This is a genomic window from Bradyrhizobium sp. MI1.7, assembly GCF_055811795.1.
This window is the reverse complement of the sequence record NZ_JBVVPO010000004.1, coordinates 227881-284545: the sequence shown is the minus strand read 5'-3', so window position 1 is coordinate 284545 and position 56665 is coordinate 227881. Positions and strand designations below refer to the sequence as shown.

Annotated in this window: 50 protein-coding genes and 1 pseudogene; 14 read left to right on the top strand and 37 right to left on the bottom strand. The window is 64.7% G+C overall.

Features of this window, described 5'->3' with window-relative positions; translation table 11 throughout:
* Nucleotides 1-442: 442 nt before the first annotated feature.
* Nucleotides 443-1792 carry a L,D-transpeptidase family protein gene (locus AC0L3X_RS07245; protein WP_063984808.1) on the top strand — a complete coding sequence of 450 codons (1350 nt, stop codon included), beginning with the start codon at nt 443-445 and terminating at the stop codon, nt 1790-1792.
* A 176-nt stretch (nt 1793-1968) separates the two neighbouring features.
* Nucleotides 1969-2790 carry an enoyl-CoA hydratase gene (locus AC0L3X_RS07240; RefSeq protein ID WP_063984809.1) on the top strand — a complete coding sequence of 274 codons (822 nt, stop codon included), beginning with the start codon at nt 1969-1971 and terminating at the stop codon, nt 2788-2790.
* A 15-nt stretch (nt 2791-2805) separates the two neighbouring features.
* Here AC0L3X_RS07240 and AC0L3X_RS07235 read toward each other — a convergent pair whose 3' ends face one another.
* The 9 genes from AC0L3X_RS07235 to AC0L3X_RS07195 all read right to left on the bottom strand — a co-directional run bounded on the left by AC0L3X_RS07235 (nt 2806) and on the right by AC0L3X_RS07195 (nt 12269).
* The gene (locus AC0L3X_RS07235) at nt 2806-3222 is read right to left on the bottom strand and encodes an ASCH domain-containing protein (protein ID WP_063984810.1); all 417 of its coding nucleotides are present in this window, start codon (nt 3220-3222) and stop codon (nt 2806-2808) included.
* Between the two features lie 38 nt (nt 3223-3260).
* Nucleotides 3261-4340: an isocitrate/isopropylmalate dehydrogenase family protein gene (locus AC0L3X_RS07230; protein WP_063986573.1), complete on the bottom strand. Its 1080-nt coding sequence runs from the start codon at nt 4338-4340 to the stop codon at nt 3261-3263.
* 132 nt (nt 4341-4472) lie between these two features.
* Nucleotides 4473-5540 (bottom strand): alcohol dehydrogenase, encoded by a 1068-nt coding sequence (locus tag AC0L3X_RS07225; RefSeq protein WP_473316333.1) that lies wholly within the window; start codon nt 5538-5540, stop codon nt 4473-4475.
* 82 nt (nt 5541-5622) lie between these two features.
* On the bottom strand, nt 5623-6594 hold the full coding sequence (locus AC0L3X_RS07220; RefSeq protein ID WP_063984811.1) for an ABC transporter ATP-binding protein: 972 nt from the start codon (nt 6592-6594) through the stop codon (nt 5623-5625).
* A complete protein-coding gene (locus AC0L3X_RS07215) occupies nt 6591-7583 on the bottom strand; it encodes an ABC transporter ATP-binding protein (RefSeq protein ID WP_063984812.1) in 993 nt (330 codons plus the stop codon). Before AC0L3X_RS07215 ends, AC0L3X_RS07220 begins: the two co-directional genes overlap by 4 nt.
* Complete coding sequence (locus tag AC0L3X_RS07210; RefSeq protein ID WP_063984813.1) at nt 7580-8452, bottom strand: ABC transporter permease; 873 nt, start codon at nt 8450-8452, stop codon at nt 7580-7582. Before AC0L3X_RS07210 ends, AC0L3X_RS07215 begins: the two co-directional genes overlap by 4 nt.
* Nucleotides 8439-9389: an ABC transporter permease gene (locus AC0L3X_RS07205; protein ID WP_028152064.1), complete on the bottom strand. Its 951-nt coding sequence runs from the start codon at nt 9387-9389 to the stop codon at nt 8439-8441. The genes AC0L3X_RS07210 and AC0L3X_RS07205 overlap by 14 nt, the downstream gene beginning before the upstream one ends.
* A gap of 7 nt (nt 9390-9396) precedes the next feature.
* Nucleotides 9397-10941, bottom strand: coding sequence for an ABC transporter substrate-binding protein (locus tag AC0L3X_RS07200; protein ID WP_473316332.1), 1545 nt, complete (start codon nt 10939-10941; stop codon nt 9397-9399).
* A 131-nt stretch (nt 10942-11072) separates the two neighbouring features.
* Complete coding sequence (locus tag AC0L3X_RS07195) at nt 11073-12269, bottom strand: CaiB/BaiF CoA transferase family protein (protein ID WP_063984815.1); 1197 nt, start codon at nt 12267-12269, stop codon at nt 11073-11075.
* 192 nt (nt 12270-12461) lie between these two features.
* Between AC0L3X_RS07195 and glgA the strand changes: the two genes are divergently transcribed.
* Nucleotides 12462-13877, top strand: coding sequence for a glycogen synthase GlgA (gene glgA / locus AC0L3X_RS07190; protein ID WP_063984816.1), 1416 nt, complete (start codon nt 12462-12464; stop codon nt 13875-13877).
* Between the two features lie 166 nt (nt 13878-14043).
* Here the strand turns inward: glgA and AC0L3X_RS07185 are convergent, their stop codons facing one another.
* From AC0L3X_RS07185 to AC0L3X_RS07130, 12 genes are all read right to left on the bottom strand, one after another.
* The gene (locus tag AC0L3X_RS07185; RefSeq protein WP_063984817.1) at nt 14044-14994 is read right to left on the bottom strand and encodes an oxygenase MpaB family protein; all 951 of its coding nucleotides are present in this window, start codon (nt 14992-14994) and stop codon (nt 14044-14046) included.
* Between the two features lie 77 nt (nt 14995-15071).
* A complete protein-coding gene (locus AC0L3X_RS07180; protein WP_063984818.1) occupies nt 15072-16214 on the bottom strand; it encodes a patatin-like phospholipase family protein in 1143 nt (380 codons plus the stop codon).
* A 128-nt stretch (nt 16215-16342) separates the two neighbouring features.
* Complete coding sequence (gene ccoS / locus AC0L3X_RS07175) at nt 16343-16510, bottom strand: cbb3-type cytochrome oxidase assembly protein CcoS (protein WP_063984819.1); 168 nt, start codon at nt 16508-16510, stop codon at nt 16343-16345.
* The gene (locus AC0L3X_RS07170; RefSeq protein ID WP_063984820.1) at nt 16510-18699 is read right to left on the bottom strand and encodes a cation-translocating P-type ATPase; all 2190 of its coding nucleotides are present in this window, start codon (nt 18697-18699) and stop codon (nt 16510-16512) included. The genes ccoS and AC0L3X_RS07170 overlap by 1 nt, the downstream gene beginning before the upstream one ends.
* Nucleotides 18700-18710: 11 nt before the next feature.
* Complete coding sequence (locus tag AC0L3X_RS07165) at nt 18711-19196, bottom strand: FixH family protein (RefSeq protein ID WP_063984821.1); 486 nt, start codon at nt 19194-19196, stop codon at nt 18711-18713.
* A gap of 15 nt (nt 19197-19211) precedes the next feature.
* On the bottom strand, nt 19212-20678 hold the full coding sequence (gene ccoG / locus AC0L3X_RS07160) for a cytochrome c oxidase accessory protein CcoG (protein WP_063984822.1): 1467 nt from the start codon (nt 20676-20678) through the stop codon (nt 19212-19214).
* Nucleotides 20679-20790: 112 nt separating this feature from the next.
* Nucleotides 20791-21666 carry a cytochrome-c oxidase, cbb3-type subunit III gene (ccoP, locus tag AC0L3X_RS07155; protein WP_063984823.1) on the bottom strand — a complete coding sequence of 292 codons (876 nt, stop codon included), beginning with the start codon at nt 21664-21666 and terminating at the stop codon, nt 20791-20793.
* A gap of 6 nt (nt 21667-21672) precedes the next feature.
* Entirely contained in the window at nt 21673-21837 is a 165-nt protein-coding gene (locus AC0L3X_RS07150; RefSeq protein WP_014497064.1) for a CcoQ/FixQ family Cbb3-type cytochrome c oxidase assembly chaperone, read from the bottom strand.
* A 13-nt stretch (nt 21838-21850) separates the two neighbouring features.
* The gene (ccoO, locus tag AC0L3X_RS07145) at nt 21851-22585 is read right to left on the bottom strand and encodes a cytochrome-c oxidase, cbb3-type subunit II (RefSeq protein WP_014497065.1); all 735 of its coding nucleotides are present in this window, start codon (nt 22583-22585) and stop codon (nt 21851-21853) included.
* 10 nt (nt 22586-22595) lie between these two features.
* Nucleotides 22596-24245 carry a cytochrome-c oxidase, cbb3-type subunit I gene (ccoN, locus tag AC0L3X_RS07140; protein WP_063984824.1) on the bottom strand — a complete coding sequence of 550 codons (1650 nt, stop codon included), beginning with the start codon at nt 24243-24245 and terminating at the stop codon, nt 22596-22598.
* A gap of 301 nt (nt 24246-24546) precedes the next feature.
* On the bottom strand, nt 24547-24972 hold the full coding sequence (locus AC0L3X_RS07135) for a CBS domain-containing protein (RefSeq protein ID WP_063984825.1): 426 nt from the start codon (nt 24970-24972) through the stop codon (nt 24547-24549).
* 39 nt (nt 24973-25011) lie between these two features.
* Entirely contained in the window at nt 25012-25845 is an 834-nt protein-coding gene (locus AC0L3X_RS07130) for a universal stress protein (protein WP_231144398.1), read from the bottom strand.
* A gap of 207 nt (nt 25846-26052) precedes the next feature.
* Here AC0L3X_RS07130 and fixL point away from each other — a divergent pair, with 207 nt between their 5' ends.
* The 4 genes from fixL (at nt 26053) to AC0L3X_RS07110 (ending at nt 29459) form a co-directional block, all read left to right on the top strand.
* Nucleotides 26053-27570 (top strand): sensor protein FixL, encoded by a 1518-nt coding sequence (gene fixL, locus AC0L3X_RS07125; RefSeq protein WP_063986575.1) that lies wholly within the window; start codon nt 26053-26055, stop codon nt 27568-27570.
* 3 nt (nt 27571-27573) lie between these two features.
* Entirely contained in the window at nt 27574-28191 is a 618-nt protein-coding gene (gene fixJ, locus AC0L3X_RS07120) for a response regulator FixJ (protein WP_063984827.1), read from the top strand.
* Between the two features lie 43 nt (nt 28192-28234).
* On the top strand, nt 28235-28657 hold the full coding sequence (locus tag AC0L3X_RS07115) for a response regulator (protein ID WP_063984828.1): 423 nt from the start codon (nt 28235-28237) through the stop codon (nt 28655-28657).
* Nucleotides 28658-28760: 103 nt separating this feature from the next.
* Nucleotides 28761-29459: a helix-turn-helix domain-containing protein gene (locus AC0L3X_RS07110; RefSeq protein ID WP_063986576.1), complete on the top strand. Its 699-nt coding sequence runs from the start codon at nt 28761-28763 to the stop codon at nt 29457-29459.
* Between the two features lie 42 nt (nt 29460-29501).
* Here the strand turns inward: AC0L3X_RS07110 and AC0L3X_RS07105 are convergent, their stop codons facing one another.
* The 4 genes from AC0L3X_RS07105 to AC0L3X_RS07090 are packed head-to-tail and all read right to left on the bottom strand — an operon-like array spanning nt 29502 to nt 35422.
* Nucleotides 29502-30815: an MFS transporter gene (locus AC0L3X_RS07105; RefSeq protein ID WP_063984829.1), complete on the bottom strand. Its 1314-nt coding sequence runs from the start codon at nt 30813-30815 to the stop codon at nt 29502-29504.
* Nucleotides 30816-30838: 23 nt separating this feature from the next.
* The gene (locus tag AC0L3X_RS07100) at nt 30839-31372 is read right to left on the bottom strand and encodes a PRC-barrel domain-containing protein (protein ID WP_063984830.1); all 534 of its coding nucleotides are present in this window, start codon (nt 31370-31372) and stop codon (nt 30839-30841) included.
* Between the two features lie 22 nt (nt 31373-31394).
* Complete coding sequence (locus AC0L3X_RS07095) at nt 31395-33599, bottom strand: amylo-alpha-1,6-glucosidase (RefSeq protein ID WP_063986577.1); 2205 nt, start codon at nt 33597-33599, stop codon at nt 31395-31397.
* A 59-nt stretch (nt 33600-33658) separates the two neighbouring features.
* On the bottom strand, nt 33659-35422 hold the full coding sequence (locus AC0L3X_RS07090; protein ID WP_028150105.1) for an ABC transporter ATP-binding protein: 1764 nt from the start codon (nt 35420-35422) through the stop codon (nt 33659-33661).
* 272 nt (nt 35423-35694) lie between these two features.
* Between AC0L3X_RS07090 and AC0L3X_RS07085 the strand changes: the two genes are divergently transcribed.
* A complete protein-coding gene (locus tag AC0L3X_RS07085) occupies nt 35695-36765 on the top strand; it encodes a glycosyltransferase family 4 protein (protein ID WP_063984831.1) in 1071 nt (356 codons plus the stop codon).
* Nucleotides 36766-36942: 177 nt separating this feature from the next.
* On the opposite strand, the gene AC0L3X_RS07080 is transcribed toward AC0L3X_RS07085, so the two are convergent.
* The 6 genes and pseudogenes from AC0L3X_RS07080 to AC0L3X_RS07055 form a co-directional block, all read right to left on the bottom strand.
* The gene (locus tag AC0L3X_RS07080) at nt 36943-38865 is read right to left on the bottom strand and encodes an alkyl/aryl-sulfatase (RefSeq protein WP_063984832.1); all 1923 of its coding nucleotides are present in this window, start codon (nt 38863-38865) and stop codon (nt 36943-36945) included.
* Between the two features lie 253 nt (nt 38866-39118).
* Nucleotides 39119-40276: a GGDEF domain-containing protein gene (locus AC0L3X_RS07075; protein ID WP_283018523.1), complete on the bottom strand. Its 1158-nt coding sequence runs from the start codon at nt 40274-40276 to the stop codon at nt 39119-39121.
* Between the two features lie 121 nt (nt 40277-40397).
* Nucleotides 40398-41681: a TRAP transporter large permease gene (locus AC0L3X_RS07070; RefSeq protein WP_063986578.1), complete on the bottom strand. Its 1284-nt coding sequence runs from the start codon at nt 41679-41681 to the stop codon at nt 40398-40400.
* 237 nt (nt 41682-41918) lie between these two features.
* Nucleotides 41919-42266: pseudogene (locus tag AC0L3X_RS07065) on the bottom strand (TRAP transporter small permease); the annotation flags it as partial.
* Nucleotides 42267-42526: 260 nt separating this feature from the next.
* Entirely contained in the window at nt 42527-43528 is a 1002-nt protein-coding gene (locus AC0L3X_RS07060) for a DctP family TRAP transporter solute-binding subunit (protein WP_063984834.1), read from the bottom strand.
* 211 nt (nt 43529-43739) lie between these two features.
* Nucleotides 43740-44510 carry a methyltransferase domain-containing protein gene (locus AC0L3X_RS07055; protein ID WP_063984835.1) on the bottom strand — a complete coding sequence of 257 codons (771 nt, stop codon included), beginning with the start codon at nt 44508-44510 and terminating at the stop codon, nt 43740-43742.
* A 145-nt stretch (nt 44511-44655) separates the two neighbouring features.
* Between AC0L3X_RS07055 and AC0L3X_RS07050 the strand changes: the two genes are divergently transcribed.
* Nucleotides 44656-45399, top strand: a complete 744-nt coding sequence (locus AC0L3X_RS07050; RefSeq protein ID WP_063984836.1) for an SDR family NAD(P)-dependent oxidoreductase — start codon at nt 44656-44658, stop codon at nt 45397-45399.
* 97 nt (nt 45400-45496) lie between these two features.
* Nucleotides 45497-45880 carry a YidH family protein gene (locus AC0L3X_RS07045; RefSeq protein ID WP_473316330.1) on the top strand — a complete coding sequence of 128 codons (384 nt, stop codon included), beginning with the start codon at nt 45497-45499 and terminating at the stop codon, nt 45878-45880.
* Here the strand turns inward: AC0L3X_RS07045 and AC0L3X_RS07040 are convergent.
* From AC0L3X_RS07040 to AC0L3X_RS07030, 3 genes are all read right to left on the bottom strand, one after another.
* Entirely contained in the window at nt 45849-46223 is a 375-nt protein-coding gene (locus AC0L3X_RS07040; protein ID WP_199877110.1) for a hypothetical protein, read from the bottom strand. The genes AC0L3X_RS07045 and AC0L3X_RS07040 overlap by 32 nt on opposite strands.
* Before the next feature lie 60 nt (nt 46224-46283).
* Nucleotides 46284-48188, bottom strand: a complete 1905-nt coding sequence (locus AC0L3X_RS07035; RefSeq protein ID WP_231144397.1) for an AMP-binding protein — start codon at nt 48186-48188, stop codon at nt 46284-46286.
* A 339-nt stretch (nt 48189-48527) separates the two neighbouring features.
* The gene (locus AC0L3X_RS07030; RefSeq protein ID WP_063984838.1) at nt 48528-48881 is read right to left on the bottom strand and encodes a UBP-type zinc finger domain-containing protein; all 354 of its coding nucleotides are present in this window, start codon (nt 48879-48881) and stop codon (nt 48528-48530) included.
* Between the two features lie 322 nt (nt 48882-49203).
* Between AC0L3X_RS07030 and AC0L3X_RS07025 the strand changes: the two genes are divergently transcribed.
* Nucleotides 49204-50298, top strand: a complete 1095-nt coding sequence (locus AC0L3X_RS07025; RefSeq protein ID WP_063984839.1) for an amidohydrolase family protein — start codon at nt 49204-49206, stop codon at nt 50296-50298.
* A gap of 150 nt (nt 50299-50448) precedes the next feature.
* Here AC0L3X_RS07025 and AC0L3X_RS07020 read toward each other — a convergent pair whose 3' ends face one another.
* From AC0L3X_RS07020 to AC0L3X_RS07010, 3 genes are all read right to left on the bottom strand, one after another.
* Entirely contained in the window at nt 50449-51450 is a 1002-nt protein-coding gene (locus AC0L3X_RS07020; RefSeq protein WP_231145225.1) for an NAD(P)/FAD-dependent oxidoreductase, read from the bottom strand.
* Nucleotides 51451-51458: 8 nt separating this feature from the next.
* Nucleotides 51459-53453 carry a LodA/GoxA family CTQ-dependent oxidase gene (locus tag AC0L3X_RS07015; protein WP_231144396.1) on the bottom strand — a complete coding sequence of 665 codons (1995 nt, stop codon included), beginning with the start codon at nt 53451-53453 and terminating at the stop codon, nt 51459-51461.
* A 69-nt stretch (nt 53454-53522) separates the two neighbouring features.
* Nucleotides 53523-53735, bottom strand: a complete 213-nt coding sequence (locus AC0L3X_RS07010; protein WP_063984842.1) for a hypothetical protein — start codon at nt 53733-53735, stop codon at nt 53523-53525.
* Nucleotides 53736-53963: 228 nt separating this feature from the next.
* Between AC0L3X_RS07010 and AC0L3X_RS07005 the strand changes: the two genes are divergently transcribed.
* The 3 genes from AC0L3X_RS07005 (at nt 53964) to AC0L3X_RS06995 (ending at nt 56447) form a co-directional block, all read left to right on the top strand.
* Nucleotides 53964-55160: a zinc metalloprotease gene (locus AC0L3X_RS07005; protein WP_354095210.1), complete on the top strand. Its 1197-nt coding sequence runs from the start codon at nt 53964-53966 to the stop codon at nt 55158-55160.
* 9 nt (nt 55161-55169) lie between these two features.
* Complete coding sequence (locus AC0L3X_RS07000; RefSeq protein ID WP_063984843.1) at nt 55170-55808, top strand: hypothetical protein; 639 nt, start codon at nt 55170-55172, stop codon at nt 55806-55808.
* A 177-nt stretch (nt 55809-55985) separates the two neighbouring features.
* The gene (locus tag AC0L3X_RS06995) at nt 55986-56447 is read left to right on the top strand and encodes a hypothetical protein (protein WP_063984844.1); all 462 of its coding nucleotides are present in this window, start codon (nt 55986-55988) and stop codon (nt 56445-56447) included.
* Nucleotides 56448-56665 lie beyond the last annotated feature (218 nt).

The following is a 56665-nucleotide window of genomic DNA, read 5'->3' as shown; positions in this document are numbered from 1 at the left end:
CCTGCGCGCCTGGTCTTGCAATTCCTCCCCCCCCACCGTGCCCTGCGCCTTGGGGGCGTTCACTTTTCGGCCCTTTTTAAAACCCGCCGCGCCCGGGGGGGGGGGCCTTTTTCAACGAGACCCAGTCCGCGCGCTTGCGCGCGGCTCTCCTTTCGGGGCGGCCAAGCCGCCCTTTTTTCTTGCGGATTTCTTGCTGCGGATTTCCCGGCAATTTGCCCGCCATTGTCGCGGATTTCGCGAACCGATCCCGCCCCTGCCGCGACCCAATCGAGACGCCCCGCCTCGAACGCGCGGGCTTTCGACTGCCGCCCTTAATGGGACCTCAACTCCGGGGCTCTAGCTTCCCGCCGATTTTTGCGAATCGGCGCACGCAGCGCGGCGAGCGGGAATTGCCAATGCGAGCGCCCGTCCGGGCCTCGTCCTCGTGGGGAAAATGGGACACATGTCGAAACGCCATGCGATGATCGTTGCCGTCGGCGTGCTCGCGAGCGCCTCCGCGCTGGCGCAAACCGAAACCACGGGACAGGCAAACCCCAGGCCGGCAACGGCGGCCGGTACGGTGCCGGCAGCGGCGAACCCGGCCCATGCTGCCGCGCCGAAGGCCACCGCACCCGCTTCGACGGCGGAGAGCCGCTCCGCCGCGGCGCTCGCGCTGACGCACGAGCCAACCTATGACGAGGGCTCGGCCCAGCGCATCAAGGATGCCGCGCTTAGCTACTCCGATCTTGCCGTACGCGGCGGCTGGCCGACCATCCCTGCCGATGCCAAGTTCGCCCTCGGCGTCCAGGGCGCCAGCGACGAGCTGCTGCGCAAGCGACTAATCCTCTCCGGCGATCTCGCCGCCGACAAGGCGACCGGCGCCCTCGACCAGGATCTCGCCGACGCTGTAAAACGCTTCCAGGCCCGCCATGGACTGGCGCCGACCGGCACGGTGACGCCTCGTACGCTCGCGGCGATGAACGTCTCCGTGCAGAAGCGCATCCGGCAGCTGGAGGCTTCGCTCCAGCGGCTCGAGAACATGAATTTCGGCTTCGGCCAGCGCTATGTCGTGGTCAACATTCCCGCTGCCTTTGCCGAAGCGGTCGAGAACGATGTTGTGGCGCGGCGCTATCGCGTGATCGTCGGCAAGACCGAAAAGCCCTCGCCGACCCTGACGGCCCAGATCACCAGCGTCGTGCTCAATCCGACCTGGACGGTGCCGTCCTCGATCGCCAAGACCGAGATCTCGGCGCATATGCGCAAGGATCCGACCTATTTGTCGCGCATGCACATGGAGGTGCTCGACGCCCACGACAATCCGATCGACCCGCATTCGGTCGACTGGTCGGGCACGCACACGCCGAACTTCACCGTGCGCCAGCACAACGGCACCTTCAACGCGCTCGGCGCGGTGAAGATCGACATGCCGAACGCCTATTCGGTCTATATGCACGACACCAACCAGCGCAACCTGTTCAGCGACGACTACCGCTTCGATTCCCACGGCTGCTCGCGCGTCGACAATGTGCGCGATCTCGCCGCCTGGCTGCTGAAGGACCAGCCGAAATGGAGCCGCGCCGCGATCGATGCGGAGATTGCGGGCGGCCAGCACCTCGAGGTCGCCATGGCGAAGAAGGTGCCGGTGGCCTGGATTTACCTCACTGCATGGATGACCAAGGACCAGACCGTCCAGTTCCGCAACGACGTCTATAATCAGGACGAGCAGTTGCTGGAGGCCACCGCCGAAGAGGCGGCGTTTTTCAGCAATGCCGGCAGCCATCCCCTGACCGCGCACATGCACGCAACGCAGTAGAGCATGATCCGGAAAAGTGTGCAGCGGTTTTCCGAAAAGATCATGCTCAAGGAATAGCCGCTTCTCGCGCCATGCAATCGCGGCACAGGCGGATGCAGAGCCGCGTCCCTCGTCGCGGTTGACCCGGGCCGCGCCCCGGCCGCACATTGCGCCCGGCCTACGACAGCGAGCGCGCAATGCCTGACATTTCCAGCACGACCGAAACACCCCATGCCGACGGCAAGATCCTCAAGCAGGTCATCGACGGCGTCGGCGTGATCACCTTCAACAATCCCGACAAGCGCAACGCGATGTCGCTGGAGATGTGGGAGGGATTTGGCGAGGCGCTGACGAGCCTGCGCGATGACGAGACGGTGCGCGTCGTGATCCTGCGCGGCGCAGGCGGCAAGGCATTCGTCTCCGGCGCCGACATCAGCCAGTTCGAGAAGACCCGCCACAACGCGGCGGCGTCCGAGGAATATGCCAGGCGCAGCGCCGCCCAGCGCGCGCTGCTCGCCGACTATCCCAAGCCGACCATCGCCTGCATCGAGGGCTTTTGCCTCGGCGGCGGCATGCAGGTCGCGATGCTCGCCGACATCCGCCTCGCCGCGCATGGCAGTCAGTTCGGCATTCCCGCGGCAAAACTCGGCATCGCCTACGGCTATGACGGCTTGAAGCATCTGGTGTCGCTGGTCGGTCCGTCCTGGGCACGGCTTCTGATGTACACGGGCATGCGGATCGATTCCGCCGAGGCGCTGCGCATTGGCCTCGTCGAGCGCTTGTTCCCGATCGACGAGTTGTGGGGTGAGACGATGACGATCGCGCAGACCATCTCCGAGAACGCCCCGCTCGCGATCAAGGCCGCCAAGATCACCATCGCGCAGGTGTTGAAAGACGAGAGCCAGCGCGACCTGGAGGCGATCAAGGCGATCGGTCACGCCTGCATGGACAGCGCGGATTTTCGCGAGGGCCGGCAGGCCTTCATGGAAAAGCGCAAGCCGCAGTTTACGGGCAAGTAGCCTCGGCGACCGGGCTCAGCAAGGCGCAGGCGCCTGATCACCAAACACCTCGATCAGGCGGAAGCGCTCGCACATCAGCATCATGTCCTCGCTGAATCGTCCGAGCCGGCCGAAATAGGTCCGATGGGCGCTGCGCCAATAGGCGAGGCTTCGATCGCCTTCGCCCTCATCGTGCGCAAAGGTGGCATCGACTTCATTAAAGCGCCGATAGGTGATCTCGACGGATTCGATGACGCAGCGCGGTTCTCCGCGCCCGTTGAGTACGACCCAGCGCTCACCCGGCGTCGACGTGTTCGGTTCGTCTTCCGTGCTGCAAGTCGCGGTCTTGACGCCCTTGACGACGAGTTCGACCAATTCATCCGCGAGCGCAGGATTGTCGCCGAAGGCGAAGGTCCTGAGGTGCCGATAGTGCTCGGGAACCGGATTGCTCATTGACTTCCGGCTCCTCCGATATCGACCGCCTGCGGTAACTACAGCGCAGCGAGCACCGCTTTCGTAATGTCAGCCGTGCCGTTGCTGCCGCCGAACTCCATCGGCTTGATGCCGCCGGCGTAGATCTGGTCCACCGCAAGCTCGATCTGCTCGCCGGCTTCTGCCGCGCTCTCGACGCCGTGCTTGTCGGCGAGCCAGTCCAGCATCATCGCCGCCGACAGGATCATGCCGGTGGGATTGGCCTTGCCCTGCCCCATGATATCGGGTGCGGTGCCGTGGCAGGGCTGGAACACGGCATATTTGTCGCCGATGTCGGCGGACGGCGCCATGCCGAGGCCGCCGATCAGGCTCGCGGTGATGTCGGAGACGATGTCGCCGAACATGTTCTCCATCACCATCACGTCGAAATCCCAGGGACGCTTCACCAGCATCGCCGAGCAGGCATCGACATAGAGCCGGTCGGTCTTCACGTTCGGATGCTTCTTCTCGATCTCGTCGAAGATGCCGCGGAAGAACGCAAAGGCCTTGAACACGTTCGCCTTGTCGACGCAGGTCAGCATCCCCGGCTTGCCGCGCGCCTTGCGCCGCTCGGCGAGCCGAAACGAGAACTCGAACAGGCGTTCGGAGGTCTTGCGCGTGATCACCATGGTCTCGCGCGCGTCCTCATGGGTGACGACGCCCTTGCCCATCGAGGCGAACAGGCCTTCGGTGGATTCGCGGATCACGACGAGATCGATGCCGCGCTGGTCGGCGCCGACGATCGGGCTCGGCACGCCCGGAATGAGCCGCGCCGGGCGCACGCCGGCATAGAGATCGAAGATGAACCGCAGCTCGATCTGTGGCGCGATCTCGGTATTATCGGGATAGCGCACCGACGGCAGGCCGCAGGCGCCGAGCAGGATCGCGTCGGCCTCCTCGCAGAGCTTGATAGTGGAATCCGGCATCGACTTGCCGGTCGCGAGATAATTGTTGGCGCCGGCGGGCGCCTCGGTGAAGCGGAAGCTCAGGCCGGACTTCGCCTCGATCTTGCGCAAGACTTCGATGGCCGGTGCCATGACTTCGGGACCGATGCCGTCACCGGCGAGCACGGCAATGTGGAAGGCGTTGTTTGCGGACATGGCGGTTCCTGCGTGAAGAAAGGCGTGGCTCGTCATTGCGAGGAGCGAAGCGACGAAGCAATCCAGACTGTGTCCGCGGACGGATTTCTGGATTGCTTCGCTTCGCTCGCAATGACGACGGAGAGAGTGAGACTACGGCGTCAGCACCGTGCGACCGACCACCGCGCCCTGCTGCAATTGCACCAGCGCGTCATTGGCCTTGTTGAGCGGCTGACGCGTCACCGGGATCGGCGGCACGTTCTTCGCGCGCACGAGGTCGAGCAGTTCCTGCGTCTCGCGCAGATTGCCGACATAGCTGCCCTGGATCGTCACCGCCTTGATCGGGATCAGCGGCAGCGCCCAGGTCGCGCCGCCGCCGAACAGGCCGACGATGACGAGCTTGCCGCCCTTGGTCAGGCAATCGAAGCCGAGTTGCGTGGTCGCGGCGTTACCGACGAGATCGATCACGGCGCGGATCGGCCCGCCCGCCTTTTTGGCAAGCTGCTCCAGCGCATCCGGCGCCTTGGGATCGACGGTCGCGAGCGCGCCGGCCTTTTCGGCGGCCTCGCGCTTCCTGGCGTCGATGTCGACCATGATCGCGCCCTTGCCGCCCATTGCCTTCAGCAGCGACAGCGCCATCAGGCCAAGACCGCCGGCGCCGAACATCACGATCGGCGTGTCAAAATGCTGCTCGACCTTCTTCAGCGCGCTGTAGGTGGTGACGCCCGAGCAGGCGTAGGGCGCCGCCGAGGCGGGATCGAGCCCCTTCAGGTTGAGCAGATAGCGCGGATGCGGCACCAGCATGTGGTCGGAATAGCCGCCGTCGCAATAGACGCCGAGCGAGCGCGGCGTCAGGCACATGTTCTCGTCACCGGCCAGGCACGTGGCGCACTTGCCGCAACCGATCCAGGGATAGACCAGGCCGACATCGCCGAGCCTGAGATCGCGCTGGTCGGTCGGCTTCACGTCGGGGCCGAAGGCTGCGATTTCGCCGACCGTCTCATGACCCATGGTCAGCGGCAGATTGATACCGCGGTCCTTCAGCGACAGCGGCTTGCGGCCGTGGCCGAGATCGTAGCCGCCTTCCCAGATGTGGAGGTCGCTGTGGCAGACGCCGGCGGCCTTCACCTTGATCAGCACCTGCGTGCCCGACGGCTGCGGCGTGGCCTCGTCGAACTCCTGCAGCGGCGCCTTGAAATCGGCGACCTTGAAACTCTTCATCGGCGTCCTCCCGGCATACTTCTTTGTCGTCGCCACCATGCCATGACCGGCGGGGCTAAACAAATCCGCTACCGTCTTTAGTTCAGGCCAGCGGATGGTGGCAAGCCGCGAACTGGCCGGGTGCGACCTCGCGCAACTCCGGTATCTCCGCGCTGCATCGCTGGTCGGCCCGCGGGCAGCGGGTGCGGAAGCGGCAGCCGGACGGCGGCGCAATCGGCGATGGCGGCTCGCCGGTCGCCACACTCTCGACGGGACGCACGTCCGGATCGGGCACCGGGATCGCCTGCAACAGCAGGTCCGTGTAGGGATGCGCGGGCCTTGCGAACAATTGCTCCGACGGCCCGACCTCGCAGAGGCGGCCGAGATACATCACCGCGACGCGGTCGCTGACCGCTTTCACCACCGCGAGGTCATGCGCGATGAACAGCAGCGTCAGGCCGAAGCGCGCCTTCATCTCCTCGAGCAGATTGAGGATCTGCGCGCGGATGGAGACGTCGAGCGCCGAGACCGGCTCGTCGCAGACGATGAATTCGGGGTTGAGCACCAGCGATCGTGCGATGCAGATGCGCTGGCACTGGCCGCCGGAGAATTCGTGCGGCAGGCGGCCCGCCACGATGTCAGGATCTAGCCCGACCGCGGACAACACCTCGTGAACGCGTCGCTTGCGCTCCGTGGCATCCTTGACGCCGGCGATGATGAGCGGCTCGGCGACGATGTCGCCGATGCGCCGGCGCGGATTGAGCGAGGCGATCGGGTCCTGGAAGATCAGCTGCACGCGGCGGCGCATTTTGCGCAGCGCCTCGCCTTCCATCGCGGTGAGGTCCTCGCCGTCGAACAGCACGCGGCCGGACTTGGCGCGGCGCAATTGCAGCACCGCGCGCCCCAGCGTCGACTTGCCGCAGCCGGATTCGCCGACCAGCCCCAGCGTCTCGCCGCGCGCGACCTGGAGGCTGACGCCGGAGACCGCGTGCACCGTCTTGTTGCCGAGACCATATTCGACGACGAGATTGTCGACGTTCAGGAGCGGCTCGGCGGGCATGGCAAACTGCATCATGCGCCAATCCCCTCCGTCATCTGGATGGGATGGAAGCAGGCATAGAGATGCCCCGGCATCTCCGCGCCCTTTAATTCGGGCTTGGCCTCGTGACAGCGCCCCACGGCATAGCGGCAACGCGGCGCAAACGAGCAGCCCCTCAGCGGCCGGGTCGGATCGGGCGGACGGCCGGAGATGGCGGGCAGCGGCGTATGCGGCGCGGTCTCCAGCTTCGGGATCGCCGCCAGCAGCGCCTCGGTGTAGGGCATGTGCATGCGCTTGAACAACGCCTGCGTCGGCGCGCGCTCGACCACCCTGCCCGCATACATCACCGCGACCTCGTCGGCGCGGCCGGCGACGACGCCGAGGTCGTGGGTGATGATGATCATCGCCATGTGGCGGCGGCGCTGCTCGCGCGCCAGCAGATCGAGGATCTGCGCCTGGATGGTCACGTCGAGCGCCGTAGTCGGCTCGTCCGCGATCAGCAGTTTCGGCTCGCAGGACAGCGCGATCGCAATCGCGATGCGCTGGCGCATGCCGCCGGAACATTGATGCGGATATTGCGCGAGCCGCTGCTCCGGCGCCGGAATGCCGACGGCAGCGAGGAGCTCGATGCTGCGCTTCCGCGCCGCCGGCGCATCGAGCTCGAGATGCTCCTGGATCGTCTCCATCAGCTGGGTGCCGATGGTGAGCACCGGATTGAGCGAGGTCATCGGGTCCTGGAACACGACCGCGAGGTCGCGCCCGCGCAGGCGCCGCAGGCTTTCGGCATCGAGCCGCACCAGGTCCTGGCCGTCGAACATCACGCGCCCGGTCAGCTTCGCCTTCTTCGGCAAGAGCTGAAGCACCGCGCGCGACAGCATGGTCTTGCCGCAGCCGGATTCGCCGACGATGCCGAGCGTGCGGCCCGCTTCCAGCGACAGATCGACATGATCCACGGCGCGCAAATTGCCGCGCGGGGTCGGCAGTTCGACCGCCACGTCCTCGATGGTCAGGAGCGGCGCGCTCATAGCGCCCCCTGACGCGGGTCGGTCAGGGCCCGCAAGGTGTCGCCGACCAGGTTGAAGGCCAGTACGGTCAAGAACAGCGCCGTTGCCGGCAGGAAGGCCAGCCGCGGCGCGACGTCGAGGCTGTCGCGCCCCTCGCCGATCATGCTGCCCCAGCTCGCCATCGGTGGCGGCACGCCGAGCCCGAGGAAGGACAGCGCGCCCTCGACCACGATCGTGACGGCGACGCCGAGCAAGAAGAAGGCCAGCAGCGGCAGGATCACGTTCGGCAGCAGCTCGCGTATCAGGATGCGCGCATGGCTGGCGCCGAGCGCCTCGGCCGCGATCACGAACTCGCGCCGCGCCAGCGTCAGCGTGGCCGCGCGCGCCACGCGCATGAAGGCGGGAATGCCGAGCACGCCGAGGATCAGGGTGAGGTTGGGAATCGACTGGCCGAGATAGGCGGTCACCGCGAGCGCGAAGATCAGCGGTGGAAACGCCAGCAGCACGTCCATGCTGCCGACCACCAGCGTCTCGAACCGGCCGCGGAAATAGCCGGCGAGGAGACCAAGCGCGCCGCCGAGCGCAAGCCCGATCATCGGCGCGATCAGCCCCACCGTCAGCGACACCCGCGCGCCAAAGATCAGGCGGGCAAATTCGTCGCGGCCGAGCCCGTCGGTGCCGAGCCAGTGTTCCCCGGAGAACGCCGCACGGCGCTCCAGCATGTCCATGTCTACAGGATTCTGCAGCGGCAGCACCGGCGCCAGGATCGCGAGCGTCAGGACAATCGCGAGCCAGGCGCTCGCGAACCAGAACAACAGGCCGAGCTTGCGCCGGCGCCGAACCGGCTCGGAGACCACCTCGTCCTGCATCGACAGCTCAAGCGTGGCCATGGCGGATCCTCGGATCGAGCACGGCGTAAAGCATGTCGACGATGAAATTGACGATGACGAAGCCGCAGGCGACCAGCAGCACCACGCCCTGGAGGATGACGAGGTCGCGGGTGTAGATCGCGCCAACCAGCAGGCGGCCGATGCCCGGCAGCGCGAAGATCGATTCCACGATCAGCGTGCCGCCCAGCAGGCGACCGATGTTGATGCCTGTGACCGTCACCAGGGTCAGCGACGATGGCTTGAGCGCATGCACGAACAGGATGCGCGCGGGCTTGAGGCCTTTCGCTTTCGCGAGAGCAATGTAGTCCTCCTGCAGGGTCGCGATCATGTCGGAGCGCAGCACCCGCATGATTCCAGGCCATTCCGCCAGCGCCAGCGTCAGCGCCGGCAGCACGAAGAAGCGCAGGTTCGACAGCGGCTCCTCGGTGAACGGCACATAGCCGGTCGCCGGCAGCCAGCGCAACTCGACCGCGAACAGATAGATCAACAAAATCGCCATCAGGAAGGACGGCATCGACAGCATGGCGAAGGCGCTGCCGGTCATGAAGCGGTCGAAGGCGCCACCGGCGCGCGCAGCGCAGGCGATCGCGAGCGGCACGCCGATCAGGAGCCCGATGAATTCGGCCATCAGCATCAGCTCGAGCGAGACCGGAATGCGCTCGGCTACCGCCTGCAACACCGTCTGCCCGGTGCGGAAGGAGCGGCCGAGATCGCCCTGCAGGACATGACCGAGCCAGCTCAGATAACGCCACCACAGCGGCTGGTCGAGCCCCATGTCACGGCGCAACGCCGCGACATTCTCCGGCGTCGCCTGATCGCCGAGGATGACATAGGCAAGATCGCCCGGCAGCAACGCGGCGATCAGGAAGGTGAGCAGCGAGACGGCGAGCAGCACCGGCAGGATGGCAAGGAGCCGCCGCACGACGAAGTTCAGCATCGCGCGGTCATTCCAGCCAGGTGGAGGAGACGTCGATCACGCCGTTGTAGATTTTCGGAAAGCCCTTCAGCCTGGCGCTCGACAGCGCGTAATAGGTGTTCTGGAAGGTCCAGAACCAGATCGCCTCCTTGTTGATCAGGCGGCTGATCGCGCAATAATCCTCGATCCGCGCCGCGGGATCGGCGGTGACGCGGGAGTGGTCGAGCAGCCGGTCGAGCTCCGGATCGGCGAAGTTGGCCAGCGCCAGCGGGCTGCCGCTGCGGAAGTTCGCATACATCTGCGGATCGGGATCGGCGAGGTCGACGATGCGCCAGGGTATGAGCTGGAACTGACGCATGAACGCGCGTGGCGGAATGGTGGCCTGGTCGACCTGCTCGATCTCCATGTTGGCGCCGGCGCGCTTCCAGAATTGCTGGAGCACCTGGCCGATCATGCGGCCGCGGGGCGTCGCGGTCACCATCGTCTTGAACTCGACCGGCTTGCCATAGTCCTTGATCAGCGCCTTGGCCTTCTCGACATCGAACGGCAGCGCGCCGTCGTCCTTGCACTTGACCCAGGAGCCGTCGCCGTAGGGATTGGTCGCGGGCCGGCTCAGGCCGTTGCTGATCGCCTGCGACATCTTTGGACGGTCGATCGCCATCACCAGCGCCTGCCGCACGCGGACGTCGTCGAACGGCGCCACCTTGGTGTTGAAGGCATAGACCTGCGCGCCCGAGCCCTTGTAGGTGTGCACGGTGAGCTTGGAGTCCTTCTGCGCCTTCATGATGTTGTCAGCGTCGTTCTCGTCGTCCCAGATGATGTCGGCCTCGCCCGATTGCAGCGAGGCGAAACGCGACTGCGCGTCGGGCAGCGGCTTCAGGATGATGCGGTCGAGATAGGGACGGCCCTTGTCCCAGTAGCCCGGGTTCTTCTCCAGAACCATGCGATCGCCGGCCGTCCATGATTTCAGGATGTAGGGACCGGTGCCGACGGGATTGCGATTGTAGTCGTCGCCCTTGGTCTTCCACGCCGTCGGCGAATGCACGACGTTGTTCTGGCTCTGGATGGTGTTCGTCGCCGGCAAATTCACGGAAGGATCGGTGAGATTGTAGACGACAGTATATTCGTCGGGCGCCAGCACCTCCTTGACGTTGGTGATGTAGAAGGCGCAGCGGCACTTGTTGGCGGGGTCCTTCTGCCGATCGAAGTTCTCCTTGAAGGCTTGCGCATTGAACGGCGTGCCGTCGTGGAATTTCACGCCCCGGCGCAGCTTGAAGGTCCAGGTCTTGTAATCGTCGGAATGGGTCCAGGACACTGCCAGCTTTGGCGCGGCCTCGCCCTTGTCGTCGAGCGTGGTGAGCGTATCGAAGATCGCGGCCGCGGCGGTGAAGGTCGAGGTGTCGTAGACCCCGACCTTGAGCGGATCGAAGCCCGTAATCTCCAGCTCCTGACCGACGGTGATGCTGCCGCCCGCCTTCTGCGCCTGCGCCGGCCCAGCCGGCGGAAGGAGAGTAAATGCCGCAACAAGGAAAATCGGCGCGCGCGTGCGCGCCGCGGCAGCAAGGTTCGTCATGGTTCCTCCCGGGATCCCTCGTCCGATGTTTCGGATCGTTGAATGACTCGGAAGCGAGCTTGGCGATAAATGCTCGCCACGGCAAGAGGAACACGCGAGAGATCAAACGCTGTAGTGGTGCTGCGATGCGCTCAGTTTGTCGCAGCCGTTTTGCCTGACGGAATTGGAGCATCGCCGGCGAGGCCGATCTCCTGGCGCAATGCGTCCGTGTGCTCGCCGAGCACGGCCATCGTTTTGGCGGGCGTGGTGTCGGCGCCCGACATCCGGAACGGCAGATTGAGCACCTGGAACGAGCCACCCTCGTCCTCCACGGACGAGAGCGCCTGCCGGTGCGCGAGTTGCGGATCGGCCAGCGCCTCGGACACGGTGCGATAGGCCGAGGCTGGCACACCGGCCGCGCCAAGCGCGACAAGGCATGCATCGGTCGTGAGCGGCCGCGACCAGGCTTCGACACCGTCCATCATGTCGGCCCAGTTCTCGCGCCGCGCGGCGTAGGTGGAGAAGCGCGGATCGGAAATCCAGTCGGGGCGGCCGATCACACCCATCAGGCACTGAAACGTCTTCTCGCTCGCGACCGTGATCATGACATAGCCATTGGCCGTCTCGGTCGGCCCGAACATCGGGCGCGGCGGTGGCTTCACCGCGAATTGCGAGCTCTGCAGCTCGATCACCGTCAAGGTCAGCATCGATTCCAGCATCGAGACGTCGATGTGCTGGCCCTGCCCGGTCATAGTGCGCTGATAGAGCGCCGACGCAATCGCGCCAAAACCGTAGGTGCCGGTGACGACGTCGGCATGGTAGATGCCGCAATAATCCGGCCGGCTGCGGCCGGGCTGGTACGCGAGATGCGCCATGTCGTAGCCGGAGGCCGCGTGGATTACCGGCGCGTAGGCCGGCAGCTCGGCCGAGGGACCGGTCTGGCCGTAGCCCGAGATCGAGCAATAGATCAGCTTGGGATTGACCGGGCACAGGCGGTCGTAGTCGAGCCGCAGCCGGTGCATCACGCCGGGGCGAAAATTCTCGACCAGGATATCGGCGGTCGCGGCGAGCCGGCGCACCGCCTCCTTGCCCTCCTCGGACTTGAGATCGAGCACGACGCTTTTCTTGCCGACGTTGAGCTGGCCGAATACGGTGCTGCACCCCTTGCGCAGCGGCGGCCGGGTGCGCATCGTCTCGCCGCCGTCGGTCTCGATCTTGATGACCTCGGCGCCCATGTCGGCAAGCATCCGCGCACAATGGGGACCGGCGATGGTGGTCGAAAAATCCAGGACCCTGAGGCCCGCGAAGGCCTTTGTCGTCGTCCCCTCATGCTTATCTGCTAACGGCATGCCTGCTGCGCCCCTCGGCCTCTTAGGAACTATCGAAGTTCTCTCTTGTTGATGCGCCGACCCTAGAGGGCGGCGGGTGAGTAGGAAAGTCTTTACCGAACGGACGCGTCTCACGGGCGGGCTTGGGAATTCCAGGACAACTGGACCCGTTCTTGCATAGCAATAAACGGGATCGGAAGAGGGCAGCTGTTCTTGAGGGTCTTGTTCGTCACAACCGAGATGGACGATTTCGTCCGCGTTGGCGGACTCGGCGCCGTTTCCGCTGCACTTCCCAGGGCGCTTCGCCCTCTCGCCGATATCCGGGTCATGTTGCCCGGCTACCGCGACATCATCGAACAACTCACGCATATTCAGATCGTTGGCCGCTGCCCGGCGCTCGCGGAGATGCCGGCCTGCTCGCTCGGCCGGGCTGCGACCAAGGACGGGCTGCCGGTCTATGTGCTGTTGTGCTCACAACTCTACGACCGACCCGGCAATCCCTATGGCGACGAGTCCGGACACGACTGGCCGGACAACGACATCCGCTTTGCGCGCTTTGCCTCGGCAGCCGCTGAGCTGGCCATGGGCAAGCTGGACAAGAATTGGGCAGCAGACCTGGTCCATGCCAACGACTGGCAGGCCTCGCTCGTGCCGGCCTACCTCGCCTGGCGCGGGGCCAGGCTGCCGTCGATCCTGACCATCCACAACCTCGCCTACCAGGGACTCTTCCCGAAGGACTCGCTGCGGCGGATCGGCGTCCCCGAGAGTTCCTTCCATATCGACGGCGTCGAATTCTACGACCAGCTCTCCTTCCTCAAGGCCGGGCTGGTCTATGCCTCGCACCTCACTACCGTGAGCGGCACCTATGCACGCGAGATCACGACGGAGGAATTCGGCTGCGGTCTCGAAGGCCTGCTTCGTGTCCGCTCGGATGCTGCCGAGCTCACGGGCATCCTCAACGGCATCGACGAGAGCTGGGATCCACGCTCCTGCTCCCAGCTGGCCCAGCAGTTCGGCGCCGGCGACTGGGTCGGCAAGAAGGCCAATGCGGATTATATCCGCAAGCAGTTTGGCCTGGCGGTCTCGCGCGGGCCGATGTTCGCGATCGTCGCACGCCTGGTGCACCAGAAGGGCATCGACCTCGTGCTGTCGGCCGCCGACGAGATCATCGATGCCGGCGGGCAGATCGTGGTCACCGGCTCCGGCGAGCCGGCGCTCGAGCAAGCGCTGATCGACGCGCATCGCCGCCGCCCCGACGCGATCGGGGTTACGATCGGTTTCAACGACGCCCAGGCGCGGCGCATCTTCGCGGGCAGCGATTTCACATTGATGCCGTCGCGCTTCGAACCGTGCGGGCTCAGCCAGATGTACGCCCAGCGCTTCGGCTCGCTCCCGATCGGTCACCAGACCGGCGGCTTGGCCGAAACCATCACCGACGGCGAGACCGGCTTTCTGTTCTCGCAGCCCTCGCGCGCGTCCTTCCTCGGCGGCGTCCGCCGCGCCTTCTCAGCTTTCGTGGCGCATGACCAGCTCGACTCCATGCGTCGCAGCGCGATGGGACGATCGTTCTCCTGGAGCATCTCCGCCGGCAGCTACAGCGCGCTGTATCGGAGGCTGGCATCGGTGTGAGGCTGAGGCGGCGCTTCTCCATTCTCCGTCATTGCGAGGAGCGAAGCGACTAAGCAATCCAGACTGTCTCCGCGGCGACAGTCTGGATTGCTTCGCTGCGCTCGCAATGACGATGTGGAGAGAGTGCGCGCCACTCTATCGCCCGTCACCCTAAGAGTGGAGAACCTCACCCCTTCCCGCGCACATCCATTTGCGGCCGCCCGATCCAGGCGCGATTGAGACACCGTGTCATCCAGTCGGGCTGCGGCTCGCCCCGCAGCCGCGCCTGCGCTTCCTGGTATGGACCGACATAGCGCAGCCGGTCCGGCAGTTTCGGATACACGCGCCTCATCCATTTCAGCGCGTTGTCGGCTGCCCTCTTGTCGCGCTCCTCGAATTCAAACCCGAAGCCCGCTCGCAGCCGCTCCGGCAACAAACTCGCCGTGAGCGCGCGATACCATCGCGGTGGCCGCAGCCACGGACGGGCGCCGCCAAGGATCTGCGCGGCGATCTCGCGCGCCGCCGGGCTGACGGTCAGCGTGTCCGACTGCGCCATCGCCGCGGTGTAGGCCGCAAAGCCGGACCAGTCCGCGGGCAAATCGTCGGCCGTCAATCCGAACAAGGCGCCGAACATCCGGCTCTCGCTCCAGTAGCGCTCGCGCTCCTCCGCCGAGAGCGGCGGCAGGACCAGCTCATGCGCCATCACCGCGGTCTCGACCAGCGTCGCATGAACCCAGCGCAACGACGGAATGTCGTTGGCGCAGTAGCGCGAGCCTGCCGCGAACGGACCGACGGCCTCGGGCATCGCGCCGACGATCATGCTGTGGCGCCGATGCAATTGCCGGGACGACAACTGCGCCCGGTCGAGCGAGCCGAACACCATCGCAAAGACGATGTCGAAGGTGCGATGGAAGCGACCGATCGGATCGGCAAGCGTTCGTGAATGCTCCGCGATGGCGGCAGCGACCCAGGGATGCGCCAGCTGCAACAACAGCGCGCGGCCGGCGCCGAGAAAGATGACGGCCTCCCGGTCGATCTGCCAGGTCACCGTGTCAGGGCCGAACACGCCGGCAACCGGTCCCGCGGCGTCGGCGCGGACCTGATCGAGGGCCAATTCCAGATCGTTCCCGGATACCAACTGCAAGGCCTCTCAAAAGCGGACGACGACCGACAATCCGCAGGGCCTGCGGCAATTCGATGAAAGCGGACGCGGCCCTACTCCGCCGCCATCGGCATCTCGTCCATATGCTCGTGCAGCACCACGCCGGCAAGCGGATCGAATTCACCGATCCACGGCTTTCGCGCCAGCACCGATCTCGTGTGGGCGTAGCCCGCATGCCAGCGCCGCGTAATGCCTGACGGACTGAAATCGATATCCTTGGTATGGGTTTCGCGATCGAGTTGCGGCGCCAGCAGCCGCACCACATGCATGCGGGTCGGACAGCCGTAGCTCATCAATTCCCTCACCGCGGGATCGTTGCGCTCGCTCTCGGGCAACCGCGCGGCAAGCTGGTTGATGACGTGGCGCAGGCGATGGGCCTGCTGCTGCCGCACGATCTGGCTCGCGATGCGGCTGGAGTACTGCACGTCCTTATGGCGGTTCAAGACCTCCGCCATCGTGGTCGGCTCGGCGCCGACGGAATTCCACAGATGCACGGAGAAAATCAGCGAATCCCTGCGTGGATTGTCGTCGAATACGGCCTCCGTCGGCGTGTTCGACAGGATGCCGCCGTCCCAATACAGCTCGCCATCGATGCGCACCGCCGGGAAGGCCGGCGGCAGCGCGCCCGAAGCCATGACATGCTTCACCGTCAGCTCGCCGTCGCGGCTGTCGAAATAGCGCATTTCGCTGGTGCCGACATGAGCCGCACCGACCGTCAGTCGCGGCGCGCAGCGATTGGCCAGATCGAAATCGACCAGCTCGCTCAGCGTCTTCTCCAGTGGCGCGGTCGAATAGAAGCCGGCGTGATCGGCGCCGAGTGGAAAGGAATCTCCCGCATGCGCCAGCGGGTTGGGCCGGAAGAAGCCGGGAATGCCGTTGGTGACAGTCGACAAATAGGCGAGCTTCTCGCTGAAGTCGGGAAAGGCGCCACCCAGAGCCCAGACCGGATTCTGCTCCATCCGCTTCCAGAACTCCTTCAGGCGCGCGAGCCTGTTTTCCGGCGCATTACCGGCGATCAGGCTCCCGTTGATGGCGCCGATCGAGGTGCCGATGACCCAGTCCGGCTCGATCCCGGCCTCGTGCAGGGCCTGGTAGACGCCCGCCTGGTAGGAGCCGAGCGCACCGCCGCCTTGCAGCACCAGCACGACCTGTCCCGGCAGATCGTTAGCCCCGCACACTCCGACATTTTTCTGCATGCTCGTCACGCTCCTGCTCCGGAGAGCCTGCCCCGTCGCTTCTACGCAAAATCCTCCGGCATTGTTACGCCCGGCGACCGCCGGCCGTCCAGCGACCATGTCCGAAAAGGGCAGCGCGGAACCAACGGTTAACGCTTGGCTGGGGCGTCCTGCGGCGGCTCGTCGTCGGCGATGGCGCGCCAGGCCGCGCCGTCGAGATCGTCATATTGGCCGCTCCGCAGCGACCAGAGGAAGGCGACGAGGCCGGCGCCTCCGAGCATCAGCGCCAGCGGCACCAGGATGACCAGGATTTCCATCACACGATCTCCCGCGCAGCTCCGCGCGCGCGCAACGAATTCAGCATCACCAGGATCGAGGATCCGCTCATGGCTGCCGCCGCAATCAGGGGCGTCACTACGCCGCTGATTGCCACCGGCACGGCGAGGACGTTATAGCCGATCGCCAGCCAGAGGTTCTGCCGCATCAGATACAGCGCCTTGCGGGAGGCGTCGATCGCGGCGACGACAGGCACCAGCGGCCGGCCGAGGAAGACGAGATCGGCGGTCGCCTGGCTGAGATGCGCGGCCGAGATCGGCGACATCGAGACATGGGCCGCCGCCAGCGAGGGCGCGTCGTTCATGCCGTCGCCGACCATCAGCACTTTGGCGCCGCGCCGCTTCAGTTCCTCGATCCGTGCGATCTTGTCGGCCGGCGTGACGCCGGCGCGCCATTCGGCGATGCCCAGCGCATGGGCCGCCGCGATCACCGCGGGCTCGCGGTCGCCGGAGAGAATCTCGATGCCAATATTGCGCGCCCTCAACGCCGCGATCACGGCCTGCGCGTCCGGCCGCAGGCCCTGGCGCACCGAGAGGATGAACTTCTCGTTGCCCTTGCTGAAAGCCACGATGGAGGCCTCAGGATCGAGCGTTGCCCCGCCGACCATCGCCTCGGCGCCGCAAAAGGACGGACGGCCTAGGCGAAGCTCGACACCGTCCACCACAGCGCGCACGCCCTGCCCGGCCTCCTCGACCGCGCCAACGATCGGCGACCTTGCACCGGCGGCCTGCGCGACGGCGGCGGCAACGGGATGGTGGCTCGACAGCGCGAGCCGCCCGGCAAGTGCAAAAATGTCGGCGGGAATATCGGCCGCGTTCATCACTTCGAGATCGGGCAGCGTCAGCGTGCCGGTCTTGTCGAAGATGACGTGGTCGGCCTCGGCGAGCCGCTCGATGGCGTCGCCGGAATTGAGCAGCACGCCAGCTTTGAACATCGCGCCCGAGGCCACCGTCTGCACGGTCGGGATCGCGAGCCCGAGCGCGCAGGGACAGGTGATGATCAGCACGGCCACGCCGGTCACGATCGCATCGTGCCAGCCGGCGCCCGCGATGACCCAGCCCAAAATGGTGATCAGCGCGGTCGCATGCACGACTGGCGCGTAGAGCCGCGAGGCGCGATCTGCGAGCCGCATGTAGCGCGAGCGTGCCTGCAGCGCGTTGTCGAGCAGCCGCGTGATCTCGGCGAGCAGCGTCGCCTCCGACGCCGCCGAGACCCGCACCCGCAGCGTGCCGGAGATGTTCATGGAGCCCGCATAGGCCGCCGTGCCCTGCTCCGCCGTGACATACAGCGTCTCACCGGTGATCAGGCTCTGGTCGATCTCGGAGCGTCCCTCGATCACGGTGCCGTCGACCGCGCAACGCTCGCCGGGCCGGAGCAGCACGATGTCGCCGGGATGGATCGCCGCGACCGGCACCTGCGAAATCTCGTCGGGCCCGACGAACTTGGCCGCCGTCTCCGCCTTCAGCGCGGCGAGATTGCCGGCGACCGCGCGGGTCCGCCGCCGCATGTTCTGGTCGAGGAAGCGGCCGACCAAAAGAAACGTGAGCAGCATGATCGCCGCGTCGAAATAGGCGTGCTCGGCGTGATGGATGGTCTCGACCACGGACATGCCGAGCGCAAGGCACACCCCGATCGAGATCGGCACGTCCATGTTGGTGGTCTTGGCCGACAGTGCGCGCCAGGCCGAGCGGAAGAACGGCTGGCCGGCATAGGCCGCCGCCGGCAGCGCGATCAGCGCCGACAGCCAGTGGAAAAAGTCGCGCTGCTCCGGCAGCATGTCCGAGACGTTGCCGGACCAGACCGGGATCGACAGCATCATCACGTTCATGGTGGCGAACGCGGCGACGCCGAGGCAGCGCAGCAGGAAGCGCGATTCCGCAACTTCCGTCGCTTCCGCACTCTCGGTCTCGTAAGGATAGGCCTTGTAGCCGAGTTCCTCGAGCCGATCGATGAAGCGGGCCGGGTCGAGCGTGCCCTGCTTCCATTCCAGCGCGACGCGGCGGTCGGTGAGATTCACGCGCGCCAGCGTGACGTCGGGGATGGCCGACAATCCGCGCTCGATCTTGGCCATGCAGCCGGCGCAGTGAACGCCCTCGACCGCGAGATCGATGTGCTTGATACCCTCGCCCGCGGCCCGGACGTAATGCGAAAAATCCCGCGTGACCTGCATGACGAATTCCCTCAGTTCAGGATCACGCGGTTGCGCGACATGAACACGCGTGTTCCTCGCGCCTCGCCTTCGATCACGAGATCCCACTGCCCCGGCGCAACCGACGCGGCATTGCCGCGGTAGATGCCGATGTCGGCCTCCGAGAGCTCGACCTGGAGATCGGCGCGCTTGTCGGTCGGCCGCTCCAGGCGGCCGCCGAATTTCAACCCGCTCATCGGCTGGCCTTTTGCGTCGCGCGCGTCGACCTGCAGCGTAGCCGCACCATCGGCGCGGCGCTCGATATGGGCGCTGACCTGCCATTTGCGCGCGGCCTGGTCCTGCGCCGCCGAGATCTCGCGATCATAAGTGAGGCCAGCGGCATAGGGGCTGTCGACGTCGGTGCCGGGCAGCGTCGCGATCGCGAGCTTCATCATGGTCACGTTGACGCCGATCACGAGCCCGAAGAAGGCGACCAGCATCAGGAACACTTTTGTTCCGGTCAGCGGCTTGGTGGCCATGGCAGTCTCCTGATCCTAGGGCGAGACGAAATTGTCGGTGGCGGTGGCGACCTCGCCCAGCCCGATGTCGGTGACGTGGAAGCGAACAGGAACCGACTTTTCCGGATTGCTTTCCGCCGGCGCAGTGACGAGCAGGCGCAGCTCGCTGGTGGAGTCGCGCGGGATCACGATCATCGGCCTATCCGGCGTCACGGAATCGATGCCGACGACATGCGTGGTCAGATTGGCCGGACCGTTGGCGTCGATCGCGATGACGCGGTCATAGCCGCTCTTGTTCAAGAGCCGCACCGTATAGGCATTGCGGATCGAGCCATCGCTGAGCCTGACCGCGACCGGGTTGCGGTCGTGCAGCACGTTGACGTCGAGCAGGCTACGGGTCGCGAGCGTGTAGATCATGATGCCGCCGACCGCCGCGATGATCGCGCTGTAGGCGACGGTGCGGGCCCGGACGATGCGGTAGACCGGCGCCTTGCCTTCCTGGCGGCGCTGGATGTTGATGTCGTTGTCGTAGCCGATCAGCCGCTTCGGCCGGCCGATCTTGGTCATCACGTTGTCGCAGGCGTCGATGCAGAGTCCGCACTGGATGCATTCGAGCTGCGGCCCGTTGCGGATGTCGATGCCGGTCGGGCAGACCGCGACGCATTGATAGCAGTCGACGCAGTCGCCGACGTGTTCGCCGAGCGCGCGCAGCTCGATTGCCTTCTTCACCGAAGTGCGCTTCTCGCCGCGGTCGTAGCGATAGGTGACGTTGAGCGCCCATTCGTCGGTGAGCGCGGCCTGGATGCGCGGCCACGGGCACATATAGGTGCAGACCTGCTCGCGCATGAAGCCGGCGAGCACATAGGTCGTCGCCGTCAGGATGCCGATCCAGATATAGGCGATCATCGGCGCCTGGAAGGTGACGAGCTCCTTCACCAGCGTCGGCGCGTCGTTGAAATAGAGCACCCAGGCGCCGCCGGTCCACCAGGCGATCAGGAGCCAGATCGAATGCTTGAGCACGATCTCGGAGATGCGCTCCAGCTTCATCGGATCGGACGACTTGTCCTTCTTCATTCGCTCGCGCCGGTCGCCTTCGACCAGCCGCTCGACCGCATAGAACAGATCGGTCCACACGGTCTGCGGGCAGAGATAGCCGCACCAGATGCGGCCGCCGACTGAGTTCATCAGAAACAGCGCCACCGCGGCGACGATCAGCAGGCCGGTGAAGTAGTAGATTTCCTGCGGCCACAACTCGATGAAGAAGAAGTAGAAGCGGCTGTTGGGAAGATCGATCAGCACCGCCTGGCTCGGAGCACCGATGCCGCGATTCCAGCGCACGAACGGCAGGAAGTAGTAGACGCCGAGGCAGAACGCCATCAGCCCCCATTTGATTCGGCGGAACGTGCCGGAGACGCTCTGGGGATACACCTTCTTCTGGGCTACGTAGAGCGGCCCATTGTCATCGTTCGATGTGAGGTCGTTCGGGTTCACGGTCTTGTTCATCGCCAAGAAGCTTCTCGAAAAGGTGCGATTAAACCTAGACCCGGCGCGAGCGCGTCAGTTGATCCAGCTCAAGCGGGGACACTTTTGTTCGCCCCCGCTTGTCGCGAGCAGGCTATTTGCCACCGCCCAGCGAGTGGACGTAGACCGCCATCGCCTTGATGGTGGCAGGATCGAGCCGCCCTTCCCAGGCCGGCATCACACCGGCACGGCCCAGGCTGATGGTCTCGATCAGGCTCGCTTCGTCCGAGCCGTAGAGCCAGATCTTGTCGGTCAGATTCGGGGCGCCCATCTCGGGGTTGCCCTTGCCGCCGTCACCGTGACAGGCGACGCAATTCTCGGCAAAGATCTTCTCACCCTTGGCGGCATCAAAGCCCTTGCGGGTCGAGAGGCCCGACAGCGACCGCACGTAATTGGCGACCGTGACGATCTCTTCCGGCTTCAGCACGCCGTCCTTGCCAAAGGCGAGCATCTGGCCCTCATGCGCCTTGGCATGGCCGGAACGCGCGCCGAACTGGATGGTCTGCATGATCTGGTCGAGCGTGCCGCCCCACAGCCAGTCGTCGTCGTTGAGATTCGGAAAGCCCTTTGCGCCGGCGCCGCCGGAGCCGTGGCATGGCGCGCAATTGTCGCCGAACACGGTCTTGCCCTTGGCTCGCGCAAGCGCCAGCAAGGCCGGGTCCTTCTCGATGTCGGCGAGCGAAGCCGCGCCTAGCGCCGCCATCCTGTCACCCCGGATCTTCTCGAGGTTGGCGAGCTCCACCGCGACGTCGGCGCGCGAGGAATAGCCGAACAGGCCCGTGGTATTGCTGGAGATCAGCGGCCAGGCCGGATAGACGATCCAGTAGCCGATCGCCCAGACGATGGTGAGGTAGAATGAGATCACCCACCAGCGCGGCAGCGGCGTGTTGAGCTCCTTGATGCCGTCCCACTCATGTCCGGTCGTGGACTTGCCGGTGACGGAATCGATGTCGCCATGATGTTCGGTCATGATCTCTTACTCCTCCCGCAACGGCAGGCGCGCCGCTTCGTCGAAAGCGGCCTTGTTGCGGGGCCATAATGCGTAGGCGATGATCGCGAGAAAGATCGCGACGAACACCGGCGTCCAGATCGTGGTCACCAGACCGGACGCGAGATTGTCGAGTGTCAGGATGGCTTTCATCGGTGATGCCTTCTCAGCGAAGATTTGCTTTCTCGTTGTAGAGCTTGAAGTCGACCAGCGTGCCGAGCATCTGCAGATAGGCGATCAGCGCGTCCATCTCGGTCGGCGTGCCGGCCTTGCCGTCGAAATTGCGCACGACGGCCTTGGCGTAGCGCTTCCCGAAGGCGTCTGAGCCGGCATTGTCGGGATCGGCCTGGGCCTTCAGATCGGCGCCTGCGTTTGCGATCTGGTCGTCGGTGTAGGGCGTGCCGATGGCCTTGAGCGTCTTCATGTGGTCGGCGATCGTATCGGGATCGACCTCGGTCTGGCTCAGGAACGGATAGCCCGGCATCACCGACTGCGGCACGATTGCGCGCGGGTTGGTCAGATGGGTCACGTGCCAGTCGTCGGAATATTTGGCGCCGACGCGGGCGAGATCGGGACCGGTGCGCTTCGAGCCCCACTGGAACGGGTGGTCGTACATGCTCTCGGCGGCGAGCGAGAAGTGGCCGTAGCGCTCGACCTCGTCGCGCAGCGGGCGGATCATCTGCGAATGGCAGAGATAGCAGCCTTCGCGGACATAGACGTTGCGCCCCGCGAGCTCCAGCGGCGTGTAGGGCCTGACGCCGTCGACCGCCTCGATCGTGCTCTTGAGGTAGAACAGCGGAGTGATCTCGACGAGACCGCCGATCGCGATCACCAGCAAAATGCCGACGATCAGGACGATCGAGTTCTTTTCAAAGATTTGATGGCGTGTCCAGAACGACATGGAAAGCTCCTCATTCCGCCGGCTGAAGCGCGACGGGCATCTGGACTTCCACTTCGCCGACGCGAACGGTCATCCAGAGATTGTAGGCCATGATCAGCGCGCCGATCAGGAACAGCCCGCCGCCGGCGGCGCGGATGATGTAGAAGGGATGCATCGCCTCGACGCTCTCGATGAAGGAATATTCGAGGAAGCCGAGCGAGGTGTAGGCGCGCCACATCAGGCCTTGCAGGATGCCGGACACCCACATCGCCGAGATGTAGAGGACGATGCCGAGGGTCGCGATCCAGAAGTGCCAGTTGACGAGCTTCAGGCTGTAGAGGCCCTTGCGATTCCATATCCACGGCACCAGGCAGTAGAGCGCGCCGAAGGAGACGAAGCCGACCCAGCCGAGCGCGCCGGAATGCACGTGGCCGATGGTCCAGTCGGTGTAGTGGCTGAGCGAGTTCACCACCTTGATCGACATCATCGGGCCTTCGAAGGTCGACATGCCGTAGAAGGCGACGGAGACCACGAGCATGCGCAGCACGGGATCGGTGCGCAGCTTGTCCCAGGCGCCCGACAGCGTCATCAGGCCGTTGATCATGCCGCCCCAGGAGGGCATCCACAGCATGATCGAAAAGGTCATGCCGAGCGTCTGCGTCCAGTCGGGCAGCGCCGTGTAGTGCAGATGGTGCGGGCCGGCCCAGATGTAGAGGAAGATCAGCGCCCAGAAGTGGATGATCGACAGCCGGTAGGAATAGATCGGCCGCTCCGCGCGCTTCGGGATGAAGTAGTACATGATGGCGAGGAAGCCGGCAGTCAGGAAGAAGCCGACCGCGTTGTGGCCGTACCACCACTGGAACATCGCGTCCTGGATGCCGCCCCAGGCGACGTAGGATTTCGAGCCGAACACCGAGACGGGGAGCGCGGGATTGTTGCCGAGATGCAGGACCGCGATCGTCACGATGAAGGCGAGATAGAACCAGTTCGCGACGAAGATGTGCGGCTCCTTGCGCTTGATGATCGTGGCAAGGAAGACCAGCAGATAGGCGACCCAGACGATGGTGAGCCAGAGGTCGGCATACCATTCCGGCTCGGCATATTCCTTCGACTGGGTGACACCGAGCAGATAGCCGGTGCCGGCGACCAGGATGAAGAAATTGTAGCCGATCACGACGAACCAGGGCGCGAGGTCGCCCGCAAGGCGCACCCGGCAGGACTTCTGCACGACATAGAGCGACGTGCCGATCAGCACGTTGCCGCCGAAGGCGAAGATCACCGCGGAGGTGTGCAGCGGACGCAGCCGGCCGAAGCTGGTCCAGGGCAGATCGAAGTTCAATGCGGGCCACGCCAGCTGCGAGGCGATGATGAGGCCAACGAGGAAGCCGGCAATGCCCCAGAACATCGCCATGACGGCGGTGAACTTGATCGGACCCATATTGTAGTTGGGGCGGCCGTTGATCTCCGCCGGCGGCAGCGCCGCCGGACGATCGAAGTAGCGGTTGATGATGCCAAAGACCACAGCCAAGCTCGCCGCTGCGCTGAGCGCGGCATGGAAGGCAAAGGCCGAATCGAGCGCCTTGGCCGAGGCGATCACGCAAAGGAAGGCGGTGACTGCGAACACGATGGCCAGGCCGCTTTCACCGATGGTCATGGATTTGGAGATGGAGGGCTGGCTCATGCGGATTCTCTCTGAAAGAACACGCCGCCAGAAACCACATTCGACCTCGCGGCGAATTGATTGAAATCAAGACAGGTGGATTTCTATTCGGGTGAGTGATGCGGCGCCCGCCAGTTGAAGTGCCCTCTCCCCTTATGGGAGAGGGCAGCGAGGACGGTGCCGCGCACTCACTTGGGTGAGGGGTTGGCTCCGCACGGAGAGTCTTTCGGTGGAGAGAACCCCTCATCCGGCGCTTCGCGCCACCTTCTCCCACATCCGCCTTCGCCAAGGCTTCGGCGGACATGAGGGGAGAAGGAAGGAGTCACTCCCGCGCCGTCGCCTTGAGCGCCTTGATGACGTCCTCGCGGGCGATGATTCCGACCAGCTTTTCCGCGCCGTCGAGCACGATGATGCTCCTGATGCGGTGCTCGACCATGATCTGGAGCACGCGCGTCAGCCGCGTGTCGGGGCTGACATAGATGAACTCGGGCGTCATGACGTCGCCGATCCTGCGGCTCATCAGGTCGCGATAGTGCGGCAGCATCTGGCTCGGCGAGAACGCGAAACACTTCAGGATGTCGAACTTGGTAACGATGCCGACCACCTGCCCGTCGTCCTCGACCGGATAGGAGTTGAAATCATCACGCTCGAACATCTCGCTAAGCGCGAGCAGGTCGTGGTCGCGCCGCACCGTCGTGACGTTGCGCGTCATGTAGCTGTCGACGGTCTCTTCAAGAAATTTGTACACGGCGCGTCCTCCTCGATTAGCTTTTGGGCCGGGCGGCCGTCAGTGCGACAGCAGCACGCTGCGGGCGGATTGGGTGACCAGATATTCGGTGACGCCGCCGAGGATCAGCTCGCGAAAGCGCGAATGACCATAGGCGCCCGCCACGATCAGGCCGGCCCCAAGGTCGCCGGCGACCTGCTCCAACTGCGCGGCAGCGGTTGCGTTCCGCACGGCCTCCGAGACGCGTGCGCTCGCGGTGACGCCGTGACGGGCGAGCCAGGCGGCAACGTCGGTGACGCCGGCCATCACCGCCGAACGGTCGTCGTCGCGCTCCGGGATTTCGACGATGGTGACGTCCCTCGCCTTGCGCAGCAGCGGCAGCGCGTCGGCCACCGCGCGCCGCGCCTCCGGCGTGTCCTTCCACGCCACCAGCACGCTGCGCAGGTCGAGCCAGTTGACCTTGTCGGGAACGACGAGAAGCGGGCGGCCGGCCTGCATCACCAGGTCCTTGGGGCTCGCGAGCGCGAACGCATCGGAGAAGGCCGGGCTCTGGCCGCCGCTGACGATGATGTCGGCACATCGTGCCTGCGCCAGCACGAAACGGGTCGGAAAATCCATGGCGCCGCGCCACTCCACGCGGCCGCCGCGCGCCTTGGTGGCGGCGCGGAATTGCGCCTCCAGATCGGCAAGGCGCTTCCTGATGGAGGCTTCCTCCTGATCGATCAGGCTCTGGGCTTCAGCGCCGTCGGTGAAATAGAGCGGCGGCGCGAACTGCCCTGCGGCAACCCCGATAATGGCCGCCTCGAATCGCTCGGCGAGTTCGCCCGCGACCTGAAGGCGCGCCTCGTTGGACTGGTCGAGCGCCAGGCTGACCATCACGGTCGCGTAAGTCATTGGGATTCTCCGCTCAGCTATGAACTGGCGCGAAATCTAGCCTCGCCGTGACGGGGCAGGATGAGGTAGATCAAATCGCCGGGCGCGACCTTGCGGGAAATCCGCCAATGGAATCAGACATCCGAACTTGCCTCGGGCCGGTCCATGGGCGAAATTGCGGTCATGTTCGCGGCACCACGCCCGCCGCGCGAAGATGGGAGTCATCGATTGTCGCCGACCCGCGTAACGCATCCGCCAGACGACAGTCGCGGCGAGCATTTCCGGGTCCGGATCGAGGGATTCGGCGTCGGCACCTGGGATCTCGACCTCGCGACGCGCGAACTGGAGTGGTCGGAAACCGCGAGGATGCTGCTCGGTATCGAGCGGGGCCAGCCGGCAAGTTACGACCTCTTCCTGTCGCGCCTCGAGCCCGGTGACCGCGCGCGCGTCGAGAACGCGATCAAGCAGGTCTCCGAGCATGGCGGCGGTTTCGACGTCTCCTTCAGGATTTCCGCCAATTCCGGCCGCGGCAAATGGATCAGGGCGCGCGCCGGATTGATTCGAGACGAATCCGGCGTCGCGCGCCATCTCAGCGGCATCTTCCTCGATATCGACGAGGAGAAGCAGGTCGAGGAAGCCCTGCGCACGCGTGAGACCCACCTCCGCTCGATCCTTCACACCATTCCCGACGCCATGATCGTCATCGACGGCCGCGGCATCATGCAACTGTTCAGCACCGCCGCCGAGCGCCTGTTCGGCTGGTCCGAGCAGGAGGCGATCGGCCAGAACGTCAGCATCCTGATGCCGGAGCCCGACCGCACCCGCCACGACAGCTACATCGCGCGCTATCGCAGCACGAACGATCCGCACATCATCGGCATCGGCCGCATCGTGACCGGCAAGCGCCGCGACGGCACGACCTTTCCGATGCACCTGTCGATCGGCGAGATGCAGTCCGGCGGCGAGCCCTATTTCACCGGCTTCGTCCGCGACCTCACCGAGCACCAGCAGACCCAGGCGCGGCTCCAGGAATTGCAGTCCGAGCTCGTCCACGTTTCGCGGCTGACCGCGATGGGCGAGATGGCCTCGGCGCTTGCCCACGAGATCAACCAGCCGCTGGCGGCGATCAGCAATTACATGAAGGGATCGCGGCGGCTGCTGGCCGGCAGCACCGATCCCAACACGCCGAAGATCGAAAGTGCGATGGATCGCGCCGCGGAGCAGGCCTTGCGCGCCGGCCAGATCATCCGCCGCCTGCGCGACTTCGTCTCCCGCGGCGAGTCCGAGAAGCGGGTCGAGAGCCTGTCCAAGCTGATCGAGGAGGCCGGCGCGCTCGGGCTTGCCGGCGCGCGCGAGCAGAACGTGCAGCTCCGCTTCAGCCTCGATCCCGACGCCGATCTCGTGCTCGCCGACCGCGTGCAGATCCAGCAGGTGCTGGTCAATCTGTTCCGCAACGCGCTGGAAGCGATGGCGCAGTCGCCGCAGCGCGAGCTCGTCGTCGCCAACACCCGCGTCGGTGACGACATGATCGAGGTCGAGGTGTCCGACACCGGCTCCGGCTTCCAGGGCGACGTCATTCCCAACCTGTTCCAGACCTTCTTCACCACCAAGGAAACCGGCATGGGCGTGGGACTGTCCATCAGCCGCTCGATCATCGAGGCTCACGGCGGACGCATGTGGGCCGAGAGCAACCCATCAGGCGGCGCGACATTCCGCTTCACTCTCCCGGCAGCCGATGAGAATTGATCCATGACGACCAAGGGACATGTCTACATCATCGATGACGACGAGGCTATGCGGGACTCGCTGAACTTCCTGCTGGATTCCTCCGGCTTCGGCGTCACCCTGTTTGACGATGCGCAAGCCTTCCTCGATGTCCTGCCCGGCCTTGCCTTCGGCTGCGTCGTCTCCGACGTGCGCATGCCTGGAATCGACGGGATCGAGCTGTTGAAGCGGATGAAGGCGCAGCAAAGCCCGTTCCCGATCCTGATCATGACCGGTCATGGCGACGTGCCGCTCGCGGTCGAGGCGATGAAGTTGGGGGCGGTCGACTTTCTCGAGAAGCCGTTCGAGGACGACCGCCTCATCACCATGATCGAGACGGCGATCCGCCAGGCCGAGCCGGCGGCGAAGAACGAGGCGATCTCGCAGGACATCGCCGCCCGCGTCGCCTCCCTCAGCCCGCGCGAGCGCCAGGTCATGGAAGGGCTGATCGCGGGCCTCTCCAACAAGCTGATCGCCCGTGAATACGACATCAGCCCCCGCACCATCGAGGTCTACCGGGCCAACGTCATGACCAAGATGCAGGCGAACAGCCTCTCGGAGCTGGTCCGGCTGGCGATGCGCGCCGGGATGCTGAAGGATTGAGGCAGGTCAAAATCATTCTCCCGGGCCGTGCTAGCCAAAGGGGATGATCGAGATCGGCTCGCACCAACAGCGGCTTCCAGTGACGTCATCCGCAAAGCCCACCGTCTACGTGGTCGACGACGATGCCGCCGTGCTGGGATCCCTGCAATTCCTGCTGGAAACCGACGGCTTTGCCGTGCGGACCTTCAGGAATGCCACGGCGCTGCTGAATGCCAGCGGCGCGCCCGGCGCGGACTGCTACGTGATCGATTACAAGATGCCCGACATCAACGGCATCGAGCTGGCCGGCCGGTTGCGCCAGTCCGACGAGGGCACGCCCGTGATCCTGATCACCGGCTATCCCGATGGGAATATCTCGGCCCGGGCGGCCGCAGCAGGCGTCAAGGACGTGATTTTGAAGCCGCTTCTCGACGAAACCCTGGTCAAGTCCATCCGCCACGCCATCCAGGGCGGCCGCGGCAACTGACCTACGGGGTTCTACGTAGGTAACCTCCCTTAAGATATCTCGCGAAATTTTCGAAGCGCCCGAACCCGCGTACCAAAGCGTCATCACAACGGAGATGGCGCAGATGCTGACCGAGACGCTCAACACCCAGGCGATCAACACGCAAATTCGTGGCAAGATTGCTCCTGCCCATCCCGTCTCCGACCAGTTCGGCGCGATCGCCGGCCATGTCGGCCTCGTCGCCACGGAGTTCTCCTACCGCAAGGACGAGGAGATCTACGGCGAGGACGAGCCGGCCGAATATGTCTACCAGGTCATCACCGGCGCGGTGCGCAGCTACAAGCTGCTCTCCGACGGCCGCCGCCAGATCGGCTCCTTCCATCTTCCCGGTGACGTGTTCGGCCTTGAATCCGGTCCGAGCCACCGCCTCGCCGCTGAAGCCATCATCGACACGACCGTGCGCCTGGTGAAGCGCGCGAGCCTGGAGAAGGCCGCCAGCACCGATGTGCAGGTCGCGCGCAAGCTCTGGGCCATGACCGCCGGCGAACTACGTCACGCCGAGGACCACATGCTGCTGCTCGGACGCAAGACCGCGATGGAGCGCGTTGCAACCTTCCTGCTCGAGATGGACCGCCGCCTTGCGGTAGCCGGCATGATGGCACTGCCGATGTGCCGCCGCGACATCGGCGACTATCTCGGCCTCACGCTGGAGACCGTGTCGCGCGCGCTGTCGCAGCTTCATGCCCAGGGTATTTTGGGATTTTCCGGCGCCCGCCAGATCGTGCTGCGCAACCGTCAGCGCCTGCACAATCTCGACGCCTGATTTCTGTCTTCCTCCCCACCCGCTTTGGCCGGCTGAATTCGTTCAGCCGGCCAATTTTTTCGGCGCGATCATGCCGGTGCGCCGGGTTTCCGGCATCACAAAGAGGATCAGCAAAAGCCCGGTCGCGGCGACGCCGGACAGCCCGATGAAGGCGGTGGCATTGCCGAACTTGTCGCTGACATAGCCGCCAAGCGCCGTGCTCAAGGACGCCCCGATGCCGGTCGCGGTCCCGACAATGCCTTGCGCCAGATTGAAATGGCCGCTGCCGAAGGCGACGTCGGCCACGATCAGCGGGATCATCACCGCGAACACCGCCGCCGTGATGCCGTCGAACACCTGCACCGCGACCAGCAGATAGGGATCGCGCACGGTCGCAAACAGAAGGCCCCGGATCGTCAGCGCAGCGAATCCGATCAGCAGCAGCGGGCGCCGGCCCCAGAGCTGCGCCTTGCGCCCGACCGTCGGCGACAGCAGCGCCACAATCGCCTGCGGCACGACGATGCAGAAGGCGACGAGCACGGTTGCCCACTGGCTCGACCGCGCCGTCACCGCGCTCGCCATCAGCGGCATCATCGCGGCGTTCGCCAATTGCAGCAGCAGCACGCTCAGCGCGAAGACGATGAGCGGGCGTTGCCGGATCAGGTGCCAGAGATTGGTGTCGCCTGGAACCGGCGCCTCGCGCGGCATCTCGCCGTGACAGCGCGCGATGTCCACTTCCTCCTCGCGGATGCGCGACAGCGCGATCAGGGTCGGAATCGCGAGCAGGAAGGTGACGAGGAACACCGAGCGGCTCGACAGGAGATAGCCGGCCGTGCCCATCACGGCGGCGGCGACGCCGTTGCCGAGGGACGCAAAGCGCGCATTGCGGCCGAGCCGCTCGCCGATCGCAAGCGGACCGACCAGGCCGAGGCTGATCGCCGCGATCGCCGGCCCCAGCACGCAGCTCGCCGCCGCATGCAGCGTGGCCGCAGCAACCACCACGGGGAAGATCGGCATCGCCGCATAGGCGAGCGCGCAGAAGCCGATGGTCGCTATCGCAAGCGCTGCGACCAGCCGCTCGGACTTCGCGGCATCGATGATCGCGCCACCGGGCATCTGTCCGATCAGCGCGACGATGCCACCGATCGACAGCACGAGGCCGATCTCGACCTGGGTCCATTTCTGCGTCGTGAGGTAGACCGCGATGAAGGGGCCGAACCCGGTCTGCACGTCGGCGAGGAAGAAGATGAACCAGTCGAGGCCGCGCAGGCTCTGGCGCGACGGCGCCGGAAGGCCCGCAGGCGGCGGCGCGGCAACGTTGTACCGTTCAACGCGGCTATCGCGATCTGCGTGGTTCGGCGTCCTCGACAACAGCACCGGCGGCCATCCCTCCCCGCGCCTCACTGAATCGCTTGCAGCGGCTGCAGGCTGCCGGACGCGCCGAGCACCACCATCGGCGTGTCTTCCTTGTATTCCGGCGCGGCTGCGACCTGCGCCTTGGTCAATTCCAGTGTGATGCTGTCCTTCTTGTTGGCAATCTTGCCGAACCGCATCGCGTTCCAGTCCACCACGATCTTGCGGCTACCGACGCCGAGGAAACCGCCGAAATCAATCACGGCGGCGCGCACGCGGCCGGCGCGGTCGACGATGATGTCGACGATGCGGCCCATGTCCTCGTCGGCTGCGCTGCGCACGTCACGGCCGAGCACGCCATGGGCGTCGCTCGCACCGATGATGGTCACGGACGGCGGCGGCGCGGCGTCCTTCGGCGTGACCGGCACGGTGGAGGTCGACGGCTGCACCGCGGCCGGCGCGTTCGCTTCGCTGGGGGGCGTCGTTGGGCCCGCGGGCGGTTCCTCCGCGGCACGCGATGCGGCGACCGTCAATCCCGCGACGATCGCTGCGCTCAGAACCAACCATCCGGCGGTACGCATAAAACCCTCCTCGCAGGCGCCGCTAGCGTGCCAGCACGATCGAGACCTGGATCTGGCCGCGCGTGCGCAAGACCTCCAGCGCGACGTCGTCGCCGTGACGACTGACGCGCAGATCCACGCTGGAATTGCCCAATCGCAGATCGCGCAGGATCACCTCGTTCAGGAACGCCGGCAGATGCGGATTGCGCAGGCGAATCTCGCCGCGCGCGACGTCGAACTCGATGCCGAGCGCTGCCTCCAGCAGCGTGAATGGCGTCGCGCTGGCCCAGGCCTGCGGCGCGCAGGCGACCGGATAGAGCGTCGGGCCGCGCCGCTTCTCGCGCCGGAAGCCGCAGAACAATTCGGGCAGCCGCCGCAGGTCCATGTATGTCGCCGCGTCGAACAAGCCCTTGAAGACATGCGCCACCGAATGCTTGAGGCCGTAGCGCGCGAGCCCGAGCGCGATCAGCGCATTGTCGTGCGGCCAGATCGAGCCGTCATGATAGGACATCGGATTGTAGCGCACCTCGCCTTGCGCGACCGTGCGGATGCCCCAGCCCGAGAAGAAGTGCGGCGCCATCAGATCGGCGGCGACGAGACGTGCGCGGTCCTCGCGGATCATGCCGCTGAACAGCACCTGCCCGGCGTTGGATGTCCGCACCTTGCAGGGCCGCTTCTTGCCGTCGAGCGCGAGCGCATAGGTACCGAGCTCCTCGCACCAGAATGCCTTCTCGAACCGCTCGGCCAGCGCCTTGGCCTCGGTCTCGAGCTTTTTGGCGAGGTCCGGCTTGCCGAGCCGCAACGCGCAACGTGCGGCGAGCTGCTTGGCGGCAAAGACGTAACCCTGCACCTCGGCAAGGGCGAGATTGCCTTCCGCAAGCTGGCCATCGGCATGGAAGATCGCGTCATACGAGTCCTTCCAGCCCTGGTTGGCGAGGCCCTTTTCGGTGGCGCGCTGGTATTCGACGAAGCCGTCCCTGTCGGGGTCGCCCGGGCCGTCGATCCAGGCCAGCCCCGCCTCGATCGCCGGCCACAGCTCGGTCAGGGTCTTTTCGTCGCCGGTGCGCTCGAAATAGCTTCCGGCGAGCAGCACGAACAAGGCGGTCGAATCCACGCTGCCGTAATATTGCGCGAACGGCACCTCGCGGAGCGCAGCCATCTCGCCGCCACGCATCTCGTGCAGGATTTTTCCGGGCGCCGCATCGTTCAGCGGATCGACCGTCTCTGCCTGAAAATGCGCGAGCCGCCGCAGCACGCCCTTCGCGACCCGCGGATCGATCCACAGCATCTGGAGCGCGGTGATCAGGCCGTCGCGGCCGAACGTCGTCGAGTACCAGGGAATGCCGGCATAGGGATAACGCCCCTGCGGCGTCTCCGTCATGAGCATGTTGAGGTCGGCCATGGCCTGGCACAGCACCTCGTTGAAGATGTTGTTCGACGTCTCGATGCTGGCCATGCCCTTCGTTGACTGGCGCATCTCGCGGCGATGGGCGAGCAGGCCCCTGAAGAAGCGCGCGGGCTTCTCCGCGATCGGCCGGTTGCAGGACACCGCCACGAAAAGGGATTTCGACTGGTGCGGGTCCAGGTCGAGCTGCCAGGTCGCGGCATTCACCGACAGCCGCGTCGGACGCGGGTCGAAATGCAGGCCGGTGGTACGCACGGCATCGTCAAGCCCGCGATAGTGGAACAGCACGTCGGTCGGCCCGAGCAACTTGCTGGTGCCGGTCCCGCGGTGCGGGCGCCGCTCGCCGCGCACCTCGAACAGATCGGCAAAGTCGCTGTCGAACAGCAGCGTCAGCTCCGGGCTGGCGCGACGGTCGCCATGGTTCTGCACGCCGATGCGCTGATAGGCCGTGCCGCGCCACAGGAAGATCGTGCGCACGATGTGCAGCAGGTCCTTCTGCAGCACGATGCGGCCCTGGCGATAGATATCGGGATTGGTGAGATCGACGGTCAGGGCCGAATTGTCATCGCGAAGATTCGAGCCGAGCAGCAGCGGCTGGAGATCGTCGAGCACGAGCTCCAGCCGCGCCAGATAGCGCGTGTCGCAGTTGAACAGGCCGTCCGGCCCGCCCGCGGAGGCGCCGATGTCACCATGGCTGTCCAGCACGATGAAGGTGTCGTCGTGCTTGAGCGACCGACGGGGCCGCGCGGCGGGCCCCGTCATCGGAATGTAGAACGCCTGCTCCGCGACGGCCTCCTCCGTCTGCGTTACCGAGATGATCTGGGTTACGGCTTCGGCTGCCATGAGCTGCTCCCCTGCGGCCAGTTTTTCGAACGCGACCAACGCAAACGCAACTGTTGGACTTACGCGGCGAACTTCGCCAGCCGGCTCATCTCCTGCGTCACCAGCTCACGGTAGGGGCCGTGGCCCTGCATCAGGCGGTCGGGCGCGCCGTCCTCGATGATCTTGCCATTCTTCAGCACCAGGACGCGATCGAAATTGCGCAGCGTCGCCAGCCGGTGCGCGATCGCGATCACGGTACGGCCGCGCATCAGGCGCGACAGCGCCTCGCGGATCGCCTCCTCGGATTCGCTGTCGAGCGCGGCGGTCGCTTCGTCCAGCAGCAGGATCGGCGCGTCCTTCAGGAAGGCACGCGCGATCGCGATGCGCTGGCGCTGGCCGCCGGACATCTTGACACCGCGGTCGCCGACCATGGTGTCGAGACCTTCCGGCAGGCTGTCGATGAAATCGCAGCGCGCCGCGATCGCCGCGCGCAGCACCTCGTCGTCGGTCGCGTTCGGACGGCCGTAGCGGATGTTCTCGCGGATGGAGCGGTGGAACAGCGAGATATCCTGCGGCACGACCGAGATGGCCTCACGCAGGCTCAGCTGGGTCACCTTGGAAATATCCTGGCCATCGACGGTCACGCTGCCTTCATCGACATCGTAGAACCGCTGCAGCAACGTGAACAGGGTCGATTTCCCTCCGCCCGACTGGCCGACCAGGCCGACGCGCTGGCCGGGCTGAAGCCGCAGGCTGAACCGTTCAAAGATTTTTTCGCCGCCGGGATAGCCGAAGGTGACGTTGTTGTACGCGATCGCGGCGCCGCTCTTCATCAGCGGCTCGGCCTCGGGATGATCGCGCAATTCATGCGGCACGAGCAAGGTCGCGATCGCCTCGGTCAGGCGCGCGACGTGCTGGGTGACATCGACCAGCGCCACCGCGAGGTCGCGCGTCGCGTTGAGAATGGAGAGGCCGAGCGTACAGACCAGCACGACATCGCCGGTGGTCGCCTCGCCCTGCTGCCAGAGCGTGATCGCCCAGGCCATCAGCGCAACCGTCAGGACGACCGTCACGCCGGCATGCGTGAGCCGCAGCTTTTCCAGATAACGCAGGCTACGGCCGCGCGCGGTCAGTTCCCGGTTCACCGTCGCGTCGAACCGCTCGTGCTCATGGCCGATGCCGCAGAAGGCGCGGACCAGCGGCATGTTGCTGATGACGTCGATCATCTCGCCGTCGACGACGGCGGCCTTGTCGGCAAAGTCGTCATGCAACGGCTTGCCGGCTGCGGCCAAATGGAACATCGCTATCACCATACCGCCCGCGACCACGATCAGGCCGAGTGCCATATAGGGACTGACGGTTCCAATCAGCCCGATGGCCGCAATTGTGGCGATGCACGGCGGCAACACATTCCAGACGAACATGTTCTCGACCGTGAACACCGCGTTTGAGGTCGCGGTGATACGGCTCGTCAGCATGCCCGGCATGCGATCCGAGAAATAGCTCGGCGCGTGTCCGGTTAGATGACGAAATATGTCACGGCGTAAATCGCCCGTGACACGAACGAAGGTGAAGCTCGCGGTCCAGCTCGCGATCCGCCACAGGAAATTATCGGCAGCGATCAGCGACATGAGTAAAATGAATGCCAGCCATACGCTGCCACCGTGCGAAGTTCCCGCGGACAGGCTGTCGACCAGGGATTTGACGCCGTATTGCGTGCCCACGGAACAGGCAACGGCTGCAACGACAGCGGTCAGGATCACGAGATGCGATGCCGGCCGTCGTCGCAGATAGCGCAAGACAAAGGCAAATGGCCTGCGCGCGTAACCAGAAAGATGATCCATGTGACTGCGACCCCGTCGTATTGATTTCGATTTTTCTATTAGCCGATTGAACATCGACCGCTTCGCCTCGGTTCCCGGGCCGGGCCATCACGACATGCGGATGCGGACGATGTGAGAAGAGGAGATGGCAGCATCGCGGCCGACTGAAGTGTGTCGAAGAAGTAACGTTCGTTGAAGGAACTTCGCAATTGCGAGAACGTTCCCTCGTCTGGCATGCCGGTGCCGAGACACGGCGGGGGTTTTACTTCCATGATCACAGAGGAGATGGCGAGATGCGCATCGCGCAGGTAGCTCCGTTGACTGAGGCTGTTCCACCCAAGCTGTATGGCGGCACCGAGCGGGTGGTGCACTGGTTGACGGAGGAGTTGGTTGCCCTTGGACACGATGTCACGCTGTTCGCCAGCGGTGACTCGCAGACGTCGGCGAAGCTGGACGCACTTTGGCCGCGGGCGCTTCGCCTCGACGGTTCCGTGCGTGATCCCAACGCGCTGCATATGGTGCTCCTGGAGCGCGTGCGGCAGAAATGTGACGACGAGGAGTTCGACTTCCTCCACTTCCATCTCGACTACTATCCATGGTCCCTGTTCCACCGGCAGCCGACCCCGTTCGTGACCACGCTGCACGGCCGGCTCGACCTGCCGGAGCATCAGCCCGTGTTCAACACCTTCTCGAAAATGCCTGTCATCTCGATCTCGAACGCGCAGCGCAGGCCGGTGCCGCAGGCGAACTGGGTGACGACGATCCAACACGGCCTGCCGGAGACCTTGCTGACGCCGAAGCCGGCGAAGCAGGAATATCTCGCCGTGCTCGGCCGCATCGCGCCAGAGAAGGGCGTTGACCGCGCCATCAAGATCGCGATGCATTGCGGCATCCCGCTGAAGATCGCGGCCAAGGTCGATCGCGCCGACCAGGACTATTACGACGAACTGATCAAGCCGATGATCCAGAACAATCCGCTGGTCGACTTCATCGGCGAGATCGGTGACCACGAGAAATCCGACTTCCTGAGCGGCGCGCTCGGCCTCCTGCTGCCGATCGACTGGCCGGAGCCGTTCGGTCTCGTGATGATCGAAGCGATGGCTTGCGGCACGCCGGTCGTCGCCTTCAACCGCGGCTCGGTGCCCGAGATCATCGATGAGGGCCTCACCGGCTTCGTGGTCGAGGACATCATCAGCGCCGCCGGCGTCGTCAAGCGCCTGCCGCAACTCGATCGCGCGGCCATCCGCAAGCAGTTCGAGAAGCGCTTTACGGCGCGGCGGATGGCGCTGGATTATCTCGCGGCCTATCGCAGCCTGACGGAAGCGCAGGCGCCGCGGATCAAGCTGGTGAGCAGCGCGGAGTAAGGGCCGCTTTCACCTCACGACACACTGTCATGCCCCGGCTTGACCGGGGCATCCAGTACTCCGCGGCTTCTCGGCTCAAGCACTGCGGTCTCTGGAATACTGGATCGCCCGGTCAAGCCGGGCGATGACAGCGAGAGTGCGGAGGGCGATGCCAGCAAGAACGAGGCGAGCGGTGCCCTAACTCACCACCGCCCGCTTCGGCTCGACGATCTCGAACATGCGCGGGAATTCGTCCATCAGGCCCATCAGCTCGGCAAGCCGTATCGGGTTGCCCGCGAGCTTGATCTTGCCGGCGGCGACCGCTTCCGGAAAGCTCGTCAGTTTCGCGATGACCTCATCGAGCGTTGCGCGCGCGAGCGTGAAACTGGCGTCCGCGCCTTCCGCCTGCACGCCCTCCGTATAAGTCAGCGCGCAATTCTCCAGGTTGAGCACGAAGATCTCGCCGGTATCGGAAAAGCTCCAGTTCAGCACGATGTGCTTGCCCTCGGCCTTGGGGCCGTTGAGCCGAATGCCGAGCACGTCCCAGAGCTGCTCGGTGCGTAGCGCCGCCAGCGTCTCGCGCGGCATCGGCGGACGCGGCGGGGTCTTCGGCATGCCCTGACGCAGCTCCTGCGCGCCGAACAGATAGGCGTTGCGCCAGGTCGAGCTCTCGGCGGCATAACCGAGCTGCTCGAGCGTATCCGCGAGCAACGCACGCGCCGCTTCATTCTCCGGCTCCGCGAAGACGACATGGCCGAGCGCCTGCGCGACAAAGCGAAACTCGCCTTTGTCGAAGTCCTTGCGCGCGCGCGCGAGGATGGCCTCGGCGCCGCCCATGTACTCGACATACTTCTTGCCGGATTCCACCGGCGGCAGCGGATCGAGATTGACCGGGTTGGCATCGTACCAGCCGAGATACTTCTGGTAGATCGCCTTCACGTTATGCCGGATATGGCCGTAATAACCGCGGCCGTGCCAGGCGCCCTCCAGGCTCTTCGGCAACTGGATCGTCTCGGCGATCTCGGCTGCGGTGAGGCCGTGGTTCATCAGGCGGATGGTCTGGTCATGCGCGAACTTGTAGAGATCGCGCTGCTGCCGGATCATCGTTCCGATCCGCTCGCGGCCCCACACCGGCCAGTGATGCTGTCCGCACATCGCCTCTGCCTTGCCGTCCCAGAGCCGCAAGGCCTCGTTGAGATACTTCGACCAGGCCAGCGCATCGCGCACATCGGCGCCGCGGAACGGCAGCAGATTGTGGAAATTGTGCGTGCAGTTCTCGGCGAGGTTCAGCAGCTTGTAGCGCGGGATGAAGAAGTGCATCTCCGCCGGCGCTTCGCTGTTCGGCGCCATCTGGAATTCGAATTCGACGCCGTCGATCACCCGCCTGTCGCCGGTTGCCATGATCAGGTCTGCCGGACGCAGCAGTGCCACGGCGCCCGCCGCCATCGACTTGCCGAGCCCGTTGTCGACCTGCCCCCGCACGCCTTTGGCGAGGAACGGCCCGAACTGGTATTGTGCCCGCCGCAGCATCGCCGGCCCCGCGATGATGTTCTCGGAGACGGCATGCTCCATGAACAGGTTCGGCGCGATGATCGGCACGGCGCCGGTTGCCAGCGCGTCCTCCTCCAGCACGCCGCGCGCGCCACCCCAATGGTCGGTATGGGTGTGGGTGAAAATGACGGCGGCCACCGGCTTCTGGCCACGATGCCTGTAATAGAGATCGAGCGCGGCACGTGCGCCCTCGATCGACGTCAGCGTGTCCACCACGATGACACCGCTGTCGCCCTCGATCAGCGTCATGTTGGCGATGTCGAGCCCGCGCACCTGGTAGACCCCGGGCACCACCTCGAACAGGCCGTGATGCATGTTGAGCCGCGCCTGTCGCCACAAGCTCGGATTGACGGTCGGCGGCGCCGTCTCGCTGGAGAGGAAGCCATAGGGCTTCAGGCTCCACACCGTCCGCCCCTGCGGGTTGGCGATCTCCGCATTTTCGATCGTACCAAGGAAGCCACGCGCGGCGTCGTCGAAATCCCGCGTGTCGGAAAACGGCAGCGCATTCAGCATCGTTGCTTGCTGCGCGATGACGGAGGGTGTTGCGTCCTTCGGCTCGTTGCTGGTCATTCTTGTTTCCTCCCGGCCTGTGCGAGCATCTAACCGCATCTCGCGGGTGATTGCTATCGGAGGAGACTGCCGAAATCGAGCGAGATGCCTCTTCCCTTCTCCCCTTGTGGGAGAAGGTGGCGCGAAGCGCCGGATGAGGGGTATATCTCCGCCCGCAAGACTGTTTGTGCGGAGAGAAACCCCTCACCCGCCTCGCCGCTGCGCGGCGAGCCACCCTCTCCCACAAGGGTAGAGGGTGCACCGTTCGCGTGGCTTACGCAGCGAGCTCTTCCGCCAAGATCTGGCCCGATGCGCTCGCATCCGCCATCCGCAAATCCCGCGCCAGCACATAACCGCCGCGTTCCTGCTTGGCCCGATAGAGCGCCTTGTCGGAGCGCGACAGCAGCGCTTCCGCGGTGCGCCCGTCGTCCGGCGCGACGGCGACGCCGACGCTGACGCCGAGCTCGATCATTTGTCCGTCGATATCATAGGGCGCGCTGATCGACTGCACGATGCGCTGCGCCATCGCTTCCGCATCAGCCGCCGCACGCTGCACCAGGACGAACTCGTCGCCGCCCATCCGGACCACGAGGTCATCCTGCGCGGCGAGCGCCTTGAGCCGCCCGGCGACCTGCTTCAGCAGTGCGTCACCGACGGGATGGCCGAACCGGTCGTTCGCCTCCTTGAAGCGGTCGAGGTCGAGCGTATGAACGGCAATCATCCCGGCCGCCAGCATCTGCGGCAGGTCCGTGGCCAGCACCGAACGATTGGACACGCCGGTCATCGGGTCCAGGCGCGACAGCTGCTCGAACTGCCGCTTGAGCGTGATCTGGTTGATCGAGGCGTTGAAGCTCAGCCGCACCATCTCGAAGCTCGCGACCACATACATCAGGATGAGGAGCCCGAGCCCGACGTGACGCAGATCAGGTTGCATGAAGGTCACGATCGCGGCAGGCGCGGCGATCGCGACGAGATCGAGCAGCGCCGCGACGGGACGCAGCGCCAGCCGCGCCACCACGCCGGCGCCAAAGCCGAAGCCGATGCCGATCGCCATCACGGAACAGAGCGCGTCACCCAGCACGATGCTGCGCGCGGCAAACACGCCAAGCACCAGGGCAGTGACGACGGTGCCTGCAACATAGCGCCGCTCCCAGAGCACGGCTTCGGCTCGACCGAGCTGCGGCGGATACGCGAGGCGGCGACGGAAGGCGAAGATTTCGAACAGGCGGACAATGGCCACCACGACACCGGCGACCGACAGGCCGGCCGTCACCATGTCGCCGGTCTCGTAGGTCGTAATCGCACCGACCATCGCCTGGCAGGCGGCCGCGAGAACGGTGGGCATCGTCGTGCCGTGAAGACCCGTGATGACTTCCATATAGACGGGGTCGGAAATCGACGCCCGTCCGGATTCCATTCTGTTGAAGAACATGCCAGCCCCATCCGCTGGCATGCTTCTACCGCAGACCCGTAAAAATGGGTTCCCAGCACAGCGATGGCATTTGAGCGCGCGTGTTTACCGCGCGTTAGCCATGTCCCGCCCGCCCGCGGCGCTAATGCATCCCCAGCACCCGCGGCAGCCACAGCGTCAAATCGGGCCAATACGTCACGATGACGAGGAAGCCGAGCATGGTGATGAGCCACGGCAACACGGCGACCGCGAGCTCGGTTATTCGCATGCGCGCTATCATCGAGGCGACATAGAGATTTAACCCGACAGGCGGATGGCAGAGGCCGACCTCCATGTTGACGTCCATCACGATGCCGAAATGCACGAGGTCGATGCCGAGCTTCTTGGCCGCCGGCGCCAGGATCGGCGCCATGATCAGGATGATCGAGTTCGGCTCCATGAAATTGCCGGCGAGCAGCAGGAGGATGTTGACGACCAGCAGGAAGCCGACCCAGCCGAGGTTCTGCGCCGCGATCCAGTCGGCCAAGGTCGCCGGCAGGTTCTCGTTGGAGAGCACGAAGGAGAACAGCACCGCGTTGGTGACGATGTAGAGCAGCATCGCGCTGGTGTTGGCGGCGCGCAGCAGCACCCGCGGCACGTCCACGATCTTGATCGCCTTGTAGACAAACACCGCGATGATAAAGGAGTAGACCGCAGCCATCGCGGCCGCCTCGGTGGCGGTGAACAGGCCGCTGTAGATGCCGCCGATGATGATGACGACCAGCATCAATCCCCAGATGCTCTCGCGGAAGGTGCGGACGGTCTCGCCCCAGCTCGCCTTCGGCAGGCGTGGATAGTCGCGCTTGCGTGCGAGCCACCAGGTGACGATGCAGAGCATCGTCGTCAGCATGATGCCCGGCAGCAGGCCCGCGACGAACAGCGCGCCGATCGAGGTATTGGTGGAGACCGCATAGACGATCTTCGGTATCGACGGCAGCATCAGGATGCCGAGCGAGCCGGCAACGGTGATGATGCCGGCGCCGAAATGCATGGGATAGCCGTGGCGGACCATCTCCGGCAGCACGATCGCGCCGATCGCGGCAACGGTCGCGACGCTCGAGCCGCAGACCAGCGCGAACATCGCGCAGGCGACGATGCCGGCAAGGCCGAGACCGCCGTGCCAGTGGCCGATCAGCGAGGTCGCGAAATTGATCATGCGGCGCGCGACGCCGCCATGGGTGAGGAAATTGCCGGCGAGGATGAAGAACGGGATCGCCATGATCTCGAACCCCTCGATGCCGGTGAAGAGCTTCATCGAGACCGCTTCGATCGGCACCGTGGTCAGCGTGAACAGGAACGTCATCACGGTGAGGCCAAGCGCGATCGAGACCGGGATGCCGGTCAGCATCAGCGCGATCAGCAGCGCGAACACGGTCGCGGCACGCATCCAGTGCGGCAGCACCACCACGCCAAACTTCTCGGCGAGACACATCGCGAAGATCAGGATCGGCGCCATGATCAGGATGACGCCGAGCGGCGACACTTTTCGCGCGGCGGCCCTGGTCGCCGCGCCGGCGGGCTGCGGATGCAGCGCCGGCGAGACGTCGGCCTCCACGCCCTCGACATGGCTCTCGTCGTGATGCGGCAGATGGCCGGTCCAGTAGTAGGACCACGAGACCTGGAGGAAGCGGAAGCACATCAGGCCCGAGCCGAGCGGGATCGCCAGATAGACGAACCACATCGGCGCTTCCAGGTCATTGGACTGCTGGCCGGTCTTGAACATCTCGGCGACGAAGGAGGCGCCGAAGGCCGCGATCATGCCCGTGAACAGCGCGCCGCACAGCAGCGAGAACAGGATCACGTGCTTGCGCGAATGTTCGGGCAGGCGGTTGACGAGCAGGTCGACGCCGACATGGATGCCGGTGCGCACGCCATAGGCCGCGCCGAACTTCGCCATCCAGATGAACATGTAGATGCAGAGTTCCTGCGCCCAAGACAGGTCGAGCTCGGACAGGAAGGTGAACACCGCCATCGACAGCGTCGCGAGCCAGTTCATCCCGTGCGCAGCCGCCCATCTGGAGAGGACGATCGATTCGCCTGCGCCGTAACGGTGCACCACGGCGATGAAGATCAACCCGGTTGCAGCCGCGATGAGCGTCGCGATCAGCCATTCTTCGAGATGGTTGAGCGCCTGATTGAGCACGCGAAGCAAATCAAAGTCCCCCTATCGATGCGAAACGGCCGGAAGTGCGCACACTCCCGACCGTTCGTATTGTCCTTGCGGAAAACGCGTCAGTTCATCTTGACGTCGAGTTCCTTGGCGACGAGATCGAGCACCTCCTGCCCGACCCGACCCTTTGCCCATGTATAAGTCGGCCGCATCGATTCCTGCCACGCCTTGCGGTCGGCGTCAGTCAGATAATGCAGCTTGGTCTTGCCCGCCTTCTTGATCTCGGCCAGCGCGTCCTCGTTCTCCTGGTGCGCGATCTGGTTGGTGTACTCGGTTGCATCCACCATCGCCTTCTCGAGCTGGGTGCGGATGTCGGGCGGCAGGCCGGACCAGAATTTCGAGTTGACGATGACCGCATATTGCAGATGCGCGTGATAGGACACTGTGATGTCCTTCTGCACCTCGTAGAACTTCTGGGTCAGGTAGTTCGACGCGGTGTTCTCGCAGCCGTCGACCACGCCGGTTTGCAGCGCCTGGTAGACTTCGGAGAACGCCATGATCTGCGGGATCGAGCCCATCAGGCGGAAATACTGGTCCGCGATCTTCGATCCGGAGATGCGGAATTTCAGGCCCTTGAAATCCTCAGGCTTCATCAACGCGCGATTCGACGACACCATGTGGAAGCCGTTGTCCCAATACGCGAGCCCGGTGATGCCCTTGGCCTCGAGCTTCTGGAACAGCCACTTGCCGATCGTGCCCTTCATCGCGTTGGAATAGGTCTCGTCGTCCTTGAACAGCCAGGGCAGGTCGAGCGCCTCGAATTCCTTGATGCCGAGCGGCGCGAATTTCGCGGTCGAGGGTGCCAGCATCTGCACCGAACCGAGCTGGAGCGCCTCGATCTCCTCCTTGTCCTTGTAGAGCGAGGAGTTCGGATAGACTTCGATCTTGACCTTGCCGTCGGTGTACTTCTCGGCGAGTTCCTTGAACTTCAGCGCGCCCTTGCCCTTCGGGGTGTCGTTGGCGACCACGTGGCTGAACTTGATGACAACAGGGCTCTGGGCCTGTGCCACGGCTGGGGCCACGAGAATACCTGCGGCGGCGACCGCAAGAAGCAGCTTGCGCATGAAGTAACCTCCCAACAACCTCTAAAACCGGGTTCTTTTTGTTTTGCAGCCCGGTTTGCAGCCCAGTAGTGGCAGCAATCCACCACCCGAACAACTAGACCTAAGCCCAATTTGCCACAGGCAAGCTAGCTTGACGGCTGTTGTCCGTGCAACCCGGGACCCGCTCCCAGTCCCGGGTTGCGAACGGTTATGTCGCATTGCGGCAGTGCGATCAGTCCTTGCGCTGGGCGACCATGAACAGACGCCGGAACGGAAACAGCGTCTGCCCCGCCGCATTCTTCGGATAGGCCTTCGCCACCCGCTCGCCATAGGCGGCCTCGAACGCGGCCTTCTCGTCGCCCTGCAGGATGTCGAGATAGCGCGTCAACCAGGTCCCCTTGGTCCATTCCTTCACGGGATTGTCGCCTTCGAGCACCTGCAGATATTCGGTCTCCCAGATGTCGACGTTCTGGGAAAGCGGCGCGAGTAGATCATGATAGAAGGCCGGCCCTTCGACCGGCGGCGGGGTAACGAGATGCTCGACCTTTGACCGCCACGGGCCGTTCAGCGCCGTCTCGCCGATCAGCACATGCGATAGCGCGAGGAAGTTGCGCGGCATCTGCACCGCAAGCATGCCGCCGGGCGTCACCTTCTCCATGACTGACGGAAACAGTGCCGCATGATCGGGCAGCCAGTGCAGTGCGGCATTGGAATAGATCAAATCGTATTGCCTGGCGGGGCGCCAATGGCCGAGATCCTCGTGCGACCATTCCACATCCGGCGCCGCCTTGCGGCCCGCGGCCACCATCTCGGCCGAGCCCTCGACACCGGTCACGGTCGCGTCCGGCCAGCGTTCCTTGATCAGTTTTGTCACGTTGCCGGCCCCTGCCCCGAGATCGGCGATCGCGCGCGGGGCGAAATCCGGAATCCGCATCAACAGGTCGACGGCGGGCCGAAGCCGATGGCCGGAGAATTTCAGATATTGCTGCGGATCCCAGACCATTGCTCAACGCCTTTTCTTTTTCGTGTTTCCTTCGTCGAGGCTCTTGGTTACCACTGCTCGTCCCGCTCAGGCAATTCGCGAAGCCGGCGGGACGGGCAGGAAACGAACGACAAGAAGCAAAAAGCAAACAAGAGAGCGTGTGACCATGGACCTCGGGCTCAAATCGAAAACCGCAGTCGTGACAGGCGCGAGCATCGGCATCGGCCGCGCCATCGCCAAGGGCCTGGCTGCCGAAGGCGTCCGCGTCGTCGGCGTGGCGCGGCGCACTGATCTCCTTGCCGAGCTGGTGCAGGAAGTCGGCTCCGGCCTGATCACGCCGTTCGAGCAGGACGTGATGGCCAAGGACGCCGCGGAGAACATCGCGGCCTTTGCGCTCAAAGAGCTCGGCCATGTCGACATCCTCATCAACAATGCCGGCGGCAGCCGCCCCCTTCCCGTCGATGCGCCCGACAGCAAATGGGACGAGGCGATCGCGCTGAACTTCACCAGTTACCGCCGCATCGCGCATGCGCTGCTGCCGCAGATGATCGAACGCAAATGGGGCCGCATCGTCAACATCACCGGCAAGTCCGAGCCGGAGGGCCTCAACGCCGCCTTCGCAGCAAAGGCCGCCGTGCACGCCTGGGCCAAGGGCCTGTCGCGCGAGATCGGCGAGCACGGCATCACCATCAACTGCATCCCGCCCGGCCGCATCATGAGCGAGCAGATCCGCCGCAACTATCCGCCGGATTATCGCGAGCGCTTTGCGGAGGAAGAGATCCCGGTCGGCTATTGGGGCGAGCCGGAGGACCTCGCGGCGCTCGCGGTGTTTCTGGCGTCACCGGTGGCAAGGTACATCACGGGCACGGTGATCCCGGTGGATGGGGGGCTGCGGCGGTATCAGTTCTGAGGGCTTGCCCTGGCTTCGCATACAGTGCGCCCCGCCGCTCCGCTCCTGCGGGAATAGCGCGCAACGAAACCCATCGACAACATCCAGAGAGGTCTCGATGATCGAGAGATACTCAGACCACGCGGCAAACGAGCGGACTTTTCTCGCCTGGGTCAGGACGGGCATCGCAATCATCGCGTTTGGCTTTGTCGTCGAGAAATTCAACCTCTTCGTCCGAACTATCGCTGAAGCCAACAGGACGGAGATCGGGTCCCGACTGCAATTCGATCGCTTCACGGGAGCGTTCAGTCACTATGACGGCCTCGCGCTGATCGCGATCGGGATCGCAATCATCGTGATTTCGCTCTTTCGCTTCATCAGGACTGGCCGATTGATTGACGATGCACAATCTCATTCCGCCGGCGGCATCAAGACAGAACTGGTGCTCGCCGTTGTGCTGGGCCTGATCGTTACAGCGATGACCGTCTATTTTGCGCTCTGACTTTGGACCTAGCGGTGGCGCCGGCTTCCATCGACAACGTCTGGAGATCGCTTTGCATCACCATACGGGTCTGGGCATCGAGAGCGCCGAACGGCTCGTCCATCAGGATCATATCGGGGCCGACCTCGGTGTTGACTGACGTGATGTTGCGGCCGCGATGATGGACCGCATGTCTATACATATTCCAAGCCGCCGAAACGAGCAAGCCGAGGCCAATGGTGAGAGTTTGGGCTTCGCGGGTTGAATGAAAGGCAGTGCCGGCTGCGGCATCGCCGCGGCGGTGCGTTGGGGTTGCGGCGTTCGCCGCACACTCGTCCACATCTACTGGCGTCGCCGCCGTCAATGACGCAGAGGCGGTCCCTTTAAGAAACACACTCGGAAGGTCGGCGGCCGGGCTCTCTGGTCATGCATCAGTCGACGTGACTGCATTTCCTGCCGTCGACAACGCGCGTGGATGAGAGGCAAGCCGGATGATGTGCGGCGAGGCTGCTCCGCTATAGAGACTGTCGAGAATGGCGGAACGGTTCTTCAGGACCCCGCGCTGATTGATGTAGCCCTTGTCCGTTGTCTCGCCTGCCGCGAGCGACAGCGGCTGGATCTGGATGGCAACGGCCGATATCCGCGCGTTGGTCGCTGCCGCCAGGTTATGCTCGGTCAAGACCCGATGGACGTATGCGCGAACGCCGGAATCCAATGAAAGGGTGTCACCGGAATCCGCGCCTGCTGCGCCGTTAGCATGTCGCCTTGCACGGTCCGGATTGAGCCATACCAGCGCGACGAGAGAATCGCGGCCCTCGCCTCCGATGACCAGATCCTGCAGCACGCCGCCCATCCGGTTCAGGATGGCGGCACGCAGCTCGCCGACGAGCACCCACGTGCCTGTCATCATTTTGAAATTCTCCGAGAGACGCCCGGAAAACCTCAGGCCGCGGCAGAGATCGGCGGGATCGATGAACGAGACCGCGTCGCCTACCCGATAGAAGCCCTCTTCGTCGAATGCTGCCGCGGACAATTCGGGTAATCCGAGATAACCGGGCATGACGTTCGGGCCACGGACCCGCGCCTCGTAACCGTCCATCGCCGGAACCAGCTTGAGTTCGATGCCGGGTGCGGGCAAGCCGATCTCTCCCGGCGCTTCGCACGGTCGATAAGACACGCAGATGGTCGGCCCGGCTTCCGTGGCACCGTATCCGGCCAAAATCGGAACTCGCTCGCCGCGGACTTCGATTGCATATTCCTGAAGCGTTGCCATTACGGACGCCGGGATCGCCGCGCCCCCGAAAATCATTCTGTCGATGCGATGGAAGAACTTCCGCCTCAGGTCTGGATCCTCGCCGAGCGCGGCGCATAACAACGCGTAACCGGTTGGGACATTGAATGAGGCCGTCGGAGAAACGTCGTGCAGATTGGCGATTGTTCGATGAAACGCTTCGGGCGTCGGTCGGCCATCGTCGATATAGAGAGAGCCGCCGTTCTTCAGAATCCCATTCAGTATGACGTTGCAGCCCATGGTATGATGCCAGGGCAGCCATTCGATCTGAACCAGGGGCTGCGAGACCGGCGTGACCTGAGCGGCCATCTGCAGCACGCTCGACATCATGCGATGGGTATTGATCACTCCCTTGGGAGAGCCGGTCGATCCCGACGTGAACAGGATTCTGCCGACGGTCTCCGGTCCGAGTGCTGCGAACGCCGCCTCAAACGCGTGACCCGGTTTCGCGGCGGATAGCTCCGACAGCGGCGTGGTATCCGCCGCCTCTTCCGCCGTTATCCATTCGGCCTGCGCAAAGCCGGGGATGGCACGGGCTTGCACGAAGGGATCCGCCTTCTGGGCAAACACAAACTTCGGCGTGAGGACCTTCGCGATGTCTTCGATGCGGCTGAGGCCACCTGGCAGAAGACTGTAGCTTGGCGAGATCGGCGCAACCTGCAGACCGATCGACATCGCGGCGAACTGGATCACCGCATTCTCGATCGAATTGCCGGACAGGATGGCCAGCGTATCGCCCGCTGCGCCACCCCGATCAATCAGCGCCTGCCCGACCGAGCGCACTCGAGACCAGAATTCGCCATAGCTGATCGACTGCCATGCATTGTCGCGGGTTCGTTGCGCGAGAAAGACGCGGTCCGGCGTTTCCTGAGCCCAGTGGGGAAGGTATGCGCAAATCGTCCCGCTCACTCCAGCGAGCATAATCCGCGATCGCAATATCAGGGTGCCGTCATCCCTTCTCGTGACCTCGATGTCGGTCGGTGGTGAAGGCATAGAACAATATGGCGTGGAAGCAGGATGGTCGAGAGCAGGCTGCACAGGCGTTCTCCTTTCGATATCCGCGAAGGCCCGGCTGAGGCGGCGGCGATCGACGCAAACGATCTGTAGTCCTCACGCGCAATGAGGCTCCTGCAGAACGTCGGGAGGGCAATATCTCGATGCTACGTTGCGTGAGAATTTCATCTTCGCGAGGATCGCGTTGCATTTGCAATGTCGCTAATCCGGCGCCACGGACACCAGTGAGGGTTCCAATGGGGGATTCACGGGTGCCGAGAGTTCGCGCAAGACGTCCGCCCGTGAGTTCACGCGCGATGCCAGGAAGCAGCCCCGCTGCTAAACGCGCTCGTCGGCTATGGACCAGTTGCCAGAGGCTGCGACCTATTCATGCAGCAGCGATTGCCAGTCTGAAGGCACCGCGCCGTCCGGCCCGGGCACCGGCTGGTCCAACGGATGCGCGTGCGGGCCTTGCAGCTTCGGGCCCGCGAAGGGCTGTCCCGTGCGATAGTCGTAAAACCACCGTTCGCCCGGCTCGAAGCTCGTGATGATCGGGTGACCCGTCGCCGCGTTATGCTTCGTTGCATGCTGATTGGGTGACGTATCACAGCAGCCGATGTAACCGCATTCGACACATCTGCGAAGATGAAACCACCATCCGCCAGCAGCCGAGCATTCCACGCAACCCGTTCCGCTTGGCTTGGCCGCGAGGTTGATGCCATCCCTGTCAGACTTCATCGATCCACTCACTGAAAGTGATTGCGGTCATCGCAAATCTTCGCCGCCATCGCATTTTGCCAGTGTTTCGCCCGACGGGTCAACCTCGCGACATCAGGGAGCATCTCGCGGGAGAATTGGAGAGGCGTTCACACAAAGTTGCGGCGGCGATGCACAGGCGTGACGCGAGGCATCGTTCGGCGACGAAAAATCGGCGTATTCCAATCCCCAACAATCATTGCCCCGCTGCGGCCGCACCACAGACAGCGGAGGGACGAAACGTTCTGCCGATAGAAGCACCACAGGCCTTGGCTTTGCCAGTTCGTCACGGGAGACGTGCAACATGAACAAATGGGATCAAAAATCTCGAGGGCATCACGCCTGCCCCACCTGCTACGGCCCGCCCTCGTCGCGCCGCGGCTTTCTCGCTGGCGTCGGTGCAGTTGGCCTTGCCTCGGCCATCCCCGCCGTTGCGGTACACGGACAGGCCAAGCCGGCGCTGATCGATACTCACCTTCATTTCTATCCGCCTGAGTATCAAAAGCTCTGGCTTGGCTACGAAGACGCACGCAAGCAGCCGCACTTTCCCGGCCAGGTGGCCTGGACCCGCGAGAAGCTCGTCGAGGACATGGACCGCAATGGCATACGCACAGGCATCCTGTCGGTCGCCTCCACGCCCGGCGTGTGGTTCGACCTCGGGCCGGCGGAAGCCGGCCGGCTTGCGCGCGCCTGCAACGAGTACGCGGCCGACATGATGCGCGACCATCCGGGCCGTTTCGGCCTGTTCGCGACCTTGTCGATGCAGGACGTCGATGCCACGCTCAGGGAGATCGAATATGCGTTCGACACGCTGAAGGCGGACGGGATCGGGCTGCAAAGCAGCTACGGCGACAAATGGCTCGGCAATGCCGCCTACAGGCCGGTGTTCGAGGAGCTGAACCGTCGCAAGGCGGTCGTGTATGTGCATCCGCTGGTCGCGAGTTGCTGTAGCGCGCTCAGCGTCGGCACGTTTCCGGCGGTGATCGAAGTCCCGCACGACACCACACGGACCGTGACGAGCCTTCTGCTCAGCGGCGCATTTGCCCGCCATCGCGACATCAAATGGCTGTTCTCGCACGCCGGCGGCACGATTCCGATGATGGCCGGGCGCATCAATTCGTTCTATGGGGCGCGGCCCGACCTGAAGGAGTTTGCGCCGGACGGAATCGAAGGCGAACTACGCCGGCTTCACTACGACACCGCGAATGCGACTTTCGCGCCCTCCATGGCCGCGCTGCTCAAGCTCGTGCCCGCCTCGCAGATCACCTATGGCAGCGACTATCCGTATTTCGGCCTTGGCCAGTTCGCGCAGTTGCAGAAGCTTGGCCTCTCGACAGACGATCTCGACGCGATCGGCCATCAGAACGCGGCACGTCTCGTTCCCCGGCTGCACACTTAGAGCATAATCCGGAAAAGCGTGGCGCGGGTTTCGCCCGGGCCCTGCTCCCGATTGCTGCCACGATGACATCGTGCCCGTGGATGGAGGGTTGCGGAGGTATCAGTTCTCGGGGGCGGGCGGCGGAGCCCGATCGGCCCGCGAAATCATGCTTCATTGCGCGATCGTTCTTGCCGGGTCGGCCGATGACTGCGGCGCCGGAGGCATGGCGCCATAGACGCTGATACGGCCTGCTTCGCAGTGAAGGAACGTTGTGGCGACCGCGTCGGAATACAATCGCGCCGAGGTCGGGCTCAGCCGATCGGCCGACAACAGCGCACCCGTCGCGACCAAGGCGGACGACAATGCGTTGAACAGGCCCTGAGAGGCAATCGGATCGAACGCCATCGCCGCATCGCCCACTGCAATCCAACCTTCGCCCGCGGCCTCCGAGAGGAGGCAAGCAGACGCGTCCACGCTGAGCAGCGCATCTCCCGCCGATGTGCCGGATCTGCGAATGCGCCAAGTCTGCACACGCCCTTGCGGTCCATGGATGCGATAAGACCAGGTCGGTCCATCGCTGCTGTATTCGAGCCACGATGCGGAACCGGCCGGCGCGCCATCAGCCGCATCCTCGACCAGTTCGGCGACCATGCGATCCCGGGCGGCCACGCGCGCGCCCCGGCGCCGCGCAATCGCGGCGGCGCGACCCGTTGCATCGACGACGACCTCCGCAAGGACGACCTTCGCCCCAGCGCTATCACTCGCACGACAGATAACGCCGCGGTCCGGCGTGACGCCGATTGCGCGCAGCCCATAAAATGTAACCCCGACGGCGACAGCCTCGTCGCGAAGGCGCTCGTCGAAACGGGCGCGATCGACCACATACCCGACGCGGCAGGGATGACGCAGAAAGTCCTCGTAGTCCGACGCGCCCGAACGGTGTGTTCGCCGAATCCCGAGACAGGCTCGGGCGATCTCCGGATCGTCGAGCAGATGTTCAAGTCCCACCGCCGCGACAGTGACGAGCGAGGCCGGAGCAAGGAGCTCAAGCCGCGTCGTCGGCTTGACGCCGGAATCTGCGAGAATGACCGTGCGGCCCCTAAGGGCCAGCAGGCGTGCGGCGGTCAAGCCGGCAGGCCCCGCGCCGACCACGAGACAGTCGGTGCGCAGCACGTCCAAGGTCAGATCTCGCCCGGGCGATAGGTCCGCTTCGGCGGGGGAGCCGTCTTGCGTGCACCGCGCCGCTGCGCCAGGCCTGCCGTCGTCTGCGGCAAGAAAAGGCTCTCCATGTCTTCGACCGCGTGGTACTTCGGATCGGCCGTGACATCGATCGGCCCGTTGTTGTCGCGGCGTCCCTGCTCGACCCGCAGATCCTGCACCGGCAGAGATGCAGGCGCGTTCTTCACCGGCAACACCATGCCGAGCTCGGACCATTCCGCAATCATGTTCGACAGGCGGTCATAGTAATCGTTGCCGCGGATGTCGCGCAACCAGTCGACCCGGTTCATCAGGTGCTTGAAGGTCTGCTGTTGCGTCGCCTGGCCGAGAGGCGCGATGGCGGCCGCACGCAGATAGTTTCCGTCTGCCAGAACCTGATCCGGGGCACGCGGTCCCCAGAACGTCGGCATCGACAGGAACGTCGACGGGAAGTAGTCGGCCGCCGAATTGCACGAGGTATGATCGGTCTGCCAGGGCACGCCGAGGAAACGGGTGAGGCAGCCTGCGGCAACACCGTCGTGTGGGCCGTTCGCGCCGGTGCAGACCGCCGGCGTGAGAGTCCCCCCGAAGTCCTGCCGCGCTGGTTGCTCACCGGCCAGGACCTTCAGCCGATACGCCGATGTCCACATCAGCGGAATCCGCATCACCCATGTCATCTCCATCGCGGGATGGAACGGGCCGCCGAGACAATCGTGCAAGGATGCGCGCTCGAGATGCTTGACCTGGACCTCGGGAGGCAGGGCATCGAAGTCCTGCGCCTGCGGCGGCTGGTGCGACGGCCCGTCGGCGTCGAATGTTCCAGCAGCCCAGCGCTTGAGGTGCGCGTACTGGGTCTTCGTCACGGCAAGCAGCGAATTCGAAGGCTTCGGCGGACCTTCGAAGAATTGGTCGACCGCATCGCCGAACACCTGCGCTATCTGATCTTCGATCAGTGCGCCGCTCGCGCCTGGATCGCGAAACAACGCCAGCACGGCCGCGCGCCACGCCGCATTCGCAGCAGACGCGTCGTTGAGCTTGGCGAGGACTTGCGCATTCTGCGCGTCGAGCGGCGAGCCAAAACCATGAACGACGAAGAGCCCGTGGTTGACCCATTGCAGTCCGGTCAGGCGCTGAAAGATTGGTTGCACGTCGTTGACGAACGAGGTCTTGACCGGTCGTGGAATCCAGCCCTTGTCGTAGAACACCTCCCGCACCACGTCGTCCATCGTTACGAGACAGAACAGCCCCGGCGCGTAATTCGGCGGCGTAACGCAGACATAGCCGGGCTCCGCATCGATCGGTGCATGCCCCGCAAATGTCACTTGCGCCCGCACCGGCCCGTCGCTGACGTCATCGTGCCAACCTGGATTGTTGGCGAAAGTCAGGGGCCGGGTCCCTTTGCGGAACGGCCGCGAAACTCCATTGCCGCCGAGGAAGATCAGCCGCCCCTCCTCGTCGGTACGAAGCTCGCCGAGATAGACCGGCGAAGCCCAGAACGCGCCATCGTCCAGCCTGATCGGGCCAGCCCCCTGCCCCACGATGCTTCGCGGGGTTGGCGTGATGTCGAGCTTCCACCTGGCGTCCGGCAAAACCAGCTCGCGATTTCGCTGCAACGCGCTCTGGCTCAGCGGGCCGAGGTCCATTGCCTGGTTGAACTCGTACCAGCCGGCCTTGAGGTTTGCGATGCAGACGCGCCACTCGATCTTCGCGGACGCAGCGGTCACCTCCTGCACACTGCCGTCCTTCATGTGGGCGTAGATGCGGAAGCGCGCGGCTTGCCGCTTGATCTCTCCGTTCGCGGTGCGAAAGTCCTCGACAAAGCGAGCCGGCTGTTCCGGCGTCGTGCCGGGCAAGGTCGACGCACCGCCGATCATCTCGGGGCCGATGACGTAGTCGCCGGCGCCTTGCGCGTTGCCAACGCGGGCGACGCCGATGGGCGGATAGACTTTCAACGCTGCAATTGCGTTTGGATCGATCATCGTCTGACCTCGATATCAAAAGGGATTGTCCAAAAACGGAGGCGTCGCACGAGACTTGCCGCGAGGCCATCAGCGCGGATGGTCCGGCTCGTCGATCGGCTGTCCGTTCAGGCTGCGCCTCACGGCGGCGGGCTTCTCGCCGGCCTCGATCCGCCGCCTCTGGAATTTGTCGATGAACGAGGCGCGGATGTCCTCGATCGGCTCGAACTCCGAACGTGGCGGCGCGGTGCTCTGCGGAGCAGCTGCCGCGCCGAGCCCACGCGACTGAAAGCGATGCAGCATCGAACGTCCTCCGCGCAAATAATTCGCCGCAGAACTTGCTGTGCGGGGGCCTTTCGCGACCGGCTCCGACAACAGGCTATGTCAACCGCGCTGCGTCCAAATGACCGATCCGCAGGGTTGGCTTTGTTCAATTATAGCGAGTAGTATAGTATCAATGTAGACCTAAAGTCCACGCGACAAAGCGAAGCTCGCGTTACGGGTCATCAAAGCCGGAACAACACCATGTGCATGATGTGCGTGCATCGCGGCTCGGGCGTTCCCAGACTCAAACCTCGCAAGCGCCGCCCGCTCGGCCTTGCTCAGCCGCAGACCGGCGTGCAGGTGCGCGGCGTCGAGATCGTCCAGTGTGTTCAGGACGTGACGAATTCGGTGCCGCTGGTCGCCGATAAGGCGACGCTCGTTCGCCTCTATCTTGAGCCGACTTCGGTGTCGCAGCCCGGTCAGATCACCGCGGAAATTGCGTGGAGCCGGAGCGGCGGAGGCGACACGTTCGTCCCGGCCCTCAACTCGCTTCGGGTGGACCCGGGCTCGCCCTTCAGTCTCCGCGAACAGCGGGAAGACATCGACAAGAGCCTGAACTTCCGCCTGCCGGCCGCGGCCATCGGCGCGGGCACACTCAACTTGCGCATCAGCCGCATCTTTCAGCCCGGAGGCGGCGACCTTCCGGCGGCGGCGTTCAACATCGCGCCCGTAACATTCGCGGCGGCGCCGCCGCTGCGCATCCGGGTGATCGGTCTTCGATACAGGGCGGGCACAACGACCGTCACCCCCGCTGCGGTCCACTTTTCGTATCTCAAGTCGTTTCTCAACCGCGCCTATCCTGTCGCCGCGCTCGAATGGTCCCACATGGTGGTGGACGCGGATTTTGCCGCGCCGTTCGACGACTCGACGGTCGATCTCGCCAATGCCCAGATCGCCGCGCTGCGAAGCCGCGAGGTGAGCAGCGGCGTCGACCCGCGCACGCACTATTACGGTCTCGTCGACGATAACGCGTCCAACAACTTCATGCGAGGAAAGGCGTTCGCCATTCCGGGCACGCCCCAGCCGGACACCGTCGCTTCCGGACCCGCGGGCGTGCCGAACGGATTTGCCGGCGATCGCGACGCGTCATACGCCGACTGGTACGGCGCTCACGAACTCGGACATACGTTCGGCCGGTTTCATCCGGGATTTCCCCCCGCCGCGCAGGACGCGAGCGATCCGACATTCCCTTATGAGAACGGCTGTATCAGCAAGCCGGACAACAAATATGTCGGTGTCGACACCGGGGATCACGAACTCGGCTTGCCGGCCGCTGCGTTGCCGGGGCTCACATATCACGACGTGATGACCTATGCAGACAACCAGTGGCTATCGGCGTACACTTACCAGGCGATAATGACCCGGCTTTTGGAAGAGGACGCCCTCGGTCCGCCGGTCGCTTAGGAGGATCCGATGAAGACCGAAATCAAGACCGGATCATTCGTTCACGTCGTCGCCACCATCAACAAGACCGCTGGTGACGGCAAGATCATGTATGTGAACCCGTCGGTCTCCACCATCGCGTCGGACGCCGCCACCGACAAGGATGTGGAACTCGTGGCTTACGACGGCACCGGCAAGGAAGTCTACCGTGAGCCAGTCGTGATCCGCCGGTCATCTGCTGAACCCGACCGGCCGAACGAAGTCGGTCTGATTCAGGCGGACCTTCCGCGGGTGAGCGGCATGAAGTCGGTAAGCCTCCAGCTCAAGGGGAAGGAGATCAGCCGGTACGAGGCCGGGGCGGCACCTCCCGGGCCGACCGCAGGCGCCACCTTCGGACTTGAGCTCGCCGGGGCTGCGGCAGCCAGCCGGCGACCATTGAGGATCGACCAGCTCGGCGGTTTGCAGCCCGTCGCCGGCGTGACCTACTCGGTCCAGGTCAAGCCGGACAACAAGTCGACGTGGGACACGATCGCTGTGAGTCGCCCCACCCCCGAGGTGGACGTCGATCGCAATCAGTTCGCCGGCGCCAAACGTGCCGCGGTACGCGTGTTGCGAACGACCGGATTCGACGAAGAAATCATCGCGGAAGATACGGTCGACTTGAAGTAGCCGCCCGCAAGGAGCCTGCGCGTGCTTACCGACGGCATCGCACATTGATCCCGTCGAGGTCCAGGCCGGATACGCCGTCGACGCTTGATCTGGATCAAACCCGCCGCGGCATTGCCATCCCGGAATGGGTACGACCGCGCAGAAAGCGCCGCCCGTAAGCCAAGGAGATGATCGATCATGACATCCTCGAATTCCCTGCGTACCTTCGTTCTCGCCGGAGCCGGCGCCCTGCTATCAGGCACAATCGCTCAGGCCGGGCCGATCCCGACGCATCTTTCGACGATGAAATCGATGGTCGATCAGACCACCACCGAAGTGCGCTGGGTCGGCGGCTGGCGCGGCGGCGGCTACGGCTATCGCGGCGTCGGCTGGGGCTACCGCGGCGGCTGGGGTTATCGCGGCTACGGCTATCGCGGCCTCGGTTACGGTGTGGCCGCCGGCGCGGTCGTCGGCGGCGCAATCGCGCGGAGCGCCTATTACGGCGGCTATGGCGGGTACTACGGTGGCTACTCTGGCGGTTATCCCGCCTATGGCTATGGCTACCCGGCCGCATCGTATTACGGTTATGGCGGCGGCAATTACGGCTATGGCTATGGCGGCGACAATTGCCCGCCCACCGGCAGCTACTGGGCCTACTAGCGGGAAACGTATTCGCCGCTTCGGAGGATGGCTCGCCACGGGCCGCCATTCTCCGATGAGCCAATTCACCCCTGTGCCCGGGGGGGGGGGGGGCCCCCCCCCCCGCCCCCCCCCGGGCCCCCCCCACCCACCCCCCCCCCCCCCCCAAAAAAAAAAAAAAAAAAGCCCCCCCCCAACCAACCCCCCCGGGCCAAGTGGGGGTGTTGGTTGCGCGGGAG

What these genes read in the sequence shown, in the direction of transcription:
- AC0L3X_RS07245 (WP_063984808.1), top strand. Translation starts at nt 443, where the DNA reads ATGTCGAAACGCCATGCGATGATCGTTGCCGTCGGCGTGCTCGCGAGC.
- AC0L3X_RS07240 (WP_063984809.1), top strand. Translation starts at nt 1,969, where the DNA reads ATGCCTGACATTTCCAGCACGACCGAAACACCCCATGCCGACGGCAAG.
- AC0L3X_RS07235 (WP_063984810.1), bottom strand. Translation starts at nt 3,222, where the DNA reads ATGAGCAATCCGGTTCCCGAGCACTATCGGCACCTCAGGACCTTCGCC.
- AC0L3X_RS07230 (WP_063986573.1), bottom strand. Translation starts at nt 4,340, where the DNA reads ATGTCCGCAAACAACGCCTTCCACATTGCCGTGCTCGCCGGTGACGGC.
- AC0L3X_RS07225 (WP_473316333.1), bottom strand. Translation starts at nt 5,540, where the DNA reads ATGAAGAGTTTCAAGGTCGCCGATTTCAAGGCGCCGCTGCAGGAGTTC.
- AC0L3X_RS07220 (WP_063984811.1), bottom strand. Translation starts at nt 6,594, where the DNA reads ATGATGCAGTTTGCCATGCCCGCCGAGCCGCTCCTGAACGTCGACAAT.
- AC0L3X_RS07215 (WP_063984812.1), bottom strand. Translation starts at nt 7,583, where the DNA reads ATGAGCGCGCCGCTCCTGACCATCGAGGACGTGGCGGTCGAACTGCCG.
- AC0L3X_RS07210 (WP_063984813.1), bottom strand. Translation starts at nt 8,452, where the DNA reads ATGGCCACGCTTGAGCTGTCGATGCAGGACGAGGTGGTCTCCGAGCCG.
- AC0L3X_RS07205 (WP_028152064.1), bottom strand. Translation starts at nt 9,389, where the DNA reads ATGCTGAACTTCGTCGTGCGGCGGCTCCTTGCCATCCTGCCGGTGCTG.
- AC0L3X_RS07200 (WP_473316332.1), bottom strand. Translation starts at nt 10,941, where the DNA reads ATGACGAACCTTGCTGCCGCGGCGCGCACGCGCGCGCCGATTTTCCTT.
- AC0L3X_RS07195 (WP_063984815.1), bottom strand. Translation starts at nt 12,269, where the DNA reads ATGCCGTTAGCAGATAAGCATGAGGGGACGACGACAAAGGCCTTCGCG.
- AC0L3X_RS07180 (WP_063984818.1), bottom strand. Translation starts at nt 16,214, where the DNA reads ATGCAGAAAAATGTCGGAGTGTGCGGGGCTAACGATCTGCCGGGACAG.
- ccoS (WP_063984819.1), bottom strand. Translation starts at nt 16,510, where the DNA reads ATGGAAATCCTGGTCATCCTGGTGCCGCTGGCGCTGATGCTCGGAGGC.
- AC0L3X_RS07170 (WP_063984820.1), bottom strand. Translation starts at nt 18,699, where the DNA reads ATGCAGGTCACGCGGGATTTTTCGCATTACGTCCGGGCCGCGGGCGAG.
- AC0L3X_RS07165 (WP_063984821.1), bottom strand. Translation starts at nt 19,196, where the DNA reads ATGGCCACCAAGCCGCTGACCGGAACAAAAGTGTTCCTGATGCTGGTC.
- ccoG (WP_063984822.1), bottom strand. Translation starts at nt 20,678, where the DNA reads ATGAACAAGACCGTGAACCCGAACGACCTCACATCGAACGATGACAAT.
- ccoP (WP_063984823.1), bottom strand. Translation starts at nt 21,666, where the DNA reads ATGACCGAACATCATGGCGACATCGATTCCGTCACCGGCAAGTCCACG.
- AC0L3X_RS07150 (WP_014497064.1), bottom strand. Translation starts at nt 21,837, where the DNA reads ATGAAAGCCATCCTGACACTCGACAATCTCGCGTCCGGTCTGGTGACC.
- ccoO (WP_014497065.1), bottom strand. Translation starts at nt 22,585, where the DNA reads ATGTCGTTCTGGACACGCCATCAAATCTTTGAAAAGAACTCGATCGTC.
- ccoN (WP_063984824.1), bottom strand. Translation starts at nt 24,245, where the DNA reads ATGAGCCAGCCCTCCATCTCCAAATCCATGACCATCGGTGAAAGCGGC.
- AC0L3X_RS07130 (WP_231144398.1), bottom strand. Translation starts at nt 25,845, where the DNA reads ATGACTTACGCGACCGTGATGGTCAGCCTGGCGCTCGACCAGTCCAAC.
- fixJ (WP_063984827.1), top strand. Translation starts at nt 27,574, where the DNA reads ATGACGACCAAGGGACATGTCTACATCATCGATGACGACGAGGCTATG.
- AC0L3X_RS07115 (WP_063984828.1), top strand. Translation starts at nt 28,235, where the DNA reads ATGATCGAGATCGGCTCGCACCAACAGCGGCTTCCAGTGACGTCATCC.
- AC0L3X_RS07110 (WP_063986576.1), top strand. Translation starts at nt 28,761, where the DNA reads ATGCTGACCGAGACGCTCAACACCCAGGCGATCAACACGCAAATTCGT.
- AC0L3X_RS07100 (WP_063984830.1), bottom strand. Translation starts at nt 31,372, where the DNA reads ATGCGTACCGCCGGATGGTTGGTTCTGAGCGCAGCGATCGTCGCGGGA.
- AC0L3X_RS07095 (WP_063986577.1), bottom strand. Translation starts at nt 33,599, where the DNA reads ATGGCAGCCGAAGCCGTAACCCAGATCATCTCGGTAACGCAGACGGAG.
- AC0L3X_RS07090 (WP_028150105.1), bottom strand. Translation starts at nt 35,422, where the DNA reads ATGGATCATCTTTCTGGTTACGCGCGCAGGCCATTTGCCTTTGTCTTG.
- AC0L3X_RS07085 (WP_063984831.1), top strand. Translation starts at nt 35,695, where the DNA reads ATGCGCATCGCGCAGGTAGCTCCGTTGACTGAGGCTGTTCCACCCAAG.
- AC0L3X_RS07080 (WP_063984832.1), bottom strand. Translation starts at nt 38,865, where the DNA reads ATGACCAGCAACGAGCCGAAGGACGCAACACCCTCCGTCATCGCGCAG.
- AC0L3X_RS07075 (WP_283018523.1), bottom strand. Translation starts at nt 40,276, where the DNA reads ATGTTCTTCAACAGAATGGAATCCGGACGGGCGTCGATTTCCGACCCC.
- AC0L3X_RS07070 (WP_063986578.1), bottom strand. Translation starts at nt 41,681, where the DNA reads ATGCGTGCCGCGACCGTGTTCGCGCTGCTGATCGCGCTGATGCTGACC.
- AC0L3X_RS07060 (WP_063984834.1), bottom strand. Translation starts at nt 43,528, where the DNA reads ATGCGCAAGCTGCTTCTTGCGGTCGCCGCCGCAGGTATTCTCGTGGCC.
- AC0L3X_RS07055 (WP_063984835.1), bottom strand. Translation starts at nt 44,510, where the DNA reads ATGGTCTGGGATCCGCAGCAATATCTGAAATTCTCCGGCCATCGGCTT.
- AC0L3X_RS07050 (WP_063984836.1), top strand. Translation starts at nt 44,656, where the DNA reads ATGGACCTCGGGCTCAAATCGAAAACCGCAGTCGTGACAGGCGCGAGC.
- AC0L3X_RS07045 (WP_473316330.1), top strand. Translation starts at nt 45,497, where the DNA reads ATGATCGAGAGATACTCAGACCACGCGGCAAACGAGCGGACTTTTCTC.
- AC0L3X_RS07030 (WP_063984838.1), bottom strand. Translation starts at nt 48,881, where the DNA reads ATGAAGTCTGACAGGGATGGCATCAACCTCGCGGCCAAGCCAAGCGGA.
- AC0L3X_RS07025 (WP_063984839.1), top strand. Translation starts at nt 49,204, where the DNA reads ATGAACAAATGGGATCAAAAATCTCGAGGGCATCACGCCTGCCCCACC.
- AC0L3X_RS07015 (WP_231144396.1), bottom strand. Translation starts at nt 53,453, where the DNA reads ATGATCGATCCAAACGCAATTGCAGCGTTGAAAGTCTATCCGCCCATC.
- AC0L3X_RS07010 (WP_063984842.1), bottom strand. Translation starts at nt 53,735, where the DNA reads ATGCTGCATCGCTTTCAGTCGCGTGGGCTCGGCGCGGCAGCTGCTCCG.
- AC0L3X_RS07005 (WP_354095210.1), top strand. Translation starts at nt 53,964, where the DNA reads ATGATGTGCGTGCATCGCGGCTCGGGCGTTCCCAGACTCAAACCTCGC.
- AC0L3X_RS07000 (WP_063984843.1), top strand. Translation starts at nt 55,170, where the DNA reads ATGAAGACCGAAATCAAGACCGGATCATTCGTTCACGTCGTCGCCACC.
- AC0L3X_RS06995 (WP_063984844.1), top strand. Translation starts at nt 55,986, where the DNA reads ATGACATCCTCGAATTCCCTGCGTACCTTCGTTCTCGCCGGAGCCGGC.